This is a genomic window from Rhodoplanes sp. SY1 (genome assembly GCF_046000175.1).
GTDB lineage: Bacteria > Pseudomonadota > Alphaproteobacteria > Rhizobiales > Xanthobacteraceae > Rhodoplanes.
In genome coordinates this window covers 1-56,375 of the sequence record NZ_JBEOMB010000053.1, presented here as the reverse complement: position 1 = coordinate 56,375, position 56,375 = coordinate 1, and the positions used below count along the sequence as shown (strand labels likewise).

Annotated in this window: 51 protein-coding genes and 2 pseudogenes (1 of these 53 running past the window's edge); 21 read left to right on the top strand and 32 right to left on the bottom strand. The window is 68.7% G+C overall.

Features of this window, described 5'->3' with window-relative positions:
• On the top strand, positions 1-318 hold the 3' portion of the coding sequence (locus tag ABTU92_RS15130) for a formate--tetrahydrofolate ligase (RefSeq protein WP_408092012.1). Its footprint begins 1,380 nt before the window's first position; only the last 318 of its 1,698 coding nucleotides appear in the window; its start codon lies beyond the left edge, outside the window; its stop codon occupies positions 316-318.
• 128 nt (positions 319-446) lie between these two features.
• Here the strand turns inward: ABTU92_RS15130 and ABTU92_RS15125 are convergent, their stop codons facing one another.
• From ABTU92_RS15125 to nth, 4 genes are all read right to left on the bottom strand, one after another.
• Positions 447-1,031 carry an NAD(P)H-dependent oxidoreductase gene (locus ABTU92_RS15125; RefSeq protein WP_408092010.1) on the bottom strand — a complete coding sequence of 195 codons (585 nt, stop codon included), beginning with the start codon at positions 1,029-1,031 and terminating at the stop codon, positions 447-449.
• A gap of 49 nt (positions 1,032-1,080) precedes the next feature.
• A complete protein-coding gene (locus tag ABTU92_RS15120) occupies positions 1,081-1,428 on the bottom strand; it encodes a DUF190 domain-containing protein (RefSeq protein ID WP_111356024.1) in 348 nt (115 codons plus the stop codon).
• Positions 1,429-1,438: 10 nt separating this feature from the next.
• Positions 1,439-1,834, bottom strand: a complete 396-nt coding sequence (crcB, locus tag ABTU92_RS15115; protein WP_408092008.1) for a fluoride efflux transporter CrcB — start codon at positions 1,832-1,834, stop codon at positions 1,439-1,441.
• Between the two features lie 210 nt (positions 1,835-2,044).
• On the bottom strand, positions 2,045-2,809 hold the full coding sequence (gene nth, locus ABTU92_RS15110) for an endonuclease III (protein ID WP_408092006.1): 765 nt from the start codon (positions 2,807-2,809) through the stop codon (positions 2,045-2,047).
• Between the two features lie 108 nt (positions 2,810-2,917).
• Here nth and ABTU92_RS15105 point away from each other — a divergent pair, with 108 nt between their 5' ends.
• The 3 genes from ABTU92_RS15105 (at position 2,918) to gpmI (ending at position 6,289) form a co-directional block, all read left to right on the top strand.
• On the top strand, positions 2,918-3,475 hold the full coding sequence (locus tag ABTU92_RS15105) for a DUF2244 domain-containing protein (RefSeq protein ID WP_408092004.1): 558 nt from the start codon (positions 2,918-2,920) through the stop codon (positions 3,473-3,475).
• A 10-nt stretch (positions 3,476-3,485) separates the two neighbouring features.
• On the top strand, positions 3,486-4,397 hold the full coding sequence (locus tag ABTU92_RS15100) for a methylated-DNA--[protein]-cysteine S-methyltransferase (protein ID WP_408092002.1): 912 nt from the start codon (positions 3,486-3,488) through the stop codon (positions 4,395-4,397).
• A 374-nt stretch (positions 4,398-4,771) separates the two neighbouring features.
• Complete coding sequence (gene gpmI, locus ABTU92_RS15095) at positions 4,772-6,289, top strand: 2,3-bisphosphoglycerate-independent phosphoglycerate mutase (RefSeq protein ID WP_408092000.1); 1,518 nt, start codon at positions 4,772-4,774, stop codon at positions 6,287-6,289.
• Positions 6,290-6,460: 171 nt separating this feature from the next.
• Here the strand turns inward: gpmI and dapB are convergent, their stop codons facing one another.
• A complete protein-coding gene (dapB, locus tag ABTU92_RS15090) occupies positions 6,461-7,276 on the bottom strand; it encodes a 4-hydroxy-tetrahydrodipicolinate reductase (protein WP_408091998.1) in 816 nt (271 codons plus the stop codon).
• Between the two features lie 196 nt (positions 7,277-7,472).
• On the opposite strand from dapB, the gene ABTU92_RS15085 reads away from it, so the two are divergent.
• Positions 7,473-8,066, top strand: a complete 594-nt coding sequence (locus tag ABTU92_RS15085; protein WP_408092087.1) for a DUF4337 domain-containing protein — start codon at positions 7,473-7,475, stop codon at positions 8,064-8,066.
• 180 nt (positions 8,067-8,246) lie between these two features.
• On the opposite strand, the gene ABTU92_RS15080 is transcribed toward ABTU92_RS15085, so the two are convergent.
• The 15 genes from ABTU92_RS15080 to zapE form a co-directional block, all read right to left on the bottom strand.
• Positions 8,247-8,846 (bottom strand): hypothetical protein, encoded by a 600-nt coding sequence (locus ABTU92_RS15080; RefSeq protein WP_408091996.1) that lies wholly within the window; start codon positions 8,844-8,846, stop codon positions 8,247-8,249.
• Positions 8,847-8,912: 66 nt separating this feature from the next.
• Positions 8,913-10,028 carry a toll/interleukin-1 receptor domain-containing protein gene (locus ABTU92_RS15075; protein ID WP_408091994.1) on the bottom strand — a complete coding sequence of 372 codons (1,116 nt, stop codon included), beginning with the start codon at positions 10,026-10,028 and terminating at the stop codon, positions 8,913-8,915.
• A gap of 87 nt (positions 10,029-10,115) precedes the next feature.
• Positions 10,116-11,516: a dihydrolipoyl dehydrogenase gene (gene lpdA / locus ABTU92_RS15070; RefSeq protein WP_408091992.1), complete on the bottom strand. Its 1,401-nt coding sequence runs from the start codon at positions 11,514-11,516 to the stop codon at positions 10,116-10,118.
• A gap of 36 nt (positions 11,517-11,552) precedes the next feature.
• Positions 11,553-11,960, bottom strand: coding sequence for an MAPEG family protein (locus tag ABTU92_RS15065; RefSeq protein WP_408091990.1), 408 nt, complete (start codon positions 11,958-11,960; stop codon positions 11,553-11,555).
• On the bottom strand, positions 11,961-12,590 hold the full coding sequence (locus ABTU92_RS15060) for a LysE family translocator (RefSeq protein ID WP_408091988.1): 630 nt from the start codon (positions 12,588-12,590) through the stop codon (positions 11,961-11,963). It lies immediately after the preceding gene.
• Positions 12,590-12,892 carry a nucleotidyltransferase domain-containing protein gene (locus ABTU92_RS15055; RefSeq protein WP_408092085.1) on the bottom strand — a complete coding sequence of 101 codons (303 nt, stop codon included), beginning with the start codon at positions 12,890-12,892 and terminating at the stop codon, positions 12,590-12,592. The genes ABTU92_RS15060 and ABTU92_RS15055 overlap by 1 nt, the downstream gene beginning before the upstream one ends.
• A 122-nt stretch (positions 12,893-13,014) precedes the next feature.
• Positions 13,015-13,314 (bottom strand): DUF2442 domain-containing protein, encoded by a 300-nt coding sequence (locus ABTU92_RS15050; protein WP_408091986.1) that lies wholly within the window; start codon positions 13,312-13,314, stop codon positions 13,015-13,017.
• A complete protein-coding gene (locus tag ABTU92_RS15045) occupies positions 13,311-13,562 on the bottom strand; it encodes a DUF4160 domain-containing protein (protein ID WP_408091984.1) in 252 nt (83 codons plus the stop codon). Before ABTU92_RS15045 ends, ABTU92_RS15050 begins: the two co-directional genes overlap by 4 nt.
• 66 nt (positions 13,563-13,628) lie before the next feature.
• On the bottom strand, positions 13,629-14,918 hold the full coding sequence (odhB, locus tag ABTU92_RS15040) for a 2-oxoglutarate dehydrogenase complex dihydrolipoyllysine-residue succinyltransferase (RefSeq protein WP_408091982.1): 1,290 nt from the start codon (positions 14,916-14,918) through the stop codon (positions 13,629-13,631).
• A 132-nt stretch (positions 14,919-15,050) separates the two neighbouring features.
• Complete coding sequence (locus tag ABTU92_RS15035) at positions 15,051-18,005, bottom strand: 2-oxoglutarate dehydrogenase E1 component (protein ID WP_408091980.1); 2,955 nt, start codon at positions 18,003-18,005, stop codon at positions 15,051-15,053.
• 214 nt (positions 18,006-18,219) lie between these two features.
• Positions 18,220-18,612: a hypothetical protein gene (locus ABTU92_RS15030; protein WP_408091978.1), complete on the bottom strand. Its 393-nt coding sequence runs from the start codon at positions 18,610-18,612 to the stop codon at positions 18,220-18,222.
• Positions 18,613-18,741: 129 nt separating this feature from the next.
• Positions 18,742-19,626, bottom strand: coding sequence for a succinate--CoA ligase subunit alpha (sucD, locus tag ABTU92_RS15025; RefSeq protein WP_408091976.1), 885 nt, complete (start codon positions 19,624-19,626; stop codon positions 18,742-18,744).
• Positions 19,626-20,795, bottom strand: coding sequence for an ADP-forming succinate--CoA ligase subunit beta (sucC, locus tag ABTU92_RS15020; RefSeq protein ID WP_408091974.1), 1,170 nt, complete (start codon positions 20,793-20,795; stop codon positions 19,626-19,628). The genes sucD and sucC overlap by 1 nt, the downstream gene beginning before the upstream one ends.
• Positions 20,796-21,081: 286 nt before the next feature.
• Positions 21,082-22,047, bottom strand: a complete 966-nt coding sequence (mdh, locus tag ABTU92_RS15015) for a malate dehydrogenase (protein WP_408091972.1) — start codon at positions 22,045-22,047, stop codon at positions 21,082-21,084.
• Positions 22,048-22,279: 232 nt separating this feature from the next.
• Complete coding sequence (zapE, locus tag ABTU92_RS15010; RefSeq protein ID WP_408091970.1) at positions 22,280-23,452, bottom strand: cell division protein ZapE; 1,173 nt, start codon at positions 23,450-23,452, stop codon at positions 22,280-22,282.
• 361 nt (positions 23,453-23,813) lie between these two features.
• On the opposite strand from zapE, the gene ABTU92_RS15005 reads away from it, so the two are divergent.
• A complete protein-coding gene (locus ABTU92_RS15005; protein WP_408091968.1) occupies positions 23,814-24,449 on the top strand; it encodes an N-acetyltransferase family protein in 636 nt (211 codons plus the stop codon).
• On the opposite strand, the gene thpR is transcribed toward ABTU92_RS15005, so the two are convergent.
• Together thpR and ABTU92_RS14995 are read right to left on the bottom strand one after the other, a co-directional pair.
• Complete coding sequence (gene thpR / locus ABTU92_RS15000) at positions 24,404-24,967, bottom strand: RNA 2',3'-cyclic phosphodiesterase (RefSeq protein WP_408091966.1); 564 nt, start codon at positions 24,965-24,967, stop codon at positions 24,404-24,406. The genes ABTU92_RS15005 and thpR overlap by 46 nt on opposite strands.
• A gap of 144 nt (positions 24,968-25,111) precedes the next feature.
• Positions 25,112-25,744, bottom strand: a complete 633-nt coding sequence (locus tag ABTU92_RS14995) for an arylesterase (RefSeq protein ID WP_408091964.1) — start codon at positions 25,742-25,744, stop codon at positions 25,112-25,114.
• Between the two features lie 220 nt (positions 25,745-25,964).
• Here ABTU92_RS14995 and ABTU92_RS14990 point away from each other — a divergent pair, with 220 nt between their 5' ends.
• From ABTU92_RS14990 to ABTU92_RS14975, 4 genes are all read left to right on the top strand, one after another.
• Positions 25,965-26,726, top strand: coding sequence for an ABC transporter ATP-binding protein (locus tag ABTU92_RS14990; protein ID WP_408091962.1), 762 nt, complete (start codon positions 25,965-25,967; stop codon positions 26,724-26,726).
• Positions 26,723-29,311 (top strand): ABC transporter permease, encoded by a 2,589-nt coding sequence (locus tag ABTU92_RS14985; protein WP_408091960.1) that lies wholly within the window; start codon positions 26,723-26,725, stop codon positions 29,309-29,311. Before ABTU92_RS14990 ends, ABTU92_RS14985 begins: the two co-directional genes overlap by 4 nt.
• Positions 29,312-29,548: 237 nt before the next feature.
• Positions 29,549-30,370: a Bax inhibitor-1/YccA family protein gene (locus ABTU92_RS14980; protein WP_408091958.1), complete on the top strand. Its 822-nt coding sequence runs from the start codon at positions 29,549-29,551 to the stop codon at positions 30,368-30,370.
• A 283-nt stretch (positions 30,371-30,653) separates the two neighbouring features.
• Positions 30,654-31,415, top strand: a complete 762-nt coding sequence (locus ABTU92_RS14975) for a Bax inhibitor-1 family protein (protein WP_408091956.1) — start codon at positions 30,654-30,656, stop codon at positions 31,413-31,415.
• Between the two features lie 100 nt (positions 31,416-31,515).
• Here the strand turns inward: ABTU92_RS14975 and ABTU92_RS14970 are convergent, their stop codons facing one another.
• The 3 genes from ABTU92_RS14970 to acnA all read right to left on the bottom strand — a co-directional run bounded on the left by ABTU92_RS14970 (position 31,516) and on the right by acnA (position 36,354).
• Positions 31,516-31,899, bottom strand: a complete 384-nt coding sequence (locus ABTU92_RS14970; protein ID WP_408091954.1) for a DUF2794 domain-containing protein — start codon at positions 31,897-31,899, stop codon at positions 31,516-31,518.
• 427 nt (positions 31,900-32,326) lie between these two features.
• A complete protein-coding gene (locus ABTU92_RS14965; RefSeq protein WP_408091952.1) occupies positions 32,327-33,331 on the bottom strand; it encodes a DUF1223 domain-containing protein in 1,005 nt (334 codons plus the stop codon).
• A gap of 317 nt (positions 33,332-33,648) precedes the next feature.
• Entirely contained in the window at positions 33,649-36,354 is a 2,706-nt protein-coding gene (gene acnA, locus ABTU92_RS14960; protein ID WP_408091950.1) for an aconitate hydratase AcnA, read from the bottom strand.
• A 225-nt stretch (positions 36,355-36,579) separates the two neighbouring features.
• Between acnA and ccmA the strand changes: the two genes are divergently transcribed.
• The 5 genes from ccmA (at position 36,580) to ABTU92_RS14935 (ending at position 39,843) form a co-directional block, all read left to right on the top strand.
• Complete coding sequence (gene ccmA, locus ABTU92_RS14955) at positions 36,580-37,185, top strand: heme ABC exporter ATP-binding protein CcmA (protein WP_408091948.1); 606 nt, start codon at positions 36,580-36,582, stop codon at positions 37,183-37,185.
• Between the two features lie 244 nt (positions 37,186-37,429).
• Positions 37,430-38,098 (top strand): heme exporter protein CcmB, encoded by a 669-nt coding sequence (ccmB, locus tag ABTU92_RS14950; protein ID WP_408091946.1) that lies wholly within the window; start codon positions 37,430-37,432, stop codon positions 38,096-38,098.
• Between the two features lie 187 nt (positions 38,099-38,285).
• Positions 38,286-39,020 carry a heme ABC transporter permease gene (locus ABTU92_RS14945; RefSeq protein ID WP_408091944.1) on the top strand — a complete coding sequence of 245 codons (735 nt, stop codon included), beginning with the start codon at positions 38,286-38,288 and terminating at the stop codon, positions 39,018-39,020.
• Positions 39,021-39,025: 5 nt separating this feature from the next.
• Complete coding sequence (ccmD, locus tag ABTU92_RS14940; RefSeq protein WP_408091942.1) at positions 39,026-39,253, top strand: heme exporter protein CcmD; 228 nt, start codon at positions 39,026-39,028, stop codon at positions 39,251-39,253.
• On the top strand, positions 39,250-39,843 hold the full coding sequence (locus tag ABTU92_RS14935) for a DsbE family thiol:disulfide interchange protein (protein WP_408091940.1): 594 nt from the start codon (positions 39,250-39,252) through the stop codon (positions 39,841-39,843). Before ccmD ends, ABTU92_RS14935 begins: the two co-directional genes overlap by 4 nt.
• Before the next feature lie 260 nt (positions 39,844-40,103).
• Here ABTU92_RS14935 and proB read toward each other — a convergent pair whose 3' ends face one another.
• Entirely contained in the window at positions 40,104-41,270 is a 1,167-nt protein-coding gene (gene proB, locus ABTU92_RS14930; protein WP_408091938.1) for a glutamate 5-kinase, read from the bottom strand.
• Between the two features lie 284 nt (positions 41,271-41,554).
• Between proB and ABTU92_RS14925 the strand changes: the two genes are divergently transcribed.
• Positions 41,555-42,295 carry a DUF72 domain-containing protein gene (locus tag ABTU92_RS14925; protein WP_408091936.1) on the top strand — a complete coding sequence of 247 codons (741 nt, stop codon included), beginning with the start codon at positions 41,555-41,557 and terminating at the stop codon, positions 42,293-42,295.
• A gap of 157 nt (positions 42,296-42,452) precedes the next feature.
• Here the strand turns inward: ABTU92_RS14925 and ABTU92_RS14920 are convergent, their stop codons facing one another.
• Complete coding sequence (locus ABTU92_RS14920) at positions 42,453-43,364, bottom strand: PepSY domain-containing protein (protein WP_408091934.1); 912 nt, start codon at positions 43,362-43,364, stop codon at positions 42,453-42,455.
• Positions 43,365-43,549: 185 nt separating this feature from the next.
• Here ABTU92_RS14920 and ABTU92_RS14915 point away from each other — a divergent pair, with 185 nt between their 5' ends.
• Positions 43,550-44,134 (top strand): MOSC domain-containing protein, encoded by a 585-nt coding sequence (locus ABTU92_RS14915; RefSeq protein WP_408091932.1) that lies wholly within the window; start codon positions 43,550-43,552, stop codon positions 44,132-44,134.
• Between the two features lie 307 nt (positions 44,135-44,441).
• On the opposite strand, the gene ABTU92_RS14910 is transcribed toward ABTU92_RS14915, so the two are convergent.
• Positions 44,442-46,064, bottom strand: coding sequence for an ABC-F family ATP-binding cassette domain-containing protein (locus tag ABTU92_RS14910; RefSeq protein ID WP_408091930.1), 1,623 nt, complete (start codon positions 46,062-46,064; stop codon positions 44,442-44,444).
• A gap of 625 nt (positions 46,065-46,689) precedes the next feature.
• Positions 46,690-47,889 (bottom strand): hypothetical protein, encoded by a 1,200-nt coding sequence (locus ABTU92_RS14905; RefSeq protein WP_408091928.1) that lies wholly within the window; start codon positions 47,887-47,889, stop codon positions 46,690-46,692.
• A 122-nt stretch (positions 47,890-48,011) separates the two neighbouring features.
• On the opposite strand from ABTU92_RS14905, the gene ABTU92_RS14900 reads away from it, so the two are divergent.
• Both ABTU92_RS14900 and ABTU92_RS14895 read left to right on the top strand, forming a co-directional pair.
• Positions 48,012-50,807 (top strand): MobA/MobL family protein, encoded by a 2,796-nt coding sequence (locus ABTU92_RS14900; RefSeq protein ID WP_408091926.1) that lies wholly within the window; start codon positions 48,012-48,014, stop codon positions 50,805-50,807.
• A gap of 173 nt (positions 50,808-50,980) precedes the next feature.
• Positions 50,981-52,251, top strand: a pseudogene (locus ABTU92_RS14895) (IS256 family transposase).
• A 114-nt stretch (positions 52,252-52,365) separates the two neighbouring features.
• On the opposite strand, the gene ABTU92_RS14890 reads toward ABTU92_RS14895, so the two are convergent.
• Positions 52,366-52,854: an ISAs1 family transposase gene (locus tag ABTU92_RS14890; RefSeq protein ID WP_408091924.1), complete on the bottom strand. Its 489-nt coding sequence runs from the start codon at positions 52,852-52,854 to the stop codon at positions 52,366-52,368.
• 62 nt (positions 52,855-52,916) lie between these two features.
• The gene (locus ABTU92_RS14885) at positions 52,917-53,153 is read right to left on the bottom strand and encodes a hypothetical protein (protein WP_408091922.1); all 237 of its coding nucleotides are present in this window, start codon (positions 53,151-53,153) and stop codon (positions 52,917-52,919) included.
• A 252-nt stretch (positions 53,154-53,405) separates the two neighbouring features.
• On the opposite strand from ABTU92_RS14885, the gene ABTU92_RS14880 reads away from it, so the two are divergent.
• A complete protein-coding gene (locus ABTU92_RS14880; RefSeq protein WP_408091920.1) occupies positions 53,406-53,798 on the top strand; it encodes an H-NS family nucleoid-associated regulatory protein in 393 nt (130 codons plus the stop codon).
• A gap of 146 nt (positions 53,799-53,944) precedes the next feature.
• On the opposite strand, the pseudogene ABTU92_RS14875 reads toward ABTU92_RS14880, so the two are convergent.
• A pseudogene (locus ABTU92_RS14875) lies at positions 53,945-54,194 on the bottom strand (IS5/IS1182 family transposase); the annotation flags it as partial.
• Between the two features lie 284 nt (positions 54,195-54,478).
• Between ABTU92_RS14875 and ABTU92_RS14870 the strand changes: the two are divergent.
• Positions 54,479-56,224, top strand: coding sequence for a methyltransferase domain-containing protein (locus tag ABTU92_RS14870; RefSeq protein ID WP_408091918.1), 1,746 nt, complete (start codon positions 54,479-54,481; stop codon positions 56,222-56,224).
• Positions 56,225-56,375: the final 151 nt, after the last annotated feature.

Genomic DNA, 56,375 nt, shown 5'->3' with positions numbered 1-56,375 from the left:
GCGCGCGAGATCTATCACGCCAACGACATCGCGCTCGACGCGCCGGTCGCCGAGCAGCTCGCCGGCTTCCAGGCGATGGGCTACGGGCATCTGCCGGTGTGCATCGCCAAGACCCAGTACAGCTTCTCGACCAATCACGAGATCAAGGGCGCGCCGGCGGGTCACATCGTGCATGTGCGCGAGGTGCGGCTCGCCGCCGGCGCCGGCTTCGTGGTCGCCATCTGCGGGGACATCATGACGATGCCGGGCCTGCCCCGCGTGCCGGCCGCCGAAGCGATCGACGTTCTCCCCGACGGGCGGATGATCGGGTTGTTCTGAGCGCCGCGCCCCCTGAGCCGTCATGCCCGCGCTTGTCGCGGGCATCCACGAAGCAGCCGTAGGCGGCGTAAGAGCGTGGATGGCCGGGACGAGCCCGGCCATGACGACGGAGAGTCTTCGGCCTTACATCACAGCCCCTTCATCACCTCGGCCACCTTCTCCAGGTGCGCCGCCCGGGTCGCGTCGGTCGAGACGTTCATGTGATAATGCGCGTGGTAGGTGATCTTCGCACGGCCACCCGAGAGCACCCTCAGATAGCGCGTGATCACTTTTCGCGGCGGATCGCCCATCAGGAGTGCGGTCCAGCGCGGCCGTCCGTAGGTGGTCACGGCGGTGATGCGCTTCAGATGGGTCAGCGCCGGCCTGACGTTGGCCGGATCGCTGATGTCGAAGGCGACGCCCGGCATCAGCACGCGGTCGAACCAGCCCTTCAGCATCGCCGGCAGGCCGAAGCACCACACCGGGAACACCAGCACCAGCGCCTGCGCGGCCTGCAGCCGGTCCACATAGGATTGCACGGGCGCCTGGTTGACTGCGGTGTCGTGATAATTCAGCCGCTCCTCGCGGCTCAGCACCGGATTGAATCCTTCCGCGTAGAGATCACAGTCGTCGACCGTGTGGCCGGCCGCGCGAAGGCTGTCGACCACGCGAGCATGAACGGCGGCGTTGAAGCTCGTCTCGACCGGGTGGCAGTAGATCACCAGAACACGCATGAGGTCATTCCAAGTCCGTCATTCCAAGCACAGGGCGCAGGGCGCGCCCTCACGTCGTCCCGTTGCGGCTCTCGCCGTATTGCAAGACCTGAACCTTCTCGATCGTCACCAGGCCGGACGGCATCATGGCGTCGAGCACGGGCAGGAAGGCGTCGATCTTCTCGGGCGCGTCGACGATCTCGATGACCAGCGGCAGATCCGCCGAGAGCCTCAGGATCTTGGTCGTGTGCAGCACCGAGGAATGGCCGAAGCCGAGCGGGCCGCGCAGCACCGTGGCGCCGGCGAGCTTGTGCTCGCGCGCCTTGAGCACGATGGCCTCGTAGAGCGGCGTGCGGTCGAGCTTGTCGTCCTCGCCGACGAAGATTCTCAGAAGCACGGCGTCGCGCGGCACTCGCATGGCAGGCTCCTCATATCCAGCGCATCGTGTTGAAGGCGGTGGCGAGCGCGGCGCCGGCCCAGACGGCGAGAAGGCACGCCACGACCGAGCCGACCACGTTGCCGCCGGCCTCCAGCCACTGGCCGTCGCGCATCAGGTCGAGCGTCTGGATCGAGAACGACGAGAAGGTGGTGTAGCCGCCGCAGATGCCGACCATCACGAACTGGCGCACCGGCGTGCCGACCATCAGCCGGCCGTCCGGCCCGGTGATCACGGCGAAGAAGCCGATCACGAAGGAGCCGACGACGTTCACGGTGAAGGTGCCCCACGGGAACGTCTCGCCGACGAGTCGCGCCACCACGCCCGAGCACCAGAAGCGCGCCATGCCGCCCAGCGCGCTGCCGATCGCGATCCAGAGATAAGCCATCCGTCGTTCCGAGCCGAAGACCCGCCGCCTTTGCTGGCGTAGCTCCGTCGCGCCGCGCCCGCAACCATGCACATACGCAACGGACATCGCAGCGCCGTCATTCCGGGGCCGGCCGAAGGCCGGAACCCGGAATCCAGCGACACACGCCGTGCTCCGGACTGGATTCCGGGTCCGCACGCTGCCGCGTGCGGCCCGGAATGACCGGTGAGTTTACGGCGGCGGCACCGAGGCGGTCTTGTCCGGCCAGCGGCACAGATCGGCGATCGGGCACAGCGGACAGCGCGGCTTCAGCGCCGTGCAGGTGTAACGGCCGTGCAGGATCAGCCAGTGATGGGCGTGCAGCCGGTAGGGCTTCGGCACCACGGCCTCGAGCCGGGTCTCGACGTCGAGCGGCGTCTTGCCCGGCGCTAGCCCGGTACGATTGCCGACCCGGAAGATGTGGGTGTCGACCGCCATGGTCTCCTGCCCGTAGGCGATGTTGAGCACCACGTTGGCGGTCTTGCGGCCGACTCCCGGCAGCGTCTCCAGCGCCTCGCGGGTCGACGGGACGATGCCGTTGTGCGCGGCGATGAGCTGCTGCGACAGCGCGATGACGTTCTTGGCCTTGGTGTTGAACAGGCCGATCGTCTTGATGAAGTCGCGCACCTTCGCCTCGCCGAGCGCGACCATTTTCTCGGGCGTGTCGGCGGCCTGGAACAGGGCGCGCGTCGCCTTGTTGACGCCGGCATCGGTCGCCTGGGCGGACAGCACCACGGCGACCAGCAGCGTGAACGGGTTGACGTGCTCGAGCTCGCCTTTCGGCTCCGGGTTCTTGGCCGCGAAGCGGCGGAACATCTCTTCGGTTTCGGCCGCCGTCAGCGTCGCCGGGGCCTTGCTCTTGCCTTTCCCGGGCGAGGCGGTGCTCGCGCGCCCCTTGACCGCGGCCTTCGGCTTGCGGCTTGCTTGAGGTCCGCCGGCAGACGGCTTGCGGATCATGGTCGTGTCGCCCGTGTCGTCGAGAAAGGCCGCCCGGAAAGGTGCGGCCGTCGCAGAAACCGCCGCGCCGTCGGCCGCGAGCCGCACGGCGCAGAACCCCCGGTGCCCATGGCGTCCCCCTCCTCCGAGCCGATCCTGTTCTCGGCCGTCGTCACGCCGCATCGCTCGCTCGGCCGCTCCGGCGTCCGGGCCGTGATCCTGCTCGTCGCGGCGGCGAGCGGCGTGCTCGGTCTCGTCTTCCTCGCGGCCGGCGCCTGGCCGGTCTCGGGGTTTCTAGGGCTCGACGTCGCGCTCGTCTATTGGGCCCTGCGGATCAACACGAAGCGGGCCGCCGCCTGCGAGCAGATCGTGGTGACGCCGTCGGCCGTGACGATCCGGCGCGTCGGCCACACCGGCCTGACCACCGAATCGAGCCTCAACCCGGTGTGGGCGCGGCTCGACCGCGAGACCGACCCGGATTTCGGCCTGTTGCGGATCGCGTTGATCTCGCAGGGCCGCCGGCTGGTGGTCGGATCCTGGCTGTCGCCGGCCGAGCGCGAGGGCTTCGCCGCCGCGCTGGCGACGGCGCTCGCCGAGGCGCGGCGCGGGCCGACCCGCACCACCTTCCCGGAGGTCGCGCGCGAGCTGCCCGGAAATCGGGTGGATCCCCCCGGGTCGGAGTCATAGGCTCGCGTTCATGAGCACCATGATCCTGACCGATCCCGTCGAGGTGCGACCCCCGGTCCGCACCCGGAGCGCCGCGCTCGACCGCGCCGCCGAGGACTACGACCGCGTCCGCCGCGCGATCGCGTTCCTGTCGGAGCACTGGAAGCAGCAGCCCGACATCGAGGCGGTGGCGCACGCCGCCGGCCTGTCGACCGACGGCCTCACGGCGCTGTTCCGCCGCTGGGCCGGGCTGACCCCGAAAGCCTTCCTTCAGGCCCTGACGCTGGACCATGCGCGAAAGCTGCTGCGCGAATCGGCGAGCGTGCTCGATGCCGCCTACGAGGTCGGCTATTCGGGTCCGGGCCGGCTGCACGACCTGTTCGTCACCCACGAGGCGATGTCGCCGGGCGAGTGGAAGGCGGGCGGCGCCGGCCTGGTGCTCGACTACGGCTTCCACCCGTCGCCGTTCGGCTCGGCGCTGGTGATGGCGACCAGCCGCGGCCTCGCCGGCATCGCCTTCGCGGACCAGGGCGGCGAGACGGCCGCGCTCGCCGACATGCAGGCGCGCTGGCCGAACGCGACCTATGTGCGCGACCAGGCCGGCACCGCGGCGCTCGCCCGCCGGGTGTTCGACCCCGCCCTGTGGCGGGCCGACCGGCCGCTGCGGATCGTGATGATCGGCACCGACTTCGAGGTGCGGGTGTGGGAGGCGCTGCTGCGCGTCCCGCTCGGCCGCTTGACCACCTACTCGACGGTCGCCGGCACGGTGTGCTCGCCCAAGGCGGCGCGCGCCGTCGGCGCCGCGGTCGGCCGCAACCCGCTGAGCTTCGTGGTGCCGTGCCATCGCGTGGTCGGCAAGAGCGGCGACCTCACCGGCTATCACTGGGGCATCACCCGCAAGCGCGCCATGCTCGGCTGGGAAACCGGCCAGCGCGAGGGGTGAGCGGGCTTCCGGGCTCTCGGGTCGGGACAATAACGCGATCGCCTGCGCAAGAACGCCCCCACCCCCGACCCCTCCCCGCCATTCGCAAGAGCGAATGGGAGGAGGGGAGCCGAGGCGCCGAGTTCGACAAACGACAGTTTCTGCGACGAGCGCCGAAACGGCTCGACTCCCCTCCCCCTGCTCGCGAAGCGAGTGGCGGGGAGGGGTCGGGGGTGGGGGGCCGCCCGGAGCACCTACGCCAGCAAGCGGACTTCCAGCCGATCAGCCGAAATTCGGTATCCTCTCACCGGCCGTTGACGGGGGCGGTGGGGCGTCCCATGAGTAGGTGAACCGCGCCGTGGGGCCGTTTTCGGCGCAGGCAGGAGATCACCGACATGCAGACGCGTCGTCCCGTGATGCTGGTCATTCTGGACGGGTGGGGGTGGCGCGATGACGCCGCCGACAACGCGGTCCGGCAGGCCAACACGCCGACCTTCGACAAGCTCTGGGGCACCTGCCCGCACGCCTTCCTGCGCACCTCCGGCAAGGATGTCGGCCTGCCCGACGGGCAGATGGGCAACTCCGAGGTCGGGCATCTCAACATCGGCGCCGGCCGGGTGGTGATGCAGGATCTGCCGCGCATCACCGACGCGATCGCCACCGGCGAGATCGAGAAGGCGCCGGCGCTGGTCGGCCTGATCGACACGCTCCGCGAGACCGGCGGCACCTGCCACCTGATGGGGCTCGTCTCGCCGGGCGGCGTCCACTCGCACCAGGACCACGGCGCCGCACTCGCCGGGATTCTCGCGCTCGCCGGCATCCCGACCGTCATGCACGTCTTCACCGACGGCCGCGACACGCCGCCCCGCGCCGGCGCCGAGTATGTCGAGAAGCTCGCTGCTGACCTGCCGCCGACCGTGCCGATCGCGACCGTCGACGGCCGCTACTACGCCATGGACCGCGACAAGCGCTGGGACCGGGTCGAGAAGGCCTGGGCCGCGATCGTCGAGGCGCAGGGCGCCCATCACGAGGACGCGGCGGCGGCGATCGCGGCGTCCTACGCGGCGAATGTCGGAGACGAGTTCATCGTCCCGGCCGTGATCGGCGACTATGCCGGCATGAAGGACGGCGACGGCATCCTGTGCTTCAACTTCCGGGCCGACCGGGTGCGCGAGATCCTCGGCGCGCTGCTCGACCCGGGCTTCGACGGCTTCCCCCGCCCGCGGGTGCCGAAGGTGGCGATCGCGGTCGGTCTCACCCAGTACAGCGAAGCGCTCGACGTCTTCATGGGGACGGTCTTCCCGCCCGACAGCCTGGCCAACGGCCTCGGCCAGGTGACGGCGGACGCCGGCCGCACGCAGCTGCGCATGGCGGAGACCGAGAAGTATCCGCACGTGACGTACTTCCTCAACGGCGGCGAGGAGAAGCAGTATCCGGGCGAGGACCGCATCATGGTCCCGTCCCCCAAGGTCGCGACCTACGACCTGCAGCCCGAGATGTCGGCGCCCGAATTGACCGACAAGGCGGTCGCGGCGATCCGATCGGCCAAGTACGACCTGATCGTGCTGAACTTCGCCAATCCCGACATGGTCGGCCACACCGGCAGCCTGCCGGCCGCCATCAAGGCGGTGGAGACGGCCGACACCGGGCTCGGCCGCATCGTCGAGGCGATCGGCGCCATGGGCGGGGCGCTCCTGGTCACGGCCGACCACGGCAACTGCGAGTTGATGCGCGATCCGGTGACGGGCGGCCCGCACACGGCCCACACGACGAACCCGGTGCCCGTGATGCTGTTCGGCAGCGACGCCAAGAGCCTCGCCGACGGCCGCCTCGCCGACCTCGCCCCGACGCTGCTCGCCCTCATGGGCCTGCCGCAGCCCAAGGAGATGACCGGCACGTCGCTGATGCGGTGAGGCCGGGCGGCACCACACGCATGGCGGTGACCCTCGTGGTGAGGAGCGCTCGCAGAGCGCGTCTCGAACCATGAGGCCACCGCCCCCGAGGCGACCATACGGGCCGCCCCGCCCTTCGAGACGCGGCCTGCGGCCGCTCCTCAGGACGAGGCGGAAAAGGGGCGCCGTGCCTCAAAAATCCTTCAGGCCGAGCACGTCCATCATCGAGTAGAGCCCGGCCGGCCGGCCCCTGGCCCAGACGGCCGCTTTCACGGCGCCGCGGGCGAAGATCATGCGGTCCTCGGCCTTGTGGACGAGCTCGATGCGCTCGGCCGGTCCCGCGAAGATCGCCCAGTGCTCGCCCACCACGGTGCCGCCGCGGAGCGACGCGAAGCCGATGTCGCCCGGCGTGCGGGCGCCCGTGTGGCCGTCGCGGCCGCGCTCGGAGCGCGCCGCGAGGTCGATGCCGCGGCCGCGCGCCGCCGCCTCGCCGAGCAGCAGCGCCGTGCCGGAGGGCGCGTCGATCTTCTTGTTGTGGTGCATCTCGAGGATCTCGATGTCGAACTCCTCGTCGAGCGTCGCCGCGACCCGCTTCGCCAGCGCCGCGAGGAGGTTCACGCCGAGGCTCATGTTGCCCGACTTGACGATGGCGACCGTCTGCGCGGCGGCCGCGATCGCCTGCTCGTCGGCGACCGAGAAGCCGGTCGTGCCGATGACGTGAAACAGACCGGCGGCCGCGGTCCTTTCGGCCAGCGCCACCGAGGCGGCAGGAATCGTGAAGTCGATCACGCCGTCGGCCTTTTGGGCGAGCGCGCCCAGATCGCCCATCACCGGGATCCCGTTCGCGCCGATCCCCGACATCTCGCCGGAGTCGCGGCCAATCAGCGGCGAGGTCGGCGCGTCGATGGCGCCGGCCAGCACGACGCCTTTCGCCTCGGCGATCGCCTTCACCAGGGTCTTGCCCATGCGGCCGCCCGCACCCGCCACGATCACTCGCACATCGCTCATCGCGCCCTCCTGCCTGTGCGGCCGGTATAGAGGAGCGGCGCCGGGGAGGACAGAGGGCCGTTCGAGCACGCCGGGCCAGGGGATGGGTGACGGGATATGTGACGGGACGACCTGCAAGACATCGCCGAAAGTCCCCTTGCGGACCGACGCCAGCCCGCTACATCCCTCCGGCACCACCAGCGCCGAGGGGGAGACCATGGCCGGGCCGCACGAGAATCTGGAGCATCACGAGCACGCCGAGCACGCCGCCGGGCACAACAAGCAGATCGCCCTCTTGATCGCGATCATCGCGCTGTTCCTCGCTTTCTCCGAGACGCTCGGCAAGAGCGCCCAGACCGAGGCGATCGGCCTCAACATCAAGGCCTCCGACACCTGGAACTTCTTCCAGGCCAAGACGGTGCGCCAGACCTCGCTGCGCGCCGCCGCCGAGGCGATGACCCTGCAGCTCGCCACCGCCCCCAACGAGGAGGCGAAGGCGGCGCTGCAGAAGCAGATCGACGCCTGGAAGGCGACCATCGCCCGCTACGACAGCGATCCCAAGGAAAAGGACGGCCGCAAGGAGCTGCGGGCGCAGGCCGAGCACCTGGAGCACGAGCGCGACACCGCGCTCGCGCGCTACCACCACTACGAGGTGGCGTCGGCGGCATTCCAGATCGGCATCGTGCTGTGCTCGGCCGCCGTCATCACCGGCATGATGGCGCTCGCCTTCGTGGCCGGCGGCGTCGGCGTCTTGGGAATCGTGTTCATGGGCATCGGCCTGTTCGCCCCGCACGCCGTGCATTTCGTGTGAGGGTCGCGGTCGTCCCGGGGCGCTGCGGCCGAGCGCCGAGCCTCCCTCCGCCCTCGTCCTGAGGAGCCGCCGAAGGCGGCGTCCCGAAGGGCGTGGGCGGCCGAGACGGTGGCCGCATGGTTCGAGACGCGATCCCTCGGATCGCTCCTCACCATGAAGGGAAAGGCGGTGCGGTGTCGCTCACTCCGCCGCGGCGGGCCGCGGGGCGGGCGTGCCACGCTGCACGCTTCGGCGCAGGCGGCGGACATGGCGCAGAAGACGGCCACGACGGCCCGGCGCCAGCAGGCGCATCAGGCGGCGCAGGCGCCGCTGCAGCGGCGCGACCGTGCGCGCGACCCACGCCTTCACCTCGGCCTTGTACGGGTCGATCAGGCCATGCGCCCAGGCGAGGCCGCGCAGCACCAGCTCGTAGAGCCGGCGGAACCAGGGAAGCTGCAGGAGCTTCGGCCGGGTGAGGTCGAACACGAAGGCGGTGACGCCGACGCCGGCGACCTTGGCGAAGCCGAAGACGGCGACGCCGCCGATCCAGAAGCCGTGCGAAAACATCCACAGCGCCGCGAGCTTCAGCGGGAACAGCAGGGCCGCCGGCACGGCGAACACCAGCAGGGTCGGATAGGGCGGCAGCCGCGCGATCGCCGCGGCGATCCGGACTTTCAGGGCCGGCCAGGCGATCCAGTCGACCACGCGGGCGACCAGCGGCCGCACATGCTCCCACAGCCACGCCTCGACGAGAAAGACGACGGCGAGCAGGATCCACAGCGGGCGGGTCAGACGGCGCATACAGGTGAGTATAGGGGCAATCGCGGCGGGTTCATGCCGCGGGCCGACGCGCTCGCGACCCGTGCCTCACCTCACGACGAAGCGTGGGGGCGTGGGACCGATCTCCGGTGGCGGGATGTAGGCGCGGTAGATCGCCCGGAGCAGCGTGTCGCACAAGCTGTCGTGGTCCTGGTCCGACCAGACCATGCAGTTGACGGTGCGCAGGAAGGCCGGCACTGCGGTCTGGTCGAAGGCGCCGCGCACGATCGGAATGTACCTGTCCGGATTGGCGTGCTGGCTCTGCAACAGGTCGCCCTGCACCAGACGGATCTCCCAGCCGACGCCGCCGTAACGGCCGTGCGCGCGCTCGGCATAGGCCTTGTTACAGATGATCAGGACGCGCTCGGCGAGGTCGAGCTCGTTGCACATCCACTGCGGCAGATCCATGCCGTAGCGCAGGTGCCAGACGTCGAGCCGCGCGTCGATGCCGTTCTGCCGCAACCGGGTGGCGAGATCCTGGACCCATTTCTGATGCTCGTCGCTGGTCCGCGTGTAGCTGATGAAGACCCGGATCGGCTCGCGCGACTGCACCGGCGTGGCGGGCACGGCGGGCGCCGCCGCCGCTTCGGGCCGGCCGCGTGTGGCGGCGAAGGCGTCGATCCGCGGCAGCTTGTTCAGGACCTCGAGCGTGGTCGCGCGGGTGCTCGCGACCGCGGCACTCATCCTCGCGGTCAGGGCGTCGTAATCGGATTTTTCGAGGACGTAGATGTTGAACACGGTCTCGCCGACGTCGCCCGCCGACAGGCCGGCGATCAGGGCGGCAGCCGAATCCTGCTTCGACAAGCGCCCCGCCCCGCTGCCCAGCAGCGGCAGCGCGACGTCGCGGATCTCGGGCTTGTCCTTCGCGAACGCCACGACCTGGGTGGCGATGCGAGTGATTTCGGCAGCGTCGCTGCGATATCCGATGACCGAGGCGGCGTAGCCGACATAGGCCGCGATGCTGGTGCCGCCCTCGAACAGCCCGAAACGGACATCGCCGAGGCTCATCGCCCCGGTAGGAGGCGCGATCCGAAGCGCCGCCAGCCGCTCGGCGACCCGCGGCGTGATGGTCGGAACCGTCGAGCAGGGAATGATCACCAGATCGGTCGGCTGGGCGAACATGTCGCCCTGCCGGAGCTGGATCGTCACCCGATTGCGCGCCATGGTTCTTTGTGCCTCGTCACACAACCTAGGATATAGGTAGCGTGGTCGGCAGGCGAGGTCAATGGCGCGGCCGGGATCGCGCGGCGCTCACATATGAATCGCGCGCTTCTCCACGGCCAGCGCCGCCTCCTTGACGGCCTCGGGCAGCGTCGGGTGGGCGTGGCAGGTGCGGGCGATGTCCTCCGAGGAGGCGCCGAACTCCATCGCCACGGCGGCCTCGGCGATCATGTTGCCGGCATCGGCGCCGAGGATGTGGACGCCGAGCACCCGGTCGGTCTTGGCGTCGGCGAGGATCTTCACGAAGCCGTCGGTCTGGCGGTTCACCTTGGCGCGGCCGTTCGCCGTGAACGGAAATTTTCCCACGTTGTAGGCGATGCCGGCGGCCTTGAGATCCTCCTCGGACTTGCCGACGCTGGCGAGCTCCGGGTTCGTGTACACGACGCCCGGAATCACGTCGTAGTTCACGTGGCCCGCCTTGCCGGCCAGAATCTCCGCGACCGCGACGCCCTCGTCCTCGGCCTTGTGGGCCAGCATCGGACCGGCGATCACGTCGCCGATGGCGTAGATGCCGGGCACGTTGGTGGCGAAATGCGCGTCGGTGATCACCCGGCCGCGCGGATCGAGCGCGACGCCGACCGCGTCGAGCCCGAGGCCCTGCGTGTAGGGTACGCGGCCGATGGCGATCAGCGCGACGTCGCAATCGATGGTCGCCGCGTCGCCGCCGGCGGCCGGCTCCACGGTCGCCTTCAGGCGCGAGCCCGACGTGTCGATCCCGGTCACCTTGGTGGACAGGCGGAACGTAAAGCCCTGCTTCTGAAGAATGCGCTGGAACTGCTTCGCGACTTCGAGGTCGATGCCGGGAACGATGCGATCGAGGAACTCGACGACCTCGACCTCGGCGCCGAGCCGGCGCCACACCGAGCCGAGCTCGAGCCCGATCACGCCGGCGCCGACGACCAGCAGCTTCTTCGGCACCTTCTCGAGCGACAGCGCGCCCGTGGACGAGACGATGCGCTGCTCGTCGATCGTCACGCCCTTCAGCGGCGCCACCTCGGAGCCGGTGGCGATGACGATCGCCTTGGCGTCGAGCGTCGTCGTGCCGGCCTCGCCCGTCACCTCGACCTTGCCGGGCGCGCTGATGCGGCCGGTGCCGACATGGACGTCGATCTTGTTCTTCTTCATCAGGAACTCGACGCCCTTGACGTTGCCGTCGACGCCCTCGTCCTTGAACGCCATCATGGCGGCGAGATCGAGCTTCGGCTTGCCGACCTTGATGCCCATGGCCTCGAAGCCGTGGCCGGCCTCGTCGAACAGCTCGGAGGCGTGCAGCAACGCCTTGGACGGGATGCAGCCGATGTTCAGGCAGGTGCCGCCGAGCGTCTTGCGCTTCTCGACCACGGCGGTCTTGAGACCGAGCTGGGCGGCCCGGATGGCGCAGACATAGCCGCCGGGGCCGGTGCCGATGACGACGAGATCGTAAGCTGACATCGCGAAGGTTCCGTTCGGGGAGTGATCAGGACAGATTCAGAGGACGAGGGCCGCGAGCATCAGGCCGAGCCCGACCAGCGCGGCGAGCCACACCAGAGAACGCACCTTGGGCACGCCGGCGAGATAGAGCGGCACGTAGACGAGACGGGCCCAGAACCACAGATGCGCACCAGCGAGCGCCAGCCCGCCGGTGCGCCCCGTGACGGCGAGCGCCAGGGCCAGCGCGACGAAGGCCGGGAAGGTCTCGAGATAGTTCTTCAGCGCCCGCTCGGCGCGGCCGGCGAGCACGCCCGTGGGCTTGCGGCCGTCGTCGCGCGCGCCGGCGTTCCAGTCGGTGCCGAGCTCCTTGGTCATGGTGCCGGACTGGATGAAGATCTGCACGACGAGCAGCACCACGGCGGCGGCGAGGAGATGGAGCTCGGTCGGGACGGGGGTCGGCGACACTCAGTGACTCCGTTGCAGGGCGACGCGCACGCCGAGCCCGATCAGCACGAGCCCGGTGGCGCGGTTGAACCAGCGGCCGGCCCGCGCGAAGGCGGCGCGCGCCGTGCCGGTGGTGAGGAACACGGCGACGATCGTGAACCAGACGGCGAGCGTCACGGCCATGGCGAGGCCGTAGCCGAGCTGGAAGAGAAGCGGCGTCTGCGGCGACACGATGGTGGAGAACAGCGACACGAAGAACAGCGTGGCCTTGGGATTGAGCAGATTTGTCAGGGCCCCGATCGCCAGCGAACGGCGCGCAGGCCGGGCCGCGGGATCGTGCGCGCCGGGATCGGGCAGCGTCGGCGTCGGGGCGCGGAAGCTCTTGATGCCGAGCCAGACCAGATAGGCGGCGCCGACCCATTTGACGATCGTGAAGGCGACGACCGAATGGGCGACGATCAGGCCGATGCCCAGCACCGTGTAGCCAACATGGACCAGGATCGCCGAGCCTACGCCGACCGCGGCGAGCACCCCGGCGCGGCGGCCGTGCACCACGCTCTCGCGCATCACGCAGGCGAAGTCGGCCCCCGGCGTCACCGCCGCGACCAGAAACACCGCCATCAGGGAGAGGAACTCGGCCGTGTGGGACATCAAAGGCCCAACTCCTCGCGATCGAAGACCTTTCGTCCATAGGCCTGCACGGCGGACCAGACCTTGTCTGGCGAATTGACTGGGTCGGCCAATTCCAGGTGAATTTTTACACTGACGAGTTCCTGAAGTGATGCCGCCCAGCACGCCCCTTCAAAGATCCAGATCGCCAGACGCTCCTTCTCGTCGCCGTATAACCGAACTCCGATATCGAGATCGCTGTCGCTACGATGATTCCCCCGAACTCGGCTCCCAAAGAGCCAGACCGATTGGATTTCCCCCCGCTCGCGTGCCCAACGCTCGATCGATGCCAGCTAACGGGAATCGATAGGCTCCTTTTCGATCACGTGTTTTCCGAGCTCCGACAGGCGGCGACAGGCCTGACCACCCGCATTCGCCGCGTTCCGCTGCGCGACAGGGGAGCTGGTCAATATTGAAGGATCGACGCGACCTCGTTCAGCCGGGCCTGGTTCTCGGCTTTGGATCGGAGTGTATCGGCACCGAAGTCGATCTCGTCACCGTTCTGGTCGATCCACTCGATGGAATGACCGTACTCGCTGACCCTCACCTTCTCGAAGTTCTTGGGCTTTTGCAGGTATGTAAAGATTTTGCCCCGGGCGATCGTTGGACGCAGGTCGACTATTCCCTGGTAGCCGTCGGTCCAGACGATCTTGAGAACTCCGTGAATCACAGGCTCTGCCGAGGCGATTCGTGGCAGCTTCTTCACCCTATGCTGCCGGGATGGAGATCGGACTGGCACTGAATCCAAGCTTTTAGCAGTTCGCTTTTTCGCGGCTTGGCCCATGTGACGACCTTCCGATACTGTGCTTTCGGTATATAGCCGTTGATGATCGACAAGCTGTCGATAGCGATTTGGGCACGATATTCGCCGTGCTCTACGTGAAAGTGCGCCGGCGAATGATCATCCCAATAGAACTGGATCTTGACCCCGTCGACGATCGCTACCGTGGGCATTACGCATCGCTGCCATCAATCGTTTGCGGACAAGATAGCACCGCCGCCTTGGCATAGTGTCAATTCTCAAAGATCCAGCACGAGCCGCGCCGGGTCCTCCAGGCTCTCCTTGACGCGCACCAGGAACGTCACGGCCTCCTTGCCGTCGATGACGCGGTGATCGTAGCTGAGCGCCAGATACATCATCGGGCGGATCTCGATCTTGCCGCCGACCACCACGGGCCGCTCCTGGGTCTTGTGCATCCCGAGGATGCCGGACTGCGGCGCGTTGAGGATCGGGGTCGACATCAGCGAGCCGTAGACGCCGCCGTTGGAGATCGTGAAGGTGCCGCCCTGCATCTCCTCGATCTTGAGCTGGCCGTCGCGGGCGCGACGGCCGAAATCGGCGATCGTCTTCTCGATCTCGGCCAGCGTCTTCGACTGGCAGTCACGCACCACCGGCACGACCAGGCCGCGATCGGTGCCGACCGCGACGCCGATGTGATAATAATTCTTGTAGACCATGTCGGCGCCGTCGATCTCGGCATTGACCGACGGGACCTCGCGCAGCGCCTGCACGCAGGCGCGGGTGAAGAAGCCCATGAAGCCGAGCTTCACCCGGTGCTTCTTCTCGAAAAGATCCTTGTACTGGTTGCGCAGCGCGATCACGGCCGTCATGTCGACCTCGTTGAAGGTCGTCAGCATGGCGGCGGTGTTCTGCGCATCCTTCAGGCGGCGCGCGATGGTCTGGCGCAGCTTGGTCATGCGCACGCGCTCCTCGCGCGCCGCGTCGTCGGGCGGCGAGGGGGCGCGCACCTGCACGGGCGCGACCGGCGGCGGCGCGAAGGCCTGGACGGGCGCCGGCGCGGGAGCCGCAGGCGCGGGCGCCGCGGCGCCGCGCTCGATCGCGGCCAGCATGTCGCCCTTGGTCACCCGGCCATCCCGGCCGGTGCCGGCGACGCCGGAGGCCGGCACGCCGCTCTCCGCCTCCAGCCGGCGGACCGACGGGGCGAGCGGGGCGTCCTGCTTGGTCGCGTCCTGCTTGGCGACCGCCGGAGCCGCAGCCGTGTGAGCGGGCGGCGGCGCGGCCGGCTTCGACTTCTCGGCCTTGGCGGCGGGCGCGGCGCCGGCGGCAGCCGCGGCACCCTCGGCGATCTGCCCGAGCAGCGCGCCGACCGCGACGGTCTCGCCGTCCGACACGGCGATCTCGGAGAGCACGCCGGCGGCGGGCGCCGGCACCTCGATGGTGACCTTGTCGGTCTCGAGCTCGACCAGCGGCTCGTCCACCGACACCGGCTCGCCCGCCTTCTTGAACCAGCGGCCGATCGTGGCTTCGGTCACGGACTCGCCCAGGGTGGGCACGCGGATGTCAACCATCGTTCTTCGTATCCAAGGATCGGGCGGCGGACGCGGAGGGCGCGGCGGCGCGCGGATCGGGTTCGGGCGGGGGGCGGAGATGGCCGGGCACGGCGTCCGGCCAGGGACTGTGTTCGGGAGCGCGCGCGGCGATCAGCCCAGCGCGTCGTCGAGGAACGCCTTGAGCTGTGCGAGATGCTTGGACATCAGGCCCGTCGCGGTGGCGGCGGAGGGCGGGCGCCCGACATAGCGGGGCCTGCGGTACTCGCCGGCGACCTGGTTCATCACCCATTCCAGATACGGCTCGACGAAGGTCCACGCGCCCATGTTGCGCGGCTCTTCCTGGCACCACACCACCTCGGCGTTCTTGAACCGCTGCAGGCGGGCCAGCATCGCCTTGGTCGGGAACGGATAGAGCTGCTCGACGCGCAGCAGATAGATGTCGTCGATGCCGCGCTTCTCGCGCTCCTCGTAGAGATCGTAATAGACCTTGCCGGTGCACAGCACGATGCGGCGGATCTTGCGGTCGGGGGCGAGCCGGATGTGCTCGCCGTGACGGCTATCCGCGTCGTCGGGCAGCAGGCGGTGGAACGACGTGCCGGCCGTCATCTCGTCGAGTCGCGACACCGCCCGCTTGTGGCGCAGCAGGCTCTTCGGCGTCATCAGGATCAGCGGCTTGCGGAAGTCGCGCTTCAGCTGTCGGCGCAGGATGTGGAAGTAGTTCGCCGGCGTCGTGCAGTAGGCGACCTGCATGTTGTCCTCGGCGCACATCTGCAGATAGCGCTCGAGCCTGGCCGAGGAGTGCTCCGGCCCCTGCCCCTCGTAGCCGTGCGGGAGCAGGCAGACGAGGCCGGACATGCGCAGCCACTTGCGCTCGCCCGACGACAGGAACTGGTCGAACACCACCTGGGCGCCGTTGGCGAAGTCGCCGAACTGCGCCTCCCACAGCACGAGCGCGTTCGGCTCGGCCAGCGAGTAGCCGTACTCGAAGCCGAGCACCGCCTCCTCGGACAGCATCGAGTTGATCACCTCGAAGCGGGCCTGGCCGGGCTTGACGTAGTTGAACGGCGTGTGGCGGTTCTCGGTCTCCTGGTCGATCAGCACGGCGTGGCGCTGCGAGAAGGTGCCGCGCTCGGAATCCTGACCCGACAGACGGACCGGATGGCCGTCGGCCAACAGGGTGCAGAATGCGAGCGCCTCGCCGGTCGCCCAGTCGATCCCCTCGCCGGTGTCGATCGCCTTGCGGCGGGCGTCGAGGAACCGCTGGATGGTGCGGTGGAGATTGAAGCCGGCCGGGACCGAGGTGATCTTGTCGCCGATCTCCTTCAGGGTCTCGGCCTCGACGCCGGTGTTGCCGCGCCGCGGGTCGTCGCTCGGGGCGGCGACCTTCATGCCGGCCCAGCGGCCGTCCAGCCAGTCGGCCTTGTTCGACTTGTAGCCGTGGCTGGCGTCGAACTCGGCGTCGAGCCGCGCCCGCCAGTCGGCCTTCATCTTCTCGACCTCGCCGTCGGTGACGATGCCCTCGGCGAACAGCTTCTTCGAGTAGATCTCCAGCGTCGACGGATGCGAGCGGATCTTCTTGTACATCAGCGGCTGGGTGAACGACGGCTCGTCGCCCTCGTTGTGGCCGAACCGCCGGTAGCAGAACATGTCGATGACGACCGGCTTCTGGAACTTCTGGCGGAACTCGGTCGCCACCTTGGCGGCGAACACCACGGCCTCCGGATCGTCGCCGTTGGCGTGGAAGATCGGCGCCTCGATCATCTTGGCCGTGTCGGACGGGTACGGCGACGAGCGCGAGTAGCGCGGATAGGTCGTGAAGCCGATCTGATTGTTGACGATGAAGTGGATCGAGCCGCCGGTGCGGTGGCCGCGCAGGCCGGAGAGGCCGAAGCACTCCGCCACCACGCCCTGGCCGGCGAACGAGGCGTCGCCCGAGATGAGGAGCGGCAGCACCTGGGTGCGGTCCTCGGTCGTGCAGCCGTGCTGGTCCTGCTTGGCCCGCGTCTTTCCGAGCACCACCGGGTTGACGATCTCGAGATGCGACGGGTTGGCGGTGAGCGACAGATGCACGCTGTTGCCGTCGAACTCGCGGTCCGACGAGGCGCCGAGGTGATACTTGACGTCGCCGGAGCCCTCGACCTCGTCGGGCGTGAACGAGCCGCCCTTGAACTCGTGGAAGATGGCGCGGTGCGGCTTGGCCATCACCTGGGCCAGCACGTTGAGGCGGCCGCGGTGGGCCATGCCGACCGCGATCTCCTTCACGCCGAGCGCGCCGCCGCGCTTGATGATCTGCTCGAGCGCCGGGATCATCGATTCCGAGCCGTCCAGGCCGAACCGCTTGGTGCCGGTGAACTTCACGTCGCAGAACTTCTCGAAGCCCTCGGCCTCGACCAGCTTGTTGAGGATGGCGCGCTTGCCCTCGCGGGTGAAGTGGATCTCCTTGTCGGGACCCTCGATGCGCTCCTGCAGCCAGGCCTTCTGGGCCGGGTCGGTGATGTGCATGAACTCGACGCCGAGCGTCTGGCAGTAGGTGCGCTTCAGGATCGCGATGATCTGGCGCAGCGTGCCGAACTCCATGCCGAGCACGAAGTCGAGATAGATGCGGCGGTCGAAGTCGGCCTCGGTGAAGCCGTAGGAGCGCGGGTCGAGCTCCTCGTGGTCCTTGATCGCCTCGAGGCCGAGCGGATCGAGGTCGGCGTGCAGATGGCCGCGCATGCGGTAGGCGCGGATCAGCATCAGGGCGTGCAAACTATCGCGCGTCGCCTGCTGGACGTCGGCCGTGGTGAGGTCGACCCCGTAATGCTGCGCCTTCTGGGCGATGCGATCGGTGAGGCGGATCGCCGCCTCCTGGGCCTCGGGCTCGACGATGCGGATCGGGCCTTCCTCGACCACCGGCCAGTGCGGCTCCTTCCAGGAGGCGCCGCGCGCCGAGCGCGCCACGTCCGAGGCCGTGTCCTTGAGGCCGGAGAAGAACACCCGCCACTCGGTGTCGACCGCCTTCGGATCGGCTTCGTAGCGCGCGTAGAGGTCTTCGATATAGGCGGCGTTGCCGCCGTAGAGGAACGAGGTGAGGGCGAATTGAGCGTTCGCGTCTTGGCGGGACATGAACGGGTCCTGATCGCGGGGCGAGGCCCCTGGGGGAGCGGGAGCGAGCCGGGCCGGCCCGGGAAACCGCCGCGGCCGGAGCCCCTATTTAGGCGCCTTCCCGCGCCGCGACAACGATTTCATGAAGGAGAATCGGGGTAGGAGTGAATCAATTTTCACCAAACTGGACGGCGGTTCGGGTTCTTAACGCCGTGCAGCCTTCGGCCCGACGGCGTCAGCCGCGGACGCCCTTGGCAATCGAGACGGCGAGGTTCGGGTTGGCCGGGTTGGGGATCACGTCGCGGGTCGCCGGCACGACGACGAGGTCCATGTCCTCCATCGGGATGGCGCCGAGCAGCACCTCGGTGCCGAGCACCATGGCCCCGGCGACGCCGCGGCGATTGGCGACCGAGATCAGGATCGGTCCGACATAGGGCACCCGGCGGCGCGACCCGTCGGCGAGCGTCACCTCGCGGCGGTCGAGCTCGTCCAGCGCCAGCTGGAGCGCCACATGCTCGGGAATGCAGAGGTGGAGCGCGCCGGTGTCGGCGAGCGCCGGCGCCTCGACGGCCGCGAGGTCCGGCCGCCGGGCGTTCTCGAGGCGAACCTGGGTGCCGGCGGACAGCATGGCGGCGCGGCGTCCTCGGCTTCACCTCTCCCCGCCGAGGAGAGGTCGGATCCCGCGCGACCGCGCGAGATCCAGGTGAGGGGGCGCCGCGCCATCCAGCCGGTGGTGCGGGCCCGGCGAGGGAGCCTCCTACTTCTTCAGGATCTCGGCGAGCGTGGTGCCGAGGCGCGCCGGCGACGGCGACACCTTGATGCCGGCCGCTTCCATCGCCGCGATCTTGCTCTTGGCGTCGCCCTTGCCGCCGGCGATGATCGCGCCGGCATGGCCCATGCGGCGGCCGGGGGGCGCCGTGACGCCGGCGATGAAGCCGACCATCGGCTTCTTGCGGCCGCGCTTCGCCTCGTCGATGACGAACTGCGCCGCGTCCTCCTCGGCCGAGCCGCCGATCTCGCCGATCATGATGATCGACTCGGTCTTCGGGTCGGCCAGGAACTTCTCCAGCATGTCGATGAACTCGGTGCCCTTCACCGGGTCGCCGCCGATGCCGACCGCCGTGGTCTGGCCGAGCCCGACCTGGGTGGTCTGGAACACCGCCTCGTAGGTGAGGGTGCCGGAGCGCGACAGCACGCCGACCGAGCCGGGCTTGAAGATGTTGCCCGGCATGATGCCGATCTTGCACTCGCCGGCGGTGAGCACGCCCGGGCAGTTGGGGCCGATCAGGCGCGACTTGGAGCCGTCGAGCGCCCGCTTCACCTTCACCATGTCGAGCACCGGAATGCCCTCGGTGATGCAGACGATCAGCGGGATCTCGGCCTGGATGGCCTCGCAGATCGCGTCGGCCGCGCCGGGCGGCGGCACGTAGATGACCGAGGCGTCGGCCCCGGTCTTCTCGCGCGCCTCGGCGACGGTGTCGAACACCGGCAGGCCGAGATGGGTCGAGCCGCCCTTCCCGGGCGAGGTGCCGCCGACCATCTTGGTCCCGTAGGCGATCGCCTGCTCGGAGTGGAAGGTGCCGTTCTTGCCGGTGAAGCCCTGGCAGATGACCTTGGTGTTCTTGTCGATCAGGATGGACATCAGGCGTTCCCCCGCACGGCCTTGACGATCTTCTGGGCGGCGTCGTCGAGATCGTCGGCCGACACGACGTTGAGGCCGGAGTCGGCGATGATCTTCTTGCCGAGCTCGACATTGGTGCCCTCGAGCCGCACGACCAGCGGCACCGCGAGCCCGACCTCCTTGACGGCCGCACACACGCCCTCGGCCAGCACGTCGCACTTCATGATGCCGCCGAAGATGTTGATCAGGATGCCCTTCACCTTCGGGTCGGCGGTGATGATCTTGAACGCCTCGGTGACGCGCTCCTTGGAGGCGCCGCCGCCGACATCGAGGAAGTTGGCCGGCTCCTCGCCGTACAGCTTGATGATGTCCATGGTCGCCATGGCGAGACCGGCGCCGTTGACCATGCAGCCGATGTTGCCGTCGAGCGCGACGTAGGAGAGGTCGTGCTTGGAGGCCTCGATCTCCTTCTCGTCCTCCTCGGTCAGGTCGCGCAGCGCCACGATGTCCGGATGGCGATAGAGCGCGTTGCCCTCGAACGAGATCTTGGCGTCGAGGCAGATCAGCTTGCCGTCCTTGGTGACGACCAGCGGATTGATCTCCAGCATGGTCATGTCCTTGGCGACGAAGGCGCCGTAGAGCTTGTTGACCAGCACCTCGGCCTGCTTGGCGAGATCGCCCTTCAGGCCCAGCGCCTGGGCGATGCGGCGGCCGTGATGCGGCATGATGCCGGTCGCCGGATCGATCGAGAACGACACGATCTTCTCGGGGGTCTCGGCGGCGACGTGCTCGATGTCCATACCGCCTTCGGTCGACACCACGAAGGAGATGCGGCCGGTGCCGCGATCGACCAGCGCGGAGAGGTAGAACTCCTTGTCGATCGCCGAGCCTTCCTCGATGTAGAGCCGGTGCACCTCTTTTCCACGCGGCCCCGTCTGGTGCGTGACCAGGATCGAGCCGAGCAGGCGCTTGGCCTCCTTCTCGACGTCCTCGACGCTCTTCACGACCTTGACGCCGCCGGCCTTGCCGCGGCCGCCGGCGTGGATCTGCGCCTTCACCACCGTGACGGCGGAGGCGAGCTCCTTGGCCGCCTTGACGGCCTCGTCGACCGAGAAGGCCGCGACGCCGCGCGGCGTCGGCACCCCGAACTCGCGCAGCACCGCCTTCGCCTGGTATTCGTGAATGTTCATGCCACACCCCCGCTCGCGTCCGGCGGCGCCGGACGGCGTTGCCACGCTTCAGTGTCTCGGTTCGGGGCGCCGGGCCGAAGCCGCGCGCGCCCCGAGGTCGCTGTCGTATCGTTTCCGGCTGACCGGCTCGCCGTCGTTCCGGGGCGCGGCGGAGCCGCGAACCCGGAATCCAGCGGCAAGCTCCGAACTCTCGGCTGGATTCCGGGTTCGGCGCTGCGCGCTGCCCCGGAATGACCACCGGATCAATCAGCCGGACGCCGTCACGGAACGTCGCGCCGGAACCGCGTCAGGCCGCGAGGTCGGGCGCGATCTTCTTGCAGGCCTCGATCAGGCCCTTCACGGCATCGGCCGACTTGTCGAAGGCGGCGCGGTCGCCACCGGCCAGCTCGATCTCGACGATGCGCTCGACGCCCTTGCTGCCGATCACCACCGGGACGCCCACATAGGTGTCCTTCAGGCCGTACTCGCCGGCGAGATGGACGGCGCAGGGGAGCACCCGCTTCTTGTCGCGAAGATAGCTCTCCGCCATGGCGATCGCCGAGGCGGCCGGCGCGTAGAAGGCCGAGCCGGTCTTCAAGAGGTTGACGATCTCGGCGCCGCCGTTGCGGGTGCGGTCGATGATCGCGTCGAGGCGGGCCTGGGTGGTCCAGCCCATCTTCACGAGGTCGGGCAGCGGGATGCCGGCGACGGTCGAGTACTTGGCGAGCGGCACCATGGTGTCGCCGTGGCCGCCGAGCACGAAGGCCGTCACGTCCTCGACCGACACGTTGAACTCGTCGGCCAGGAAGTAGCGGAAGCGCGCCGAGTCGAGCACGCCGGCCATCCCGACCACCATGGTCTTGGGCAGGCCCGAATACTTCTGCAGCGCCCACACCATCGCGTCGAGCGGGTTGGTGATGCAGATCACGAAGGCGTTCGGCGCGTACTTGCGGATGCCGGAGCCGACCTGCTCCATCACCTTCAGATTGATGCCGAGGAGATCGTCGCGGCTCATGCCGGGCTTGCGCGGCACGCCCGCCGTGACGATGCAGACCGAGGCGCCCTCGATCGCCTCGTAGGAGTTGGTGCCGGCGTAGCGGGCGTCGAAACCGTCGACGGGCGAGGACTCGGCGATGTCCAGGGCCTTGCCCTGGGGAATTCCTTCGGCGATGTCGAACATCACGACGTCGCCGAGCTCCTTCAGCCCGACGAGATGGGCCAGCGTGCCACCGATCTGACCTGCGCCGATCAATGCGATTTTGTGCCGTGCCATTGTGGGGAAGTCCTCGAACTTTTGCTGTCCGGTGGGGGTTTCGGGTGTTATCGCGTTCCCGTGATGCGTTCAAGTCGCGCCCCGCCGTCGCGACCGTATTCGCACCCTGGGCCTAATCCGCGCGACCAGCGGCGCGCGAAAGCCATGGTCGACAGTTCTTCCCGGCTGCATCCGCCCGGCCGCTCCAGCCGACCCGCCACGGCGGGGCGACGTGTCATAAGGTCCCGGTTCGTCACGTCTCGACGAGACCGGCGGTGTCGCCCGACATGGTGCCGCGCTGGCCGTGCGGCAGCTCGAGATAGCTCTCCGAGCCCATCTCGATCAGCCGCGACACGGTGCGCTTGAACTCGTTCGCCTCGTAGCCGACGGTCGCGTGATAGAGGCCCTCCGGCTCGGCGTCGGCGGAGGCGACCAGCTTCACGCCGTGATCGTAGAGCATGTCGATCAGGGCGATGAAGCGCTTGGCCTCGTTGCGCTTGGCGAAATCCATCACCGGCACGCGGTCGATCACCAGCGTGTGGAACTCGTGGGCGATGCGCAGATAATCGGAGGCGCCGAGCGGCTGCTCGCACAGATCGTGGAAGCTGAAGCGGGCGGCGCCCATGCCGGCGCGCGGCACCTTCACGACGCGGCCCTTCACGGTCATGGTGTGATGCGTGGTCTCGTGGCCGCCGGTCAGCCGGTGCCAGGCGTCGTCGAGCGCCGCATCGGCCGTGGCGTCGGCCGGGGTGTGCCACACCGGCACGCCGGCGAGCTTCTCGCGCCGATAGTCGGTGCGGGCGTCGAGCCGCAGCACCTCCATGTGCTCCTTCAGGAGCCCGATGAAGGGCACGAACAGGGCGCGGTTGAGCCCGTCCTTGTAGAGCTCGTCCGGCACGACGTTGGAGGTCGCGACCACCACGACCCCGCGCTCGAACAGCTTCGTGAACAGCCGCCCCAGGATCATGGCGTCGGCGATGTCGGTGACGTGAAACTCGTCGAAGCACAGCAGCCACGCCTCGGCGGCGAGATCGCCGGCCGTCAGCGCGATCGGGTCGCCACCCGAAATCTCGCCGGCCTTGAGGCGGCGGCGATAGACGTGCACGCGCTCGTGGACGTCGGCCATGAACTCGTGGAAATGGGCGCGGCGGCGCTTCTCGGTCGGGCTCGTCGCGTAGAACAGGTCCATCAGCATGGTCTTGCCGCGACCGACCTCGCCGTGGAGGTAGAGCCCGCGCACGAAGGGCCGCCGCTTCGCCTCGCGGCCGCCGAACAGCCAGCCCAGCGCCGAGGACTTCTTGGCGATCCGCGCGGTGGCGAGGCGCTCCTGCAGGGCCCCGAGCGCCTCGACGACGCGCCCCTGGGCGCGGTCGCGCTCGATCTCTCCGGCCGCGACGAGGGCGGCATATCGCTCGGTGATGGACAATCAGCGTTCCGGGTCGCGGGATCGGGTTTCGTTTAGCCGGCGGGGCGGTCGATCCACAAGCACGATGTTCATGATTCACTGCGTCTTCTGCGACCGACCCGGGCGGGTCGCCGGGGACGGAACGCCGCATGCAACTTTTGTCTATAAGCATTCGCGCATAACGAGAATCCCCTCGACCCTTACGACAGATCAAATTCCCGGAATACCAGCGCTGCGATAGTGACCCCTGGCGTCGGGGGACGCCGTACTTATGTTGCAGTGCAACAAGAGTCGTCGGACCGAGAGTCCGGTCCGGGACAGTCCGGACGTGCACGGGGAAACGCCGGGGACCGAAGACGCGCAAGCGCAGGAGACCCCCGGAATGCAGGAAGTGTTCATCGAAGGCGGATTGATCCGCAAGCTGTGGCCGATCGAGGCGCGCTCCTATCGCGAGCATCTGTTGCGGCTCGACGCCGAGAGCCGCCGCAATCGCTTCGGCGGCGCCGTGTCGGACGAGATGATCCGCAGCTATGCGGCGAAGATCGACGCCGACACGATCATTCACGGCTTCTTCGTCGACGGGGTTCTGCGCGGCGCCGCAGACCTGCGGATGATCCCGCCGGCCAGCAGCCACGAGGCCGAGGCTGCATTCAGCGTCGAACGGCCCTGGCAGAGCCACGGCGCCGGCTCGGCGCTCCTGGAGCGGTGCCTGCTGGTCGCCCGCAACCGCGGCATCAAGCTGATGCATGTCGCCTGCATGGCCGAGAACCACCGGATGCAGCAGCTCGCGCGCAAGTTCGAGGCCGAGTTCTCGTTCGATTTCGGCACCGTGGTCGGCAAGGTGCAGAACGCCCGGCCGACCCCGCTCTCGGTGATGCGCGAGATCCTCACCGACGGCCACAGCCTGGCCGCCGCGTATCTCGATTTCCAGGTCCGCCTGCTGCGCCCGACGGCCGGCGCGGCCGCGGCGGCTCAGCCCTCCGCCGGGCCGGCGAGCGCCTCGGCCCGCAACGGATAGGCGGCCTCGACCACATAGGGACCGCCGCCCGTCGAGGCGCGCGACGACATCAGCACGAATCGCTCGACCGGGAACGCGGCCGAGCGGAAGTCCGCCCGGGCCGCCAGATAGTCGGCGACCTGGCGCGACGAGGTCTGGCGCAGCCGCGCCAACGTGACGTGCGGCGAAAACTTCCGCCCCTCAGCCGGGATGCCGATCCGCTGCATCAGCCGCTCGTGCTCGGCCTGCAGCTCGACGAGCGGCGGGACGGCCGGCGCCGCGGCGAAGACGGCACGCGGCTTGCGGCCCCCGAAGGCGTCGAGCCCGTCGAGCACGAGATCGAAGGCGGCGCGCCGCACCCCGGCCAGCACCTGGACCACGTCGTTCGCCAGCGCGTCGTCGATGTCGCCGATGAAGCGCAGCGTCAGGTGATAGTTTTCGGGATCGATCCAGCGCGCCCCCGGCAGGCCGCCGCGCAGCATCGACAGCCGCTCGCCGATATCGGCGGGAATCTCCAGGGCGGTGAAGAGTCTGGGCATCGCTTTCGTCCGGGTTTCGCTCTCCGGGTCATTCCCGGGCGCGGGCCGAAGGCTCGCGAACCCGGAATCCAACCATACGCTCCGAGATCGCGGCTGGATTCCGGGTCCGGCGCGGTGCGCCGGCCCGGAATGACGGCACCGCCGTCACTTGCCGTCGCGGCGGGCCGCGGCGCGGCCGACCAGCGCCTCGACCTTGGGCAGGATGCGCTCGACGATCACGGCGATGCCCTTGGCCTCGGGATGCATCCCGTCGCGCTGGTTGAGGCCGCGCTCGGCCGCCACCCCGTCCAGGAAGAACGGATAGAACAGCACGTCGTGCTTTTCGGCCAGATCCGGGAAGATGCGGTCGAAGGCCTGCTTGAACTCCGGTCCCATGTTGGGCGGCGCCAGCATGCCGGCGAGCAGCACCGGCAGGCCGCGCGCCTTCAGCCGCGTCAGGATCTCGTCCAGCGCCGTGCGGGTGACGGCCGGGTCGGTGCCGCGCAGTGCATCGTTGGCGCCGAGCTCGACGATCACGCCGTCGACGTCGTCGCCGACCGCCCAGTCGAGCCGGGCGAGGCCGTCGGTCGCCGTGTCGCCCGACACGCCGGCGTTGACGACGGTGACGGGCCGGGGCGTGCGACCGTTCGCCGCGAGCGCCTTCTCCAGCCGCACCGGAAACGAGTCGGCGGGCGGCAGGCCGTAGCCGGCGGTGAGCGAATCCCCGAGCGCGACGATCTTCAGAGGGGGCGGCGTGGTCTGGGACGTCGTGGTCTGGGACGTTGTGGTCTGGGCCATGGCGCCTGACGTACCCGCCAAGGCGAGCAGCGTCACGCCGGCGAGCCCGGCGACCAGGGCGGCGCGCCGGCCCGGCTGGACCCGGCGTCCCGGCGTCCCATATGAGGGAGGCTGCCGTCGCGCCCGGACCCAGCCTTCCCGGGACCGCGCCGGCGCTGGGGCGCGGCCGACCGGCACTCCCGTCTCCTCCCGCCACGGACGGCGCAGCACAGACCCGACAATGGACGACACAAGCTCCAAGACCACACGCTCCGAGATCATTCGCTCCCTCGCACCCGCCATCTCGCTGTCCGGCGTCGACCTGTCGCTCGGCCGGGATGCGGCGCGGGTCCACATCCTGAAAGACATCGCCTTGGATATAGGGCGTGGCGAGGCGATCGGCCTCACCGGACCGTCGGGATCGGGCAAATCGACGCTGCTGATGGTGATGGCGGGGCTCGAGCGGCCGGATTCCGGCGCGGTCGTGGTCGACGGTACCGATCTCGGCGGCCTCGACGAGGACGCGCTGGCGCGGTTTCGTGGCCGCAAGATCGGCATCGTGTTCCAGTCCTTCCACCTGATCCCGACCATGACGGCGATCGAGAACGTCGCCGTGCCGCTGGAGCTGGCCGGCAACCGCGACGCCTTCGACATCGCCCGCGCCGAGCTCGCCGCGGTCGGGCTGGGCGAGCGGCTCGGCCATTACCCGTCCCAGCTCTCGGGCGGCGAGCAGCAGCGCGTCGCGCTCGCCCGCGCGCTGGCCCCCGCGCCTTCGATCCTGGTCGCCGACGAGCCGACCGGCAATCTCGACGAGGCGACGGGCCGCGGCATCGTCGACCTGATGTTCGCCGGCCAGGCCGAGCGCGGCATGACGCTGGTGCTGGTCACCCACGATCCCGGCCTCGCGGCGCGCTGCGACCGCGTCGTGCGCATGCGCTCCGGCCGCATCGATGCCGACACCGCGGCCGGCCGGGCCGGCACGCCGGCGATGGCGACGCGATGACGGCCGCCGACGTTCCCGTCGGCGACGCGCCGACCCGCTCCGTGACGGTCTCGCGCTGGCGCACGCTCCTGCGCATCGCGACCCGCGACCTGCGCGGTGGCCTGTCCGGCTTCTCGGTGTTCATCGCCTGCATGGCGCTCGGCGTGATGACCATCGCGGGCGTCGGCTCGATCTCGCGCAGCCTCTCGGAAGGCATCGCCCAGCAGGGCCGCGCGATCCTGGGCGGCGACATTTCGTTCAATCTCGTGCAGCGCGAGGCGAGCCCGGACGAGCGGGCCTTCATCGCCGCGAGCGGCGACCTCTCGGTCGCGGCCGCCATGCGGGCGCTCGCCCGCACGCCGGACGGCAAGTCGACGCTCGTCGAGCTGAAGGCCGTCGACGCCGCCTACCCGCTCTACGGGCAGGTCGAGACCGACCCGCCGGCGCCGCTGTCGGCCCTGCTGGCGCGCGACGGCGACGCCTTCGGCGCCGTGGTCGATCCGCTGCTGCTGGCGCGGCTGGGTCTCGAGCGCGGCGCCCGGGTGACGGTCGGCGCGGCCACGCTGGTGCTGAACGGCAGCATGGTGCGCGAGCCCGACCGGCTCGCCGGCGGCGTCGGCTTCGGGCCGCGCGTGCTGGTGAGCGAGGATGCACTGCGCGCCTCCGGCCTTCTCCAGCCCGGCAGCCTGGTGCGCTGGCTCTATCGCGTGCGCCTGCCCGGCGATCCGATCGCCGCGTCCGAGGCGGTCGAGACGGCGGCGAACCGGCGCTTCCCCTCCGCCGGCTGGGAGGTGCGGGCGAGCGGCAACGCCTCGCCGGCGCTGGAGCGCAACATCGACCGCTTCACCCAGTTCCTGACGCTGGTCGGGCTCACCGCCCTGCTGGTCGGCGGCGTCGGGGTCGCCAACTCCACCCGCCACTATCTCGACCGCAAGCGCGACACCATCGCGACGCTCAAGTCGCTCGGCGCCACCGGCGGCCAGGTGGTGGGGCTCTACTTCGCCCAGATCCTGCTGCTCGCGGCGATCGGTGGCGCGATCGGGCTCGCGCTCGGCGCCGCCCTGCCCTTCGTGATCGCCGGCGCGCTCGGTGCCGTGCTGCCGCTGCCGCTGGCGCCGACGCTCCATCTCGACGTGCTCGCGCTGTCGCTGCTGTACGGACTCCTCACCGCCGTCGCCTTCGCGGCATGGCCGCTCGGCCGCGCCCACGACGTGCCGGTGTCGGCGCTGTTCCGCGACGCCGTGACGCCCGACCAGCGCCGTCCGCGCCGGCGCTACATGGTGGCGACCGCGCTCGCCGCGCTGGCGCTCGCGGCGCTCGCCGTCGGCGCCTCCTACGACCGGCGCATCGCGCTCGCCTTCGTCGGATCGGCGGTCGCCGTGCTGCTGCTGCTGCGTCTCGTCGCCACCGCCGTGATGGCGGCGGCGCGCCGCGCGCCGCGGGCGCGTTCGGCGGTGCTGCGGCTCGCCGTCGCCAACATCCACCGGCCGGCCGCTCTGACCCCGACCGTCGTCATCTCGCTCGGGCTCGGCATGGCGCTGCTCGTCACCATCCTGCAGGTCGACGGCAACCTCCGCCACCAGCTCACCGCGACGCTGCCCGAGCGGGCGCCGTCCTTCTTCTTCCTCGACATCCCGACCCGCGATGGCGCCCGCTTCGACGCGCTGGTGAAGGCACGGGGCGAGGTCGCGACACTGGAGCGCGTCCCGATGCTGCGCGGCCGGATCGTCGCGGCGAACGGCGTCAAGGCCGAGGACCTGAAGATCCGCCCCGACGCCGCCTGGGCGCTGACCGGCGACCGCGGCATCACCTATTCGGGCACGGTACCGGAGGGCTCGCGCGTCATCGAAGGGACCTGGTGGGGCGAGGACTATCGCGGCCCGCCGCTCCTCTCGCTGGAGAAGCGCATCGCCGAGGGGATCGGCCTGAAGCTCGGCGACACCCTGACCGTGAACGTGCTCGGCCGCGACATCACGGCCCGCATCGGCAACATCCGCACCGTCGACTGGCAGTCGCTCGGCATCAACTTCGTGCTGGTGTTCTCGCCCGGCGCCTTCGCCGGGGCCCCGCACACCGACATCGCCACCGTGACGTTCCGCGACGGCGGCACGCCGGCCGAGGAGGCCGCGCTCCTGAACGCGGTGGCGCAGGGCTTTCCGGCCATCACCCCGGTGCCGGTCAAGGACGCGCTCGGCGAGGTGGCGCGCGTCGTCGGCAATCTCGCGCGCGCCGTGCAGGGGGCGAGCGGCATCACGCTCCTCTCCGCCGTCCTGGTGCTGGCCGGGGCGCTCGCCGCGGGTCATCGCCACCGGGTCTACGACGCCGTGGTGCTCAAGACGCTCGGCGCCACCCGCCGCCAGCTGGTCGGCGCCTACCTGATCGAATACCTGCTGATCGGCGCCGCTGCCGTGCTGTTCGGCATGCTGGCCGGCTCGGTCGCCGGGTGGCGGATCGTCGCGGGCCTGATGAACCTGCCGTTCGTCTGGCAGGCCGTCCCGGCCCTGGCGGCGGCGCTCGGCGCGCTCGCCGTGACGGTCGCCTGCGGCCTCGTCGGCACCGTCGCGGCGCTGGGGCGCAAGCCCGCCGGCGTGTTGAGGGCTCTTTAACCATTCGGCGGCCAGGTGAGGCCGCGACGTCTTCGACGCCGCGGCTTTGCGACAACACGCCGCGATACAAATGCCGGTTGGGCCAAGCGAATTCGCGGTTTGCGACAATCCGTCGCCGACGCGCCGGAGCGGCCGCTCGCATATAATGGGCACACATCGAGCCGTCCCATCCCGACGGCTCGACCCGCGGGGCGACACGCCGCGGATTGGCGGACAACACGAGAAGGGGGTTCGACGATGTCGGACTACGAGCGTCAAACGATCGGGGCGGCCTACGGGACGGTGCCGCGTGCCGAGGCCGCGGCCATCGACGCCGGCCTGCGCGCCTACATGCTGCGCGTCTACAACTACATGGTCCTGGGCCTCGCGATCACCGGCCTCGCCGCCCTCGGCATCTACATGCTGTCGGTCACGGGCGACCCGGCCTCCGCGGCCCGCGCGGTGATGCGCGGCGGCGTCGAGGGCCCGGCCCGCATCGGCAGCATGTACCTGACCCCGATCGGCTACGCGGTGTTCGTCTCGCCGCTCAAGTGGCTCGTGATGCTGGCCCCGCTCGGCCTCGTCTTCGCGCTGTCCTTCGGCGTCGAGCGCATGCGCCCGGCGACCGCCCAGATGCTGTTCTGGGTCTATGCCGCGCTGGTCGGCCTGTCGCTCGGCTCGATCTTCATGGTGTTCACCCACACCTCGATCGTGCGGGTGTTCTTCATCACGGCGGCCTCGTTCGGCGCGCTCAGCCTGTGGGGCTACACGACCCAGCGCGACCTGTCGGGCATGGGCTCGTTCCTGATCATGGGCCTGTTCGGCATCATCATCGCGAGCCTGGTGAACATCTTCCTCGGCTCGACCATGATGCAGTTCATCATCTCGGTGATCGGCGTGCTGGTCTTCGCCGGCCTCACCGCCTACGACACCCAGCGCCTGAAGAACGAGTACATCTACGGCGCCATGGAGGGCGAGGTGATGGAGCGCTCCGCCATCATGGGCGCGCTGTCGCTCTACCTGAACTTCATCAACCTCTTCACCATGCTGCTGCAGCTCTTCGGGCAGCGCGAGGAGTGACGCCGCGGCTGGACGCGAGCGTCGACCGACCGACCGGGGCCGCCACGCGGCCCCGGTTCGTTTTTAGACGCCAGGGCTACGCGCGGTCCGCCGCGTAGCCCTCCGAAGGGCCTGCGCGAAGAGAAAATCCGTTTACGACGTCGCCCGATGGCGAAAATGTCATGCGGCGCGACGCCCCGGCGGGCTTCACCGCGACGCGCCGGCGTCCTACATTCCGGCCAGGTTTGATGGGTGCGGGCTCCCCCCGAGCCCGCCCTCGGGTGGACAGAAAGGATCTTCCCCCATGTCGGACTTCGATCGCCATACCATCGCGTCCCGCGGCTATGCGGGCGACCGCGCCGCCGCGGTCGACCAGGGCCTGCGCGCCCACATGATCACCGTCTACAACTACATGGCGCTCGGCGTGGCGCTCACCGGCATCACGGCGTGGCTGACCTATCAGCTCGCCGTGGTCACCGACGCGGCCGGCAACATCACCGGCCTGACGGCGTTCGGGCAGACGCTGTTCGGCAGCCCGCTGATGTGGGTGCTGGTGCTCGCCCCGCTCGGGTTGGTGTTCTTCCTGAGCTTCCGCATCAACAGCCTGCAGGCCGGCACGGCCCGCACGCTGTTCTTCGTCTATGCCGGCCTGCTCGGCCTGTCGCTCGCCTCGATCTTCATGGTCTACACGGCGGCGTCGATCACCCGGGTGTTCTTCATCTCGGCCGCCGCCTTCGGCGCGCTGAGCCTGTGGGGCTACACGACCCAGAAGGACCTCTCGGGCATGGGCTCGTTCCTGATCATGGGCCTGTTCGGCCTGATCATCGCGAGCCTGGTCAACATGTTCCTGAAGTCGAGCGGGCTCGACTGGGCGCTGTCGGTCGCCGGCGTGCTGATCTTCGCCGGGCTCACCGCCTGGGACACCCAGAAGATCAAGGAGATGTACGACGTGAACGACGACGGCACGCTGGCCGGCCGCAAGGCCGTGATGGGCGCGCTCTCGCTCTATCTCGACTTCATCAACCTGTTCCTGATGCTGCTCCGCTTGGTCGGCGACCGCCGCTGACGCGGCCGGCAGCACCCAAGACACGCTCCCGAGACGAAACGCCCCGGCCTTGCGCCGGGGCGTTTTCGTTTCCGAGACCGCGCGGTCGCGGCGTCCGCCCTCAGCTCACCACGCGCAGGCTGACCCGGTCGAGCTCGCGCAGCACGCGGTCGAGCTCGTGTCCGACCTTGACGATCAGCCCGGTCGCCGAGACGACCCGCCAGGCGCCCTGGCGGCGCGACAGCTTGGGATTCTTTTCGATGCGATAGAGCGGCACCTCGGCGGTGCGGCGGAACACCGAGAAGACGGCCCGGTCCTTGTGGAAATCGATGGCGTAGTCGCGCCACTCTCCGGACGCGACCTTGCGGCCATAGAGGCCGAGGATGCGGGAGAGCTCGAACTTGTTGAAGGTGACGCGGGAGGGGGTGGCGGGGAACGCGGCGAGCACCGCTCCCTCGCCCGCGCGGGACTCGCTCGGGTCAGTGTCGCCAAGCTCGAGGCTCATCCGGCTCCTCCTGGTGAGTGTCGTCGTCCCGTCATGATCACCTTCGGGCCGCCGGAGAGCAAGGGCGACCGGGACGACGTCTGGCCGCGGCCCGGGCGGTGCGTGCCGCCCCGCCGCCCCTCCGGCAACGCCGCGGTCACGGCCTCTCACGGACCGATCACGCATTCGTCAATCGCTTCATAAGTTTGCCGGAATTCGGCCGCGCCCCGGCCGGGCCGGGATGCGATCACATCAGCGTCGGCCTAGGGTCCGGTCCGAGAAGAGAACCGGTTCCTCAGCCCCCCAGCCCCCCGGGCTCGTAAGGGCCGGACCCTGGCGTCGATGGACGGAGCGGCTTCGGCCGCCCGTCCGGGATCATCCCGATAGACAGCAAAAGGGCCGGTCCTGCCGGCCCTTCTTTTTTTGTTCCGGCGCGCAGGGCGCGTCGTCAGTGCAGCCGCTCGAAGGCCGCACCGTAGATCGCACCGGGCGCCTTGGCGGTGCCACCCTGGATCAGCACCGCGACCGCGTCGATCTTCTCGCTGATCCGCTCGCTGCGCAGATCCGCGACCGGCACCGACCAGGTGCGCTGCGCCCCGGTCCAGTCGCCGAGCTTCACCCAGCGGCGCACGACGTTGCTGTAGACGATGGTGCGGCCCCGATTCTCGCCGCGGCCGACCGCGACCTCGACGGCCGAGCTGACGCCGAGCAGCCAGACCTCGCCGGTGGTCGCCGGGACGGGGGCACCGGTGCCGGCCGCCACGGCGGGACGCGCGCCCTCGGTGCTCACCGACACCTTGCCGTCGGCGACCGACACGCGCACCGGAACCGACATCGCCATGCCCCGGGCGCGGCCGCGCGTCACCGCGGCCTCGATCGCCGTCCGGTCGCTGCCGAGCGCATGCACCGTGCCGTTGACGACCACCTGCGGCGTGTAGACGGAGCGGTCGCCGCGCGCCTGCGCGTAGGCGGTCTGGCGGGCGGTGTGGCGCGGATCGGCGAGCGTGTCCTTCCAGCCGAGATAATCCCAGTAGGTGATCGGCAGGCTGACCGCGACGAGGGTCGGGTCCGTCTTGAGCTCGGACAGCACCCGGTCGGCGGCCGGGCAGGACGAGCAGCCTTGGCTGGTGAACAGCTCGACCACGGCGCGGACCTGACCACCGAGCGCCGCCGGCAGCGCCGGGCTGGACTGGGCGGAGGAGAGCTGGGGAGCGCCGGCCGACGGCGGCGGTTGTACCGAGAGGGAGCGGGTCGCCGGTGGCGCGGCGGCGGGCGCTTGCGTCACGGGCGCTTGTTGGATCACGGGTGCGTATTGCGTCACGGGTGCCTGGGCGGCGGGCGCCTGGCCCGGAGACGGGGCAGAAGGCTGCGCGCAGGCCGGCGCGATCACGAGGCCGGATCCGATCAGGCCGAGCACGAGACCGCCGGTCCATCGCGCGCGTCTCGTTGTCATGGTCGACCTCGTCATCACATGAGGCGCGTCCGCGGGGGCGGCGCACCGGGCGGTCCGTTGCGACGGACCGGATGTGTTGTCCTCGAAGGGCCTGCGGCGTCCGGAGGGCGCGGGGCGGCGACACGATCGTCGCCGCACGACCTGGATAGTACGGCCTCGGCGTCGGCCGCCACTCACTTCGGAGTGAGGCCGTGTTTGCGCGTAGCCACACAGGATTGCACCGAATCGATCGGCGATTCGCGCGGCGATTCGATTCGGGTCGTGGACGATCGGCCGCCGCGCGAGCACGACGGCCGATCGGTGATGCGGTCCGCCGATCAGGCAGCGAGCTGGCGCAGCACGTAGTGCAGGATGCCGCCGTTGCGGAAGTACTCGAGCTCGTCGAGCGTGTCGATCCGACAGATCAGCGGCACCTTCTTCACCTTGCCGTTGCCCATGGTGATCTCGGCCGTGAGCGTCTGGCGCGGCTTCAGATCGGCGCCGAGACCGCGCAACGTGACCCGCTCGTCTCCCTTCAGCCCGAGCGACTGCCACGAGGTGCCCTCCTCGAAGACGAGGGGGACGACGCCCATGCCGATCAGGTTGGAGCGGTGGATGCGCTCGAACGACTGCGCGATCACAGCCCGGATGCCGAGCAGCACCGTTCCCTTGGCGGCCCAGTCACGCGACGAGCCGGTGCCGTACTCCTTGCCGGCGAACACCACGAGCGGGACATTCTCGCTCTTGTAGCGCATCGCCGCGTCGTAGATCGGCATCTGCTCCTTCGACGGGTAGTGGATCGTCACGCCGCCTTCGACGCCCGGCACCATCTGGTTCTTGATGCGGATGTTGGCGAAGGTGCCGCGCATCATCACCTCGTGATTGCCGCGGCGCGTGCCGTACTGGTTGAAGTCGAGCGGCTTCACCTTGTGGTCGATCAGGTACTGGCCGGCCGGCGACGTCACCTTGATCGAGCCCGCCGGCGAGATGTGGTCGGTGGTGATCGAGTCGAGGAACAGGCCGATGACGCGCGCCTCGACGATGTCGCTGGTCGCGCCCGGGGTCTTGCCCATGCCGGTGAAGTAGGGCGGGTTCTGCACGTAGGTCGAGCCGTTGTCCCACGCATAGGTGAGGCCGCCCTTGACCGAGATCTTGGCCCAGTTGGCGTCGCCCTTGAACACGTCTGCGTACTTCTTGGCGAACAGCTGCTTGGTCACCGCCTTCTTGACGACCGCGGCGATCTCCTTGCTGGTCGGCCAGATGTCCTTGAGGAACACCTTCTTGCCGGCCTTGTCGACGCCGAGCGGGGTCTTCACCGGATCGAAGTTCATGTTGCCAGCGATGGCGTAGGCGACGACCAGGGGCGGCGAGGCGAGATAGTTCGCCCGCACGTCCGGATTGACCCGGCCCTCGAAGTTGCGGTTGCCCGACAGCACGGCCGCGGCGACCAGGTCGTTCTCGTTGATCGACTTCGAGATCTCGGCCGGCAGCGGGCCGGAATTTCCGATGCAGGTGGTGCAGCCGAAGCCGACCAGGTTGAAGCCGAGCTTGTCGAGATCCTTCTGCAGGCCGGACTTGGCGAGATACTCGCCGACCACCTGCGAGCCGGGGGCGAGCGAGGTCTTCACCCACGGCTTGACCTTGAGGCCCTTGGCGACCGCCTTCTTGGCGACCAGGCCGGCGCCGAGCATGACGCTCGGGTTCGACGTGTTGGTGCACGACGTGATCGCCGCGATCACCACGTCGCCGTGACCGAGATCGTGATCACGTCCCTCGACCTCGACCCGCTTGCCGATCTCGCCGGGCTTGCCGAACTCCTCGGCGAGCGCCGCCTCGAAGCCGGCCTTCACCTTCTTGAGCGGCACCCGGTCCTGCGGCCGCTTCGGGCCGGCGAGCGACGGCTCGACCTTGGCGAGGTCGAGCTTGAGCACCTCGGTGAACACCGGGTCCGGCGTGTTGCGGGTGCGGTACATGCCCTGCGCCTTGGCATAGGCCTTGACCAGCGCCACCCGGGCGGCGCCCCGGCCGGTGCCGAGCAGGAACTCCAGCGTGTCCTCGTCGACCGGGAAGAAGCCGCAGGTCGCGCCGTATTCGGGCGCCATGTTGCCGATGGTCGCGCGGTCGGCGATCGTCAGGCCGGCGAGGCCGGGACCGAAGAACTCGACGAACTTGCCGACCACGCCCTTCTTGCGCAGCATCTGGGTGACGGTGAGGACGAGGTCGGTCGCCGTCACGCCCTCCTTGAGCTTGCCGTCGAGCCGGAAGCCGACCACCTCGGGCAGCAGCATCGAGTAGGGCTGGCCGAGCATCGCGGCCTCGGCCTCGATGCCGCCGACGCCCCAGCCCAGGACCGAGAGGCCGTTGACCATGGTGGTGTGCGAATCGGTGCCGACCAGCGTGTCCGGATAGGCGATCTCGGCCTCGACGGTCTTGCCGCCGACCGTGGCCTTGCCCTTGGCGCTCCACACGGTCTGCGACAGGTATTCGAGATTGACCTGGTGGCAGATGCCGGTGCCGGGCGGGACCACGCGAAAATTCTCGAAGGAGCGCTGCGCCCACTTGAGGAACTTGTAGCGCTCCTGGTTCTGCTTGTACTCCTCGTCGACGTTCTTCTTGAAGGCGTCGTTCGAGCCGAAATAATTGATGATCACCGAGTGGTCGATGACCAGGTCGACCGGAACCAGCGGGTTGATCTTCTTCGGGTCGCCGCCGAGATTCTTCATCGCGTCGCGCATCGCCGCGAGGTCGACCACGGCCGGAACGCCGGTGAAGTCCTGCATCAGCACGCGGGCCGGGCGGAACGCGATCTCACGGCTCGAGGTGCGCTTCTTCAGCCAGGCGGCGACGGCCAGGATGTCGTCCTTGGTGACCGTGCGCCCGTCCTCGTGGCGCAGCAGGTTCTCGAGCAGCACTTTCATCGAGAAGGGCAGGCGGGAGATTCCCGCGAGCCCGTTCTTCTCTGCGACCGGCAGGCTGTAATACACGTAGCTCTTGTTGCCGACCTTGAGGGTTCGGGTGCACTTGAAGCTGTCGATTGCGGTCATGAGGGTGGTTCCGTTCCGGCCGGGAGCCGGATGCCTGTCGACGAGAGCACCCCGTGGCGATAGTGATCGCCTGTGCTGCGGCACCGGGCTGTCGTCTGGTGGGTGATGGGCACGGTGGCTGCTTATAAGAGCTTTCTTGGAATTCTGCTACATCGTCGCGATTCTAAACAAGTCAACGGGGGACGGAGGCCGGCCGGGCCGGCTCCGGGGGCGGTCGAGACCGGGATGGACCTGATCGGAAGCGATCTCGCCTGCGTGCGGGGACAGCGCGAGATCTTCGCCGGGCTCGATTTCCGGGCCGCCGGCGGCGAGGCCCTGCTGCTGGTCGGCCCCAACGGGGCGGGCAAGAGCTCGCTGCTGCGGCTGATCGCCGGGCTGGTGCATCGGAGCGCCGGGACGCTGACGCTCGACGGCGGCGATCCCGAGCTGACCGTGCCCGAGCAGGCCCATTATCTCGGCCACCAGGACGCCCTGAAGACGTCGCTCAGCGTGACCGAGAACCTCGCCTTCTGGATCGACTTCCTGGGCGGCGACCGCGGCCGCATCGGTGCCGCGCTCGACGCCGTGGCGCTCGCCGAGATCGCCGACCTGCCGGCCGGCTACCTGTCGGCCGGGCAACGCCGGCGCCTGTCGATCGCCCGGCTGGTGGCTGTCGACAGGCCGGTGTGGCTGCTCGACGAGCCGACCGCGGCACTCGACGTCGCCTCGCAGGCCCGCCTCGCCGGCCTGATGAAGGCGCATCTCGCCGGCGGCGGCATCGTCGTCGCCGCCACCCACGGCCCCCTCGGCCTCGACGACACGCGCGAGCTGCGGCTGGGAGAGGTGGCGTGAACGCGGTGTCGGGATTTTACTTGCTCGGAGATCGGGGCTCCCCCCCCTCCCTGGCCCTCCCCCACAAGGGGGGAGGGAACGCTGGAGGCGCCAGCGCTATCTCCATGGCGCGGATGAATCACTTGAAGGGGTGTGTTTCGGAGTCGCGGCAGACCTCGGCCTGCTCCCTCCCCCCTTGTGGGGGAGGGGTGGGGAGGGGGGTAGCCACGATCGGGCCTGTCGGGCGCAAGCAAGGAGCCCGGACATGACCGCACTCCGTGCCCTGCTCGTCCGCGACCTCAAGATCGCGCTGCGGGTCGGCGGCGGCGCCATGATGGGGGTGCTGTTCTTCCTCACCGTGGTGACCCTGATGCCGTTCGCCATCGGGCCCGATCTCGCGCTGCTGCGCCGGATCGGCCCGGCGATCCTGTGGATCGGCGCGCTGCTCGCCTCGCTCCTCGCCCTCGACCGGCTGCTCGCCGCCGACCACGACGACGGCTCGCTCGACCTCCTGCTGATGGGCCGGGTGCCGATCGAGCTCGCGGTCGCTGTGAAGGGGATCGCGCACTGGCTCGCCACCGGCGTGCCGCTGGTGATCGCGGCGCCCATCCTCGGCCTGTTCCTCAACCTGGAGCCGAGCGCGCTCGGCGCCGTGGTGCTGACCCTGCTGGCCGGCACTCCGGCCCTCACCTTCACCGGGCTGATCGGGGCGGCGCTGGCGACGTCGCTGCGCCGCGGCGGGCTCCTGCTGCCCGTCCTGGTGCTGCCGCTCACCGTGCCGGTGCTGATCTTCGGGGTCGCCGCCTCCAATGCCGCGATCGTCGGCCCGGTGCCGTTCGGCACCCCGTTCACGATCCTGTGCGCCCTCACCCTGGTCAGCCTCGTGATCGGTCCGGTCGCCGCCGGCGCGACGCTTCGCCACGGGATGGAGTGAGGCCCCCCGGCCGGTCATTCCGGGGCGCGGGCCAGCGGCCCGAGAACCCGGAATCCAGCGACGGGCTCGGCATTCGCGGCTGGATTCCGGGTTCGCGGCTTCGCCGCGCCCCGGAATGACGAGCCCCCTCGCCCCTCCGTAGAAGTGCCGCATTGCGCCGCCATGGCGTGCGGACTAAGAGACAGCCATGGCCTGGATCGACCTCGCCAATCCGACCCGCTTCCTGCGCCTCGTCGACCGGGTTCTGCCCGTCGTCGCCGGGCTGTCCGTCGTCGCCTTCGCGGTCGCCCTGTGGGGCATCGCCGGCGCGCCCGACGACTATCAGCAGGGCGCCACCGTCAAGATCATGTTCATCCACGTGCCGGCCGCGTGGCTCGGCATGTTCTGCTGGGGCATGATGTCGGTGTCGGCGCTCGGCACCCTGGTGTTCCGCCATCCGCTGGCCGACGTCGCCGCCAAGACCGCGGTGCCGCTCGGCGCCGCCTTCACGTTCGTCTGCCTGGTCACCGGCGCCCTGTGGGGGCGGCCGATGTGGGGCACCTACTGGGTGTGGGACGCGCGCCTCACCTCGGTGCTGGTGATGTTCGTGATGTATCTCGGCCTGATGGCGCTGTGGAACACGGTCGAGGACCCGAGCCGGGCCGGCCGCGCCGCCGCGATCCTGACGCTGGTCGGCGCCTTGAACCTGCCGATCATCAAGTTCTCGGTCGACTGGTGGAACACCCTGCACCAGCCGGCGTCGGTGGTGCGGGTCGACGGCCCGACCATCCACCCGTCCATCCTGATGCCGCTGCTCGCCATGACGCTGGCCTTCACGCTCCTGTTCGTCGCGCTGCATCTCGCCGCGATGCGCAACGAGGTCTTGAGGCGGCGGGTGCGGACGCTGCGCCTCCTGCAGGCGCAGAGCGCGCGCGGAGCGTGACCGCCATGGGCAGTGCCGCGTTCCTCGGGCCCCACGCCGTGTTCATCGTCGGCTCCTATGCGGTGACGACGATCGTCGTCGTCGTGCTGGTCCTGTGGGTGTGGCTCGACGGCCGTCGCCAGGCCCGCCTGCTCGCGGATCTCGAGGCGCGCGGCGTCCGCCGCCGCTCGGCCGAGGCGCCGACGGCCACGGCGCCCGGCGCGGCCGCCGCCGTCAAGGAGCCGGCCGCATGACCACGGTCCCGTCGGAGGCAGGGAGCGCGCGACGCCGCTGGATCCTGCTGCTGCCGCTCGTGATCTTCATCGCGCTGGCCGGCCTGTTCCTCTACCGGCTCGGCGCCGGCGACCCCTCCGCCCTGCCCTCCGCGCTGATCGGCCAGCCGGCGCCCGCCACCACGCTGCCCGGCATCGCCGGGCTCGAGCGGGACGGCAAGCCGGTGCCGGGGATCGACTCGGCGGACCTGAAGGGCGCCGTCACGGTGTTCAACGTGTGGGCATCGTGGTGCGTGCCGTGCCGGGACGAGGCGCCGCTCCTGATGCGGCTCGCCGAGGACAAGCGCATCCGCATCGTCGGGCTGAACTACAAGGACGAGCCGGCGAACGCGATCAAGTTCCTGGAGCGCTACGGCAACCCGTATCACGCCACAGGCGCCGACATCCGCGGCCGCGCCGGCATCGAATGGGGCGTCTACGGCGTCCCCGAGACCTTCGTGCTCGCCCGCGACGGCACCATCGCCTACAAGCTGGTCGGCCCGATCACGGCGAAGAACCTCGACACGGTGCTGAAGCCGGAGATCGAGAAGGCGCTGGCGAAGGGGTCATAGGCGGGCGCGCCTGAAAGCCACGGCATCGTGTCCCGGGCGGAGCGCGCCGCGTCAGCGGCGGGCGCAGACCCGGGACCCAGAACTCTCGCCACTGACAGTTCAGATGCCCGCGATAACGCGGCGACGAATGCTAACTCGTCATGCCCGGCCTCGTGCCGGGCATCCACATCTTGGAGCCGTCCGGCAACAAGGACGTGGATGGCCGGGACGAGCCCGGCCATGACGGAAGAGGTGAGGACCGGACGCGTCTCGCGACCGCCCTACCCCCACGCCACGACGAGGTCGTCGCGGTGGATCACGGCGGTGCGGCCGTGGGTGCCGAGGATCTTCGGGATGTCGGCCGAGGAGTGGCCGCGCAGGCGCTCGGCGTCGGCGGCATCGTAGGCGACCAGGCCGCGGCCGATCTCGTGGCCGTCCGGCCCGCGCACCAGCACCGCATCACCGCGGGAGAACTCGCCCTCGATGCGCACGATCCCGGCCGGCAGCAGGCTCTTGCCCCGGCGCAGCGCCGCGACGGCGCCGGCGTCGATGTGCAGCGTGCCCTTCGGCTCCAGCGAGCCGGCGATCCACTTCTTGCGCGACGTGACGGGATTGCCGGCAGCCAGGAACCAGGTGGCGCGCGCCCCGTCGGCGACGGCGCGCAGCGGGTGGTCGACCCGGCCCGAGGCGATCACCATGTGGGTGCCGCCGGTCGTCGCGATCTTGGCGGCCTCGATCTTGGTGCGCATGCCGCCCTTGGAGAGCTCGGAGGCCGACTCGCCCGCCATGGCCTCGATCTCCGGCGTGATGCCCTCGACCACCGGGATCAGCGTCGCGTCGGGGTTCTGCCCCGGCGGCGCCGTGTAGAGCCCGTCGATGTCGGAGAGCAGCACCAGGAGGTCGGCGCTCGCCATGGTGGCGACGCGGGCGCCGAGCCGGTCGTTGTCGCCATAGCGGATCTCGTTGGTGGCGACCGTGTCGTTCTCGTTGATCACCGGCACGGCCCGCCAGTCGAGCAGGCGCGCCATGGTGGAGCGGGCGTTGAGGTAGCGGCGGCGCTCCTCGGTGTCGCCGAGGGTGACGAGGATCTGCCCGGCCGTGATGCCGTGGCGGCCGAGCGCCTCGGCCCAGATGCGGGCGAGCGCGATCTGGCCGATCGCCGCCGCCGCCTGGCTGTCCTCAAGCGCCAGCGGGCCGCGCGGCAGCCGCAGCATCGAGCGGCCGAGCGCGATCGCCCCCGACGAGACGACCAGCACGTCGCGGCCCTCCTGATGCAGCCCGGCGATGTCCTCGACCAGCGAGGCGAGCCACGCCGCCTTCAGCCCGCTCTCCTGGTCGACCAGCAGGGCCGAGCCGACCTTGACGACGATGCGGCCGAAGTCGCGCAGCGCCGGCAGCCGGCCCAGTGGCGCGGCCGTGGCGGCTTCGGACGGGATGGAGCCGGACATCTGGCGGCCGACGGTTCTTCTGGACGAGGACGACGGGTGACGGGTCACGGACGGCACGACGCGCAGGAATGAAACGACAGCGATGGCCTTGGCATCCCACACCGGAGCCGGGTTGGCAATCGAGGCGACAGAACCGCCGTCTCGGACGGAGGTGCCGAGGTAAAGCCTCGTAATCACTGCGAAACCGAGTTGCGAGGCGGGGGTTTACACCGTGAGGGCGGCCGTCTGGTGCCGCCATTGGGGGTGCCTCCGGGCGCGCCGCATGCGGAAAAGGAGGCCGGCCCGTGCCCGATTCGTCGATGGTCCATATCGGAACCTCGGGCTGGAGCTACGACGGCTGGCGCGGCGTGTTCTTTCCGGGCGACCTGCCCAAGCGGAAATGGCTCGCCTGGTACGGCGGCCGCTTCACGACCACCGAGATCAACGGGTCGTTCTACCGCACGCCGCCGCTCGGCGCCGTCTCGGCGTGGCGCGACCAGACGCCGGAAAACTTCGTCTTCGCCTGGAAGGCGTCGCGTTTCATCACCCATTGGAAGCGGCTGTCGCCGCGCACCGCCGAGAGCCTGAAGCTGATGGAGACCCGGCTCGCGATGCTCGGGCCGAAGGCCGGACCGGTGCTGTTCCAGCTCCCGGCCCGCTTCGGCGTCGACCACGAGCGGCTGCGGACCTTCCTCGACCTGCTGGCGCCCGGCCGCCCCTATGTGCTGGAGGTGCGCGACCCGAGCTGGTTCGACGACGAGGTATTCGCGCTGCTGCGCCAGCACGACGTCGCGCTGTGCCTCTCCGACCACCGCGACGCCCGCACGCCGTGGCAGCTCACCGCCCGCCACGTCTATGTGCGCGGGCACGGGCCACAGGGCGACTATCGCGACCGCTATCCGGAGGCGACGCTGCGCGACTGGGCCGACCACATCCGCACCTGGCAGCAGCAGATGCGCACCGTCTACGTCTATTTCGACAACGACCAGAAGAGCGCCGCCCCGCACGACGCCGCGCGGCTGAAGGAGATTCTGGAGGAGGGGTGAGGCCCTGGTCATCCCGGGGCGCGGGCGCAGTCCTCTCCGTCATTGCCGGGCTCGTCCCGGCCATCCACGCTCTTGGTGCCGAGAGCCTTCGAAGACGTGGATGGCCGCGACGAGCGCGGCCATGACGAGGCTGAGCGGCGAGGCGATGATAGTCAGTTCAAGCCGCCGCCGTCTTGGCTCCCGCCCGGCTCCGGTTCTGCAGCCGCCGCACCTGCCGGCGCCCCCACAGCCAGAGGCCCGTGCCCATCAGGCCGATCAGGGCGAACGACGTGACCACGTTGATCAGCGCCGACCAGACGCCCGCCCAGTTGCCCTCGTGGATCAGCCGCGGCCAGTTGCGCCCGGTCTCGACCAGCCCGACGCGGCCGACCGCGTAGACCCTGTACTCGCCGCCGTCGTCGACGCGGGCGAGCAGCGCCCGGCCGCGCTGGCGCAGCCACAGCAGCGATGCGGCGTCGTGCCGGGCCGTCACCATGCCGACCGCCTCGCGCAGCGGCACGACCGGGCCGGCCGCCGGCGGCGCGCCCGTGAACGAGATGCCGAAGGCGAGCGCCAGCCCGGTGAGCGGGCTCAGGATCACCAGTGGCAACCCGATCCACGCTATCCCCTTGTGCCAGCCGCCGAGCGTGTTCGCGAGCCGCGGCCAGCCCATCAGGACGCCCAGCACGGCGACCACCAGCATGGCGATGGTGCTCGCCGTCACCAGCCAGCCGAGATCCCAGATCAGCCGCTCGTGCAGCTGCCGCGACGTGAGAAAAGCCCGGGCGAGCGGGCCGATGTCGGCGCGTTCGGCCCCGGTCGAAAGGTCGACCACGATCGGTTGGGCGCGCACCCCAGAAATCATCAGCGAGCCGTCATAGGGCCGCAACGCGACGCCGCGCGCCTTGCCATCGGGATCGTGGCGGGCGAGCAGCCCGTCGAGCTGCGCCGCCGTGACCGACCCGGGTGTCCCGCCGGCGATCATCGGCTCGAACGACAGGATCAGCCCGGTGACCAGGACGACGGCGAGCGGCAGCGCGAACACCAGGGTGATCCAGCGGTGCAGCCTAAGAAGCAGCGGGCGCGACATGACGGCTCCGAACAGTCGCTCGTCCGGCGCGCGGGCAACAGCCTCGGCCAGGCGAGTCTCGTGAACTCTCGGTCCCCTATTACCGCACCGCCCCTGACGGCCGGCTGACAGGCGGCTTGGATCGAGGCGGCCGATGGGCTACCCCCCTCGGCCGAGGCTCTCGACCGACAACCGAAAGGTGATGCGTGCCGACCGACGCGACTGCGCGACCGATCGTCTCCTCCGTCCACGCCGCCGCGCGGCACGGCTTCAGCAAGCCGCCGAGCCTGTGGATCCGCCTGATCGAGAACCTCGGCGTCGAGGGCGACGCCCATTCCGGCGCGACCGACCAGCACCTCTATCACATCCGCCGCTTCGGCCCGACCCCGAACCTGCGGCAGGTCCATCTGATCGGGGCGGAGACGCTGGAGGAGCTGGCCGGCAAGGGCCATGTCGTGCAGCCCGGCGAGCTCGGCGAGAACATCTCGACCCGCAACATCGACCTGCTGGCGCTGCCCACCGGCGCACGGCTGCATCTCGGATCGGACGCCGTGATCGAACTGACGGGCTTGCGGAACCCGTGCGTGCAGATCGACAATTTCCAGAAGGGGCTGTTGAAGCACATGGTCGAGCGCGGCCCGACGGGCGTCGCGCTCAAATGCGGCGTGATGAGCGTCGTGATCAGAGGCGGCGAGGTGCGGCCGAACGACGAGATCACGATCGTGCTGCCGCCGCTGCCGCACCGCCCGCTGGTCTACACGCCGCCGGTGCCGGCCGACGCGAAGGCGTGATTTTAGAACGCGGGAGTCTGCGGCGCCCTCGTTTCACCTCTCCCCAGCGGGGAGAGGTCGACGCGCGCAGCGCGTCGGGTGAGGGGGTGCCGACCTCTCGATGAAACAAATAGCGTCGGCGCCCCCTCACCCCATCCCTCTCCCCGCTGGGGAGAGGGAGCCGCGCAGCACGCGCCGCAGATGTGTAGGGTGGGCAAAGGTGCGCCGAAGGCGCGCCGTGCCCACGCAGTCGAGCTCGGCGATCAAGTGCGTCAAGCCGGACGGCGTGGGCACGCGTCGCGTGCCCACGCTACGACTACGACGCTGATCAGCTCCGCAGACCCGGCGCTTCCTGGCCGGTGCGGGCGACGTATTCGGTGTAGCCGCCGCCGTACTGGTGGACGCCGTCCGGCGTCAGCTCCAGCACCCGGTTCGACAGCGCGGCGAGGAAATGCCGGTCGTGCGAGACGAACAGCATGGTGCCTTCGTAGTTCGCCAGCGCGCCGATCAGCATCTGCTTGGTGGCGATGTCGAGATGGTTGGTCGGCTCGTCGAGCACCAGGAAGTTGGGCGGATCGTAGAGCATCAGCGCCATCACGAGGCGCGCCTTCTCGCCGCCGGACAGCACGCGGCAGCGCTTCTCCACGTCGTCGCCCGAGAAGCCGAAGCAGCCGGCGAGCGTCCGCAGCGAGCCCTGGCCGGCCTGCGGAAACGCGTCTTCCAGCTGCTCGAACACGGTGCGATCGCCCTGCAGCAGATCCATGGCGTGCTGGGCGAAGTAGCCCATCTTGACGCTGCCGCCGACCGTGACGCGGCCGGCGTCGGGCTCGGTCGCGCCGGCGACGAGCTTCAGCAATGTCGACTTGCCGGCCCCGTTGACGCCCATCACGCACCAGCGCTCGCGCCGCCGCACCATGAAGTCGAGCCCTTCGTAGATGCGCTTCGATCCGTAGCCCTTGTGCACGCCCTTGAGACTCACGACGTCCTCGCCGGAGCGCGGGGCGGGGGGAAAATCGAACGGCACGGTCTGGCGCCGCCGCGGCGGCTCGACCTTCTCGATCTTCTCCAGCTTCTTCACCCGGCTCTGCACCTGCGCGGCGTGCGAGGCGCGCGCCTTGAAGCGCTCGATAAACTTGATCTCCTTCGCCAGCATCGCCTGCTGGCGTTCGAACTGCGCCTGCTGCTGCTTCTCGGCGAGCGCGCGCTGGCCCTCGTAGAACTCGTAGTCGCCCGTGTAGGTGGTGAGCGAGCCGCCGTCGATCTCGACGATCTTGTCGACGACGCGGTTCATGAAGGCGCGGTCGTGCGAGGTCATCACCAGGGCGCCCTCGTACCCTTTGAGAAACTGCTCGAGCCAGATCAGGCTCTCGATGTCGAGATGGTTCGACGGCTCGTCGAGCAGCATGGCGTCGGGGCGCATCAGCAGGATGCGGGCGAGCGCCACCCGCATCTTCCAGCCGCCCGACAGCGCGCCGACGTCGCCCTCCTGCATGGCCTCGTCGAAGCCGAGCCCGGCCAGCACCTCGCGGGCGCGCGCCTCGAGCGTGTAGCCATCGAGCTCCTGGAATCGGTGCTGCACCTCGCCGTAGCGCTCGATGATCGCCTCCATCTCGTCGGCGCGATCGGGGTCGGCGAGCGCGTGCTCGAGCTCCTTCAGCTCGGCCGCGACGGCGCTCACCGGGCCGGCGCCGTCCATCACCTCGTAGAGGGCGCTGCGGCCGGCCATCTCGCCGACGTCCTGGCTGAAATAGCCGATGGTGACGCCGCGATCGACCGCCACCTGGCCCTCGTCGGGCGGCTCCTCGCCGGTGATCATCCGGAACAGGGTCGTCTTGCCGGCGCCGTTGGGGCCGACCAGCCCCACCTTCTCGCCGCGCTGGATCGCCGCCGAGGCCTCGACGAACAGGAGATGGTGGCCGTTCTGCTTGGAGACCGAATCGAGGCGAATCATCGGGACGGGCTTTTCGGACGTGGCGGACGGCGGCCGGACCGAGCCGGCGACGCCAGCGCGTCGCGGCGGCGAGGCCGGGGCGCCGTCGATGTTTAAGGAATCGGTGAAGCGCGAGTGGCGGAGAGGGGGAGACACCCCGCCCGGATTGCCGACTCCCCTGATTTCCCACCGGAATCTGCCCCGGCGGGTGACATGGGGACTACCAAGACGTCTATCGGGCGGGATACCGGCAACCCCGCCCAACGGCTCGCGGCCAGCGATAGCGCCGCTCGACGCCGACGTAAAGCGCCGTGTGCCGCGACGGCACCCCGCCCGGCGCGCGGCTCCGGCACCAGGACCGGGACGGGTGGTCGTCGCGCGCCCAGCCCGGGCACCGTAGCCGACCGCCGAAGGCGCCCGTGCCGTCGTCCGCATCAGGTGAACGCCGTCACCGCGCCCGGCTGTCGCGCGACACCGGGCACCCTGCCGAGCCTCGAAGGGGCGCAAAAGGGGCCGGAACCCCTGTGACCCGGCCCGGCTCGAGGCGGCGGGCCTGTCCGCCCACCGCTTCCACGCGGCTGCGCATGCCGCCGGTGCGCCCGCCCGCCCACCTCTCGAGGAGCGGTCACAAAGCCGAGTTTCCAGCTCAGCTTCCCGGCCGATCAGTTCGTGGCCGGGCCGCCATTGTCGCGCTGCACGCCATCCTCGGCCGACGACCCCCCCGGGATTTCGGCCGGCGCGAGCGGACCCGCGCTTCCCCAGACATCCGCCTTTCCGGACGCGCTGTCGCGTGCTCGTCGGCGACCATCGAAGAAGGCGACAGGGGTGGGTCCCCATCGTCCGTCTGTCTTGGGGCGGCGCCGGCCAGCAATCGGCGGGCACGGTCTTTGGAGACGCAAACAGTGCGCAGCACACGAACCGCATCGGAACATTTGCGGCGCAATAACGCCAGCCCGTCCGCATCGACCAGATTGCACCACGCACCGCGGTTCCGGCTCCAGTGCAGCCGAAGTTCCTTCCACTCGTTCGCCCCTTGTTCCGGGGTGAGCAGCGAGCGATCGACAGCGACGCTGTACAGCGCGACTGTTTCCGTGATCTGGCTCGCCTGCGGCGACGATCCGAGGACGGGCGTCGATGGCATCGGGATCGCCGGGTCGATGGCGTCAGGCGGCAATTGCGCCCGGTCTTCGCGCGGGCCCGGCCGATGATCGATCGATCCGTGACCGAACTCCTCGGACCCACCCAGCGTCGCTGCCGTATCCGTCGACATGCCCTGTTTACCGTCTGTCGGGTCGGCGCCCGTGGGGCGACCCGTATGAGCCGCCGGCTCCGGCGGTCCGGAGTTTTCGCGCGGGTTCCCGCACCTTATCCGGAGCTTGCAGCCGAAGAGCTCCTGGAGACCAGACAGCAGCGCGCCATCCACCTCGCCGTGCCACAGCCCTGCCTTCCCGTGCCACCGCAGCCGCGCACCGTCGATCGCCGCACGCTTGACACGCCCCACATTGCGCGACGCTTCCAGCTCGATCTTTATGAGATCGCCGGTGTAGGTCATCCCGTCCGGGTCGACCCTCGGGTCTTCGCCCGAGGGGTCGAGCGATCCGAAGTGGATCGATCCACCCGAGTGGATCTCCGCGACCTTCTCGAGGACGGAGATCATGTCGACGGTCGGGAGGTCGAGGATCCCGTGGCGGCGCGCGAGCGCGATGAGCAGTTCCTCCTTTGCGGCCATGCATTCGAACGCGCACCTCGCCCGCTCGGCGGAAATGCGCTCGAGCATTTCGTCGTGCGAGATGAGTTTCCGCTCCAATTTGTCCACGCGTGCGCGATACCGACCGATCGTCATCATGCCGCCTCTCCCCGATCGCAGAAAAGCGTGCAACTCGCGGCGGCAAACCGCCAGCAGTTCCTCCGCTTGATCGGAGCCGCGGACGAGGCGAAGCTCAATATGCAAAATGCGGAACGACGACGATGGCCATTGCCTATCTCCGCTTGTCCTTCTGGCATCTCAGGCCGGATCGTGGAGCGTGCCACCAGATCGCGTATTTCGGCCGGGCGCGTATCCGGGACCGGAGGCTCGCCAAGACCTTCGACTTTGCTCGTCTGCCCGACGATCTCGTCTACGAGGCGGTGACCCTGCCGGAGGCTGCACCACCGGCTTGGGCTGTTCCGGCGGCCCTCGCGGACGCCATGGATGCCGCGGAAACGACACGGGTCCGACGCCTTCGCGACCGCCGACGATGGCCGCAAATCGGCGCCAATTTCGTCCTCGCGCTCCCGCCCGACGACGAGCTGACTCTCGACGAGGCCGTCGAGCTCACGAACCGGATCGCCCAGGCGGTGCGTGGATCGTGGGACGCCCCACTTTACGTCGCGATCCACGATCCACGTCGGCTCCGACCCGGCGCGCGGACCCGCCATGCGCACATCTTCATGGCGCTCCGAGAGGTCAGGAAAGGGGCGTTCGCGCGCACGAAGATCCGTCCTTTCGCCCGGGTCCGGAGAAGCGCGGAACAAAAATCGGTCTTCGTGGCCCAGGGCACCGACTGGCCGCGGCTCGCACATGAGGTGCAGCAGGCATATTTCGCCGAGCTCGGGATCGATCTCGTCGTCGATCCGCCCGCCCCGGTGGGTGGCCGGCATTGGAGCCGAACCAGCCTTCAAACTGAACCGGGTCGGCGCGACGTCCACGAGGGCCTGACAAGAACGAGAAACCTCGCGGCGGTGAGCGGACCCGTGGAGCCGCTGGTGGGGCACCTGCTCCGGGGCCGGGGAGTGGTTCAAATCGCCGAGGCGCGCCGGCTGCTTGCGCGGTTTCTGGACGGCGAAGATGAGCGTCAGGCCCGGCTCGAGGCGATCCTCGGGGATGCGTCCATCGTGACCCTCGCACGCAATCCCGGCGAGGCGCGCCCCTCGTCTATGACGACGGGAGCGGTCCAACAAGTCATCGAAGCCGTCGTGCGGTGGGTGGACAGCGAATCCGGTCGCGGCCCGGCGGCAAGCCTGCAGGTCGTGTCCGGGACGAGCCAGCCGGAAATTCTCGAAGAGACCGCTCGCCGGGTGCGGGATGCTGCAGGCGGGTCGGCCCCGGTTCTCCTGCTCGGCGTCGCGATGTCCGACACTGACGCTCTCGCCGACAAACTCGGGGGGACGTTCTCCGTCTCGACCTTTCTCGACGTCCTGGGCGAGCGGCCGTGGACACCTCGCTCTCCGCCGAACCGGCAGACCATCGTGCCGGGCGCAATCGTGGCGATCGCGCGAGCCGAACAGGTCGGGGACCAAATGCTCGCCCGGGTGCTCCTCGTGGCCCGGGACGCCGGCGCCGCTGTCGTCCTGGGGTTCGACGTGACCAAAGCGAACATCGTGAACCGCGTGGCCGCTCACATCGCTGACAATCTCGCGCCACCCGACGCCCTCACGGATGAGCAAATCGCCCGCTGTCTTCGGGCGGGATTGATCCGCTGCGCCTTGACGGCCATGGCGCAGCGAGGGCGTCTGCTGTTCGAGGCGGCCGTCCCCGTGGCCCAAAACGTGGATTTTGTGGTCTGCGACGACACTCGGCAATTGAGAGCGAGAAACGAGTCCTTCCGGAACGCTTCCGAAGGCCGACGGGCTCAAACGACCATCGGCCTGCCGGGTGCTCCCGCTCTTTCGGCCGGGGACTGGGTCTGCTTCTTCAAAACGGACTACTCCAGCCGCTATCCGAAGAGGCATCCGGAGATCCGGGCCGGGCGGCTCGGCCGCATCATCGAAGTCGTGCCGGGCCGCAACGTCATACGGGTGGAGATCGGGGACGGTCTCGTCCGAAACGTCAAGCTCGACAAGTTTCCTTCGGTCCGCTCGGCCCACGCGCTGTCGATCCGTGAGGCGCGCTACGCTCCGAAAACGGCCAGCCTCGTCGTCGAACTGACGTCCCATCGATCCGCTTGGGCCGCACTTCTTCTCGCCGCAGATCGCGCCGGATCCGCAGTCGCGCGGATCGATCCGGCCGTGGCGACCGATGTCGCCGGTTTGATCGCCGCCGCTGCAGCTTCGTTGCCGGCCCCGTTGCCATCCGAACTGGTGCATTGCCAGGATCCGGACGTCGTATTCTCCGAAATCATGCGAAACTGCGAACCGGCGCGTATCGAGGCTGCCGACGGCGAAGCGCCGATCGAGATCATCCCGGAACCGCGGATCGGGGACGAGGTCGCGCCGCCGGTCCTGGCGGATGGTGCCGATGTTCGTGCGACCGTCGCCCCGGCGGTCATCGAAGAACCGCCGCCGAAGCCGGTCGGACGCGATCCGAGAGGTTCTGATTTCGAAGTCGAATGCATGCCGACACCGCCCGAGACTGCCCCGACCACACTGGTCATCCCGAGAGAGAAGCTGCACGAAAGTGTGCGGGCAATCCTCTGTGCGAACCCGAGGACACGCCAGGGATGGGCCAGCCTGACCGCGGCTCTGCGGCCCGATGCCCCCGACCGAGTAAAGGTCGGTGAGAAAATGATCGCACTCTGCAATGAAAGCGGGCCGTTGGCGGTGCTGGTGCGGCTGCTGATCTCGACCCCTGTCGAGGAAGCCCTGGGCGAATTGGAGGAAAGTGATCTGCCCCGGAGCCTCGCCGAAAGTCTGCCACCGTCGTGGTCGGATTGGGATCTCTACGTCCTTGCACAGGACCTCGCCATGATCGTCGTCCCGCACTCGGCTTTTTACCGTGTGCTCAGGGGAGAGCCGCTTCCGGGCGAGGCGACCGAGCTCGATGGATCGGGGCCGCGACCGCGATGACCGGCATCGATGCCGTGGCCCTGTAAGGAAGTGCATCGGGTCTGACGGATTACAGGGGTCGAGAATTGCGCGCGGTGCCGTCGCGGGATTGGTGGGAATTGAGGGTGGCGTAGTCTCCGGGGTTCTGAACCTCGAATCATCCGGCGTTGGCGCGCCGGACTGGAGACCACGCCATGATGAGCCCTACCACGAAGGCCGCTCTCTCGCAGCCGGCGATCGAGCCGACCTCCTGCCTTTTCGATAACTGGATCGACCCGATCGAGACCGCGGTGCGCCGCCGTGTTCGATCGTTCATCGAAGCGCTGATCGAGAGCGAACTCGAAGCCGCTTTGGACCGTCCGCGCTATGGACGCCGGGCGACGGTGAACGATGATTCGGAGGAGCCTTCGCCGGGCGCTGTCGGGTACCGACACGGCAAGCGGACGCGCAAGCTGACGGGAACGTTCGGGACCACCGAGATCGCCGTGCCGCGGGCGCGGCTGGTGCGCCGGATGGCGGCACGACGGAATGGAAGAGCCAGGCACTTCGCGATCAGCGCCGCACGGTCGCCGCCGACGCGCTGATCGCCGGCAGCTATCTCGCCGGCACCAACACGCGGCGGGTCCGGCGGGCACTGGCGACGCTGTTCGGGGGCGCGGTGAGCAAGGACATCGTCAGCCGCACCTGGCGCAAGGTGAAGGGCGATTGGGATGCCTGGAACGCCCGCTCGCTTGCCGGCGAGCCGATCGTGAGATTGATCCTGGACGGCACGGTGGTGCGCGTCCGACTCGACCGCAAGGCGACCGCGATCTCGCTGCTGGTCGTGATGGGCGTGCGGGCCGACGGCCAGAAGGTGCTGCTGGCGGCGCGGAGCATGGGCGGCGAGAGCGCCGAGGCGTGGCGCGCGGTGCTCGACGATCTGATTCGCCGCGGGTTACGGCGGCCCGAGCTCCTGATCGTCGACGGCGCCGCCGGGCTCGACGCCGCGATAGCCGTCGTGTGGAAAGGCGTGCCGGTGCAGCGCTGCACCGTGCACAAGCATCGCAATCTGCTCGCCCACGCACCCGAGCGCCTGCACGAGGAGATCACGTCCGACTACACCGACATGATCTACGCGGCCACCCCCGAAGAGATCGAGGCGCACCGCAAGGCATTCCTCCGCAATTGGCGCCTGAAGCATCGCGCCGTCGCCGACAGCCTGGAGGAGGCCGGCGAGCGTCTGTTCACGTTCGCGCGGTTGCCGCCGAGCCAATGGAAGAGCGCGCGAACAACAAACGCGATCGAACGGCTGCACGAGGAGTTCAAGCGCAGGATCAAGACGCAGACCGTGCTGCCCTCCGCTGAAACCGCCGCGATGCTGTTCTGGACGCTGCTCGCGTCCGGTCAGATCAGCATGCGAAAGGTCGACGGCTGGCAGACCCTCGCCACGCAACCCATCGCTCACACCATTGACCTCGCCGCCTGAAACGGTACCTTCAAGTGCCCGGTGATCACGTCACCCGGTTTCCAACCACATTCGCGACGGTACCGATTGCGCGGGCCCGCTCGAGCCTCAAATCGACCCGGCCGATTCGCAGGGCTATCGCGTTTGGGCGAGGAGCTCGAGGAGGAAGTCGTCGTTCCAGCCGGCCTGCCTGAGCTTTCCGGCGAGTGAGCTCTCGGTCTTATCGGCGCGGGCGACGTTAAGGGCGAGCCGTCGGAGCACGGCGAGGTATTGCGAGCCGTGGTCCCGACGGTTTCGCGCGGCGTCCTCGGCGACGACCACGTCGAACTCCCAGTGGAGCGCGTTCTCGATCGCCCAGTGCGCCCGCACGACCCGCAGCAATTCGGCCGGCGAGACGGTGCGAGACAACGCGAAGAGGTTGACCTCGCGCGCGGTCTTGCTGGCGAAGCAGCGGATGCGCTCGAACGCTTTCAGCCCCGGAAATTGGTGGTAGTCGCCGAAATCGCCGGCTCGACGATGGCGGCGCGCCGGGTCTCGGTGCGGCGGTGGCCCCGCTCGGTCGTCTCGGCCGTGGGATGGGTTTTCTTTACTCAAACAATTCCTCCATGAGGCAGACCTGATCAACGAAAGTCGCGAAAGGAAAAGGGGCAGAACTCACCGGGTCCCGCCGCCCTTGCTGTAATTTCTTATCCGGCCAGGGAGCGATCGATGTTCGACAGCTTCTCCAAAATTCGGACTCGATCTTCAAGGTGGAACCGAAGAAACTCCTGAAATTCCGAGAGAAGCGCCTTTGCGGAGGCCGCATTGGCGCCGTCGCGCTCCAGCTCCTCAATGAGAGCCTTCTGGCGAGCCACCTTCCGGGCGGCAGCGGCGATATGCGCCTCGACCAGTCCGAGATGACTGAGGAGCAGTTTCCGGTCCATGTTCACTATCGACGAACCCGCTCGTCAGTTCGATTTCCACAAGCAGCGGCTGAATCGCCCTTGTTGCACGCTTCGCGCGGAAGAGCTTCGGCCGCCAGTCGTGGATGCTTCGGACGCCCAAATCTGTCAACAGTGGCCAAACCCGCTTGCTTTTAGCCCAAGGCGTTGTAGGAGGGCTTATTGGCCCGTTTTTTCCGGCAAGCCGAACATGGGTGCTGGAGCGGTAAAACGAATGAAATGAGGAAAGCCGGAATGGCCAACGCGAATCTCAGCACCATGGAAGTTGACGAGCTGCTCGCCCTCCGGGGCGAGATTGACGCCACCCTGGAGGAGCGCAGCCGCAAGCTACGCGATCAGCTGGCGCAACTCGAGAAGGCCACCGGACGCACGACCAAGCCCCCCGGCCAGCGCTCGAGCACGCTCAAAGGGGTCAAGGTGCCGCCCAAGTTTGTCGGCCCGAACGGCGAGACCTGGGCAGGACGCGGCGCGCGGCCGAAATGGCTCGCCGAGCTTGTGGAGGCCGGGCACGCGATCGAGGAGTTCGCGGTTGGCGAGACCGGCGCCGCGGACGAGGCGCCTGAGGAAAAGGCCGCGCCGCGCGTGAAGCGCGGGGCCGCCCGCAAGACCACCAAGCGCCGGAAGTAAGCTTGCGGTTGCAGCGTTTACGCCACGTTCCCCGACGCGATTCGAGAGCATCCGGTTGGCAGCCGCGGCGCCCCGGCGCTGGCTGCCTCCGATGCCCAAGATCAAGCCGAGAAATGCCGAGCGCGGCACCCTCGCCGAAGAGGCATTTCGGCAATGGCTCGACGCCTCACGGCTCGACGGCTGGACTTGGTGACCCGGCGGTCCTGACCGGAGAAGAAGACCCTGAGCCGGGCGGGATGATTGTGGACGCGATAACCGCGGTCGACATGGATTCGGCGGACGGCGACGCAGGCCAGCTTCTCCCGGCCGGCGATCACGGATCCGAGCGTGTGGCGTCGAACGGATGCCGTGCAGCGGCTGGACGTGCAGCACGAACTGGCCGCCCTTGGGCTTCGTGCTTCGCAATCGACACCTGGCAGTCGTAGGGCCGGCGCACAGTCGAGCACGTGTTGTGCGACAGGATGCCGCGGGCGGCGTAGGTGCATCTGCGAGGGCCGTGCCGGATGCGCCCTTCCAGACGGAGGCTTCGAGCGCCAGGAACTCCTCGGCCAGCGCCGGCGCCTGTACCGGGTCGCGATGGCTGTGGAAGGTGAGCGTGCCGCGTTCGCCGAGGCGCTTGCGCCGACGACGCAGGTCATGGGGCTGCATTTTATTGACACTTACTCCAATACTCCGTTTAAATGCTCGACGGCAACGCATCCAATATCGTGAATCAAATGACGCTTCCCTCGGTTGCAAACGAGTCGAGCAGAGTTGTTCCGTCATCCATCTCCTTTCCAATACACCCCTCCGACTACGTCTTTTTGTATTTAAAGCGCCTCAGTAACGGCAATGATGAAGCCGCCGCGACCAAATACATGACAAGTGGAGAGGAGAGCGCATCGAGATTGAGGAAACTATACGACGAGGCTACCGGCCAGCGGGTTGGATCGCCCGTCAACCATATACGAATACTCGACTTCGCTTCAGGCTATGGCTGTGTCGCGAGATCGCTTCGACGACATTTTCCCGATGCGCAGCTTTGGTGTTCAGATATTCACCCCCAAGCTTGCGAGTTCATCGAGAATTCCTTCGGAATAGATTCTATACTCTCCACACCAGATCCGGAAAATTATAAAACAGAACTCAGATTTGATTTTATTTTTGCGTTGTCGTTTTTCTCTCACCTCCCAAAGCATCGGTTTTCCTCTTGGCTTCGGAAGTTATCGTCGATGCTTGACCAAAACGGGATTTTTCTCTTTACCTGTCACGGATTGATAACACACCGAGATCATTTGGCGCATTTGTCAACCGATCCGTCGGGTTTCGCGTTCGAACGTGCTTCGGAACAAGACGATTTACCGAAGAGCGAATACGGCCAATCAGTGAGTTATCCGTCTTATGTGTTCAATGCTTTGGACCGTGTCGATGAGTTAGAGGTCGTCTATTTCTGTCAAGGGGCTTGGTGGGGCCACCAGGATGTTTATATTGCCCGACGCCGCAACCGCCCGCTTCCATTGCGCCATCGCGGAAAAGTCGGACAACTCACGTCGCTTTTGGGGCCCAAAACCTTGAGAACGGCGGCGCGTATCGGCATTGCGCGAATCGGCTCCAACTCGACCACCGCGCTTGTTCGCGAGCAGGGAATCGGCGGCAACCTCGATGTCTGGTTGGCGCATGACGCATGGGCCGCCCAACGCCCTGAAACCGAGTGGATGACCGCGCCATTCCCGCCTCGATCGCTCATGCGAAAGACGTCCGGGCTTTTAGAGAACCGTGACTTCTCGGCCCATGGCGTAACAATATTAAGAGTCTTCAACAGACTCGCCCCCGCGCCACTCCCGTCATTGTCATCGATACTCGATTTCGGAGTCGGAGCAGGACGGATCGCGCGGGTATTCAAAGGTTACGGCGGGCGATATGTCGGTGTCGACGTTTCCAGAAAAGCTCTGGCATGGGTTCGACGGAACTTGCCCTGGGTCGAAACAGTGAAGAACGAGAACGGCAAGCCGATCCCCGTCGAGACCGAAGCGATGGATTGCTGCTTCGCGTTATCCGTTTTCACGGATATGACCGAGGACGACTTCAGGTTCTACGTCGATGAACTTTTTCGCTGCGTTAAGAAAGGCGGGTTTGTGCTGTTCACAACCTGTGGGGAGAAGGCCCTCGCGCGCGCGCACACCGACGACCGAATCCGCGGCATGCTCGGCCTATCCGGCGAACAAGTCGACCGCGTTACTGCCGAGATGAATCGTTCAGGATTCTGTTTTCACGAACATGCGCCCGCGACGAGCGGCACCAGGGCCATCGGGCAATTGTTCGTCACCACTGAATACATCCTGCAGACATTGAATGCCAGCCCCCCCTCCCTGAAGTGTGTTCATGCGGGCGCAATACACGATTTTCAAGACGTAACAGTGCTCGTAAAGCCGACAGGACCGGGTTGAACGGAAAATCACGAAGACAAGCAACATAAGAAAGGCGGGTTGGTGCTGTTCACAACCTGTGGGGAGAAGGCCCTCGCGCGCGCGCACACCGACGACCGAATCCGCGGCATGCTCGGCCTATCCGGCGAACAAGTCGACCGTAAGCGGTCTT

Excerpts from the sequence above, each read along its gene's own strand:
- ABTU92_RS15125 (WP_408092010.1), bottom strand. The coding sequence starts at position 1,031 with ATGCGTGTTCTGGTGATCTACTGCCACCCGGTCGAGACGAGCTTCAAC.
- ABTU92_RS15120 (WP_111356024.1), bottom strand. The coding sequence starts at position 1,428 with ATGCGAGTGCCGCGCGACGCCGTGCTTCTGAGAATCTTCGTCGGCGAG.
- crcB (WP_408092008.1), bottom strand. The coding sequence starts at position 1,834 with ATGGCTTATCTCTGGATCGCGATCGGCAGCGCGCTGGGCGGCATGGCG.
- nth (WP_408092006.1), bottom strand. The coding sequence starts at position 2,809 with ATGATCCGCAAGCCGTCTGCCGGCGGACCTCAAGCAAGCCGCAAGCCG.
- ABTU92_RS15105 (WP_408092004.1), top strand. The coding sequence starts at position 2,918 with ATGGCGTCCCCCTCCTCCGAGCCGATCCTGTTCTCGGCCGTCGTCACG.
- ABTU92_RS15100 (WP_408092002.1), top strand. The coding sequence starts at position 3,486 with ATGAGCACCATGATCCTGACCGATCCCGTCGAGGTGCGACCCCCGGTC.
- gpmI (WP_408092000.1), top strand. The coding sequence starts at position 4,772 with ATGCAGACGCGTCGTCCCGTGATGCTGGTCATTCTGGACGGGTGGGGG.
- dapB (WP_408091998.1), bottom strand. The coding sequence starts at position 7,276 with ATGAGCGATGTGCGAGTGATCGTGGCGGGTGCGGGCGGCCGCATGGGC.
- ABTU92_RS15085 (WP_408092087.1), top strand. The coding sequence starts at position 7,473 with ATGGCCGGGCCGCACGAGAATCTGGAGCATCACGAGCACGCCGAGCAC.
- ABTU92_RS15080 (WP_408091996.1), bottom strand. The coding sequence starts at position 8,846 with ATGCGCCGTCTGACCCGCCCGCTGTGGATCCTGCTCGCCGTCGTCTTT.
- ABTU92_RS15075 (WP_408091994.1), bottom strand. The coding sequence starts at position 10,028 with ATGGCGCGCAATCGGGTGACGATCCAGCTCCGGCAGGGCGACATGTTC.
- lpdA (WP_408091992.1), bottom strand. The coding sequence starts at position 11,516 with ATGTCAGCTTACGATCTCGTCGTCATCGGCACCGGCCCCGGCGGCTAT.
- ABTU92_RS15060 (WP_408091988.1), bottom strand. The coding sequence starts at position 12,590 with ATGTCCCACACGGCCGAGTTCCTCTCCCTGATGGCGGTGTTTCTGGTC.
- ABTU92_RS15045 (WP_408091984.1), bottom strand. The coding sequence starts at position 13,562 with ATGCCCACGGTAGCGATCGTCGACGGGGTCAAGATCCAGTTCTATTGG.
- odhB (WP_408091982.1), bottom strand. The coding sequence starts at position 14,918 with ATGGTTGACATCCGCGTGCCCACCCTGGGCGAGTCCGTGACCGAAGCC.
- ABTU92_RS15035 (WP_408091980.1), bottom strand. The coding sequence starts at position 18,005 with ATGTCCCGCCAAGACGCGAACGCTCAATTCGCCCTCACCTCGTTCCTC.
- ABTU92_RS15030 (WP_408091978.1), bottom strand. The coding sequence starts at position 18,612 with ATGCTGTCCGCCGGCACCCAGGTTCGCCTCGAGAACGCCCGGCGGCCG.
- sucD (WP_408091976.1), bottom strand. The coding sequence starts at position 19,626 with ATGTCCATCCTGATCGACAAGAACACCAAGGTCATCTGCCAGGGCTTC.
- sucC (WP_408091974.1), bottom strand. The coding sequence starts at position 20,795 with ATGAACATTCACGAATACCAGGCGAAGGCGGTGCTGCGCGAGTTCGGG.
- mdh (WP_408091972.1), bottom strand. The coding sequence starts at position 22,047 with ATGGCACGGCACAAAATCGCATTGATCGGCGCAGGTCAGATCGGTGGC.
- ABTU92_RS15005 (WP_408091968.1), top strand. The coding sequence starts at position 23,814 with ATGCAGGAAGTGTTCATCGAAGGCGGATTGATCCGCAAGCTGTGGCCG.
- thpR (WP_408091966.1), bottom strand. The coding sequence starts at position 24,967 with ATGCCCAGACTCTTCACCGCCCTGGAGATTCCCGCCGATATCGGCGAG.
- ABTU92_RS14995 (WP_408091964.1), bottom strand. The coding sequence starts at position 25,744 with ATGGCCCAGACCACAACGTCCCAGACCACGACGTCCCAGACCACGCCG.
- ABTU92_RS14990 (WP_408091962.1), top strand. The coding sequence starts at position 25,965 with ATGGACGACACAAGCTCCAAGACCACACGCTCCGAGATCATTCGCTCC.
- ABTU92_RS14985 (WP_408091960.1), top strand. The coding sequence starts at position 26,723 with ATGACGGCCGCCGACGTTCCCGTCGGCGACGCGCCGACCCGCTCCGTG.
- ABTU92_RS14980 (WP_408091958.1), top strand. The coding sequence starts at position 29,549 with ATGTCGGACTACGAGCGTCAAACGATCGGGGCGGCCTACGGGACGGTG.
- ABTU92_RS14975 (WP_408091956.1), top strand. The coding sequence starts at position 30,654 with ATGTCGGACTTCGATCGCCATACCATCGCGTCCCGCGGCTATGCGGGC.
- ABTU92_RS14970 (WP_408091954.1), bottom strand. The coding sequence starts at position 31,899 with ATGAGCCTCGAGCTTGGCGACACTGACCCGAGCGAGTCCCGCGCGGGC.
- ABTU92_RS14965 (WP_408091952.1), bottom strand. The coding sequence starts at position 33,331 with ATGACAACGAGACGCGCGCGATGGACCGGCGGTCTCGTGCTCGGCCTG.
- acnA (WP_408091950.1), bottom strand. The coding sequence starts at position 36,354 with ATGACCGCAATCGACAGCTTCAAGTGCACCCGAACCCTCAAGGTCGGC.
- ccmA (WP_408091948.1), top strand. The coding sequence starts at position 36,580 with ATGGACCTGATCGGAAGCGATCTCGCCTGCGTGCGGGGACAGCGCGAG.
- ccmB (WP_408091946.1), top strand. The coding sequence starts at position 37,430 with ATGACCGCACTCCGTGCCCTGCTCGTCCGCGACCTCAAGATCGCGCTG.
- ABTU92_RS14945 (WP_408091944.1), top strand. The coding sequence starts at position 38,286 with ATGGCCTGGATCGACCTCGCCAATCCGACCCGCTTCCTGCGCCTCGTC.
- ccmD (WP_408091942.1), top strand. The coding sequence starts at position 39,026 with ATGGGCAGTGCCGCGTTCCTCGGGCCCCACGCCGTGTTCATCGTCGGC.
- ABTU92_RS14935 (WP_408091940.1), top strand. The coding sequence starts at position 39,250 with ATGACCACGGTCCCGTCGGAGGCAGGGAGCGCGCGACGCCGCTGGATC.
- proB (WP_408091938.1), bottom strand. The coding sequence starts at position 41,270 with ATGTCCGGCTCCATCCCGTCCGAAGCCGCCACGGCCGCGCCACTGGGC.
- ABTU92_RS14920 (WP_408091934.1), bottom strand. The coding sequence starts at position 43,364 with ATGTCGCGCCCGCTGCTTCTTAGGCTGCACCGCTGGATCACCCTGGTG.
- ABTU92_RS14910 (WP_408091930.1), bottom strand. The coding sequence starts at position 46,064 with ATGATTCGCCTCGATTCGGTCTCCAAGCAGAACGGCCACCATCTCCTG.
- ABTU92_RS14905 (WP_408091928.1), bottom strand. The coding sequence starts at position 47,889 with ATGATGACGATCGGTCGGTATCGCGCACGCGTGGACAAATTGGAGCGG.
- ABTU92_RS14900 (WP_408091926.1), top strand. The coding sequence starts at position 48,012 with ATGGCCATTGCCTATCTCCGCTTGTCCTTCTGGCATCTCAGGCCGGAT.
- ABTU92_RS14885 (WP_408091922.1), bottom strand. The coding sequence starts at position 53,153 with ATGGACCGGAAACTGCTCCTCAGTCATCTCGGACTGGTCGAGGCGCAT.
- ABTU92_RS14880 (WP_408091920.1), top strand. The coding sequence starts at position 53,406 with ATGGCCAACGCGAATCTCAGCACCATGGAAGTTGACGAGCTGCTCGCC.
- ABTU92_RS14870 (WP_408091918.1), top strand. The coding sequence starts at position 54,479 with ATGCTCGACGGCAACGCATCCAATATCGTGAATCAAATGACGCTTCCC.